This is a genomic window from Halomonas cibimaris, from assembly GCF_039537045.1.
GTDB classification, from domain to species: domain Bacteria; phylum Pseudomonadota; class Gammaproteobacteria; order Pseudomonadales; family Halomonadaceae; genus Vreelandella; species Vreelandella cibimaris.
Window position 1 is genome coordinate 1 of the sequence record NZ_BAAAZT010000019.1, and the last position, 44,199, is coordinate 44,199.

Sequence of the window (44,199 nt, forward strand, 5' to 3'; positions counted from 1 at the left end):
GCTTATCTCCGGATTGTCGAGCCGCTGGGTATCAAAGCGCACCAGCTCCTTATCCAGCGCGGTGATGGGGGCGAGCTTGCTTAGCCGCTTTACCCACGCCATCACCGTATCGACTTGATGCTGCAGGCTGGGCGGCAACCAATCGGCTTTGCGCGTGCGGTTGTTAAATCGTGGCGCCCGGTAGCGCAGATGGGCCGAACGGCGGCGGCGCCGAAACGCGGCGCGCTGCTCCAGCGCCTTTTTGATCTGGAAGCCGCGATGCAAAAGCTCGAACAGACACAGCACATGGCGCTGCTCACCGTCTGATTCACGCATCAGCGCCAGCCCCGTGGTCTTGCTGCCGGGGTCAATGCCCAGGCGAAGCGGTTGCGTGTCGCCGCCCACCCGATCCTTGAGCCGGATCGTGAACGGGTAGCGTTTATGCACCACGGCGCGACCGCGTTTCAGCAGCAGCCGGGCACGCTTTTCGCTGCACGGCATCAACGGCTGCTTGTGTTTATCCCATACGAAAACCGCCATGGCGATTTCCTCCNCCTGGCGGCAGCGGTCAGAACCTTCGGCGTTTTACCTTGCGCCCGCATGATCCCGACCTTTCAGAGCGCCGAACTGAGGAAGCATTCGGCGGTGAGTCTTGACGACCTGTTATCAACGTAGCGGCCATGTTGCCCGCTCTCCCTGGTCAACCGGGCCTGCTTTCACAAGCCTCTCCCTTCAGGGAGAGGTAGTTGACTCCAGTCCTTAATGTGGTACCGGCGGGCATCGCCGTTTTGCTGAGCTGCCGGCTATTCGACGTCGGGAAGCGTGCGGGCGCTGAAAAAAGCGCCCAGAGCCGCCGCCGCCAGCACGACCAGCAGGGCGGCACTGCCAAGCCACTGCGCCAAAGCGCCGAGTAGGCTGCCAAACAACAACATTAAACCACCCGTCAGCGTGTTGGAAAGCGCCACGTAAAGCGCCCGATTGTCGCTGCTGGCCATATCCACCACGTAGGTCTTGCGCCCCAGGCGCACGCCGTGATGCACAATGACCAGTACCCCATAGATTACCGCGTAGGGCAGCACGCTGGCACTCCATTCACCGGGCAGCCAGACAAGGCCCGCCCCGGCCAGGCAGCAGGCGACGGTGCCCAGCGCGGCATCGCACATGACTCGCCGGCTGGAGGCATCGGCACGCTTGCCCCACACCGGGCTTGCCACCATCGCCGCGACGCCGGAAATCACCACCAAAAGCCCCAGCCCGCCTAGCGCTGCGTCGCTTTGTCGCTGGCCCAGCAGGGCGATGTAGGGCAGTGCCAGCGCGCTTGACAGCAAAAGCGTGCGCGACACGTTGAAGTGTAAAAACGCGCGGTCCTCGCGTAGCAGGGAAAACCCCAGCTTGAGGCTGTCCCAGGCGTTTTCGCCGCCGTCCACAGCGCCGGGCTGCTCACTGATACGTGCAGCGAACAGCGCATTCAGCGCCCAGCCCAGCGCCGCCACGCCAAGCAGCACAGCCAGCGCCAGCTCCCCGGGACGCTCGTCGAACAGCATCAGCACGCCGCCGGCGACCAGCGTGACCGCGCCGGCCACGCTGCCGCTGTAGCCCATCAGCGTGCCGCGGCGCTTTTTGGCGATGGTTTTGCCCATCACGTCTTTGGTGGCAATGGAGGAAAGCCCGCGCGCCAGCGACAGCGCCACCAGCACGGCCAGCACCAGCGCGCCGCCGACCCCGCCGCGGCCCCAAACGGCAAGCAGCGCCAGCGCCAGCGCGGCCAGTGCCTGCAGCGCGCCGCCGGCTACCCATACCCACTTGCGCTGGGGCTTGAGGCGGATAAAGCCGGCCACGAACAGCTGGGGCAGCAGCGCGCCGGATTCGCGAATGGGCACCAAAAGGCCCACCATCCACACCGGTGCGCCGATAACGCCCATCAGCCACGGCAGCACCAACCGAGCGCTGGACAGCTCATCGGCCAGCTTGTTGCCCAGCGCCGCCCACAGGTGGCGGGCAAAGTTGGCCGGCTGGTCGCGGCAGGCGGTGTCGGGAATGTCGTCGCACATGCGGCTGTCTTCGTCGCCGGTCAGCCATTCGTAAAGGCGTGACTGAGAGATGTCCTGATCGGCCATGAAAGCTCCTTGGGTGTTATGCTGCACACGATACATGGTACCCCGTTGCCGCGCGCGCTGCCGGCGCTGGCGGATGCCGGCGTACCACCAGTGTTACCAGTCCCCGACGCAATGTCACGTTTTCCACGCAAGGAGCCAGCATGAACCAGGATCGTCAGGCAATGTTGTACGGCCTGGGCGCGGTGGCGCTGTGGTCCACCGTGGCCACGGCGTTCAAGGTAGCACTGGGGTATATGAGCCCGCTGGAGCTGATGGCGCTGGCCGCCCTGGTGTCCTGGGCGCTGATGGGGGCGCTGGTGGTCAAGCGCGGCCAGCTCGGCCGGGCGCTTGCGCGCGGCTGGCGCACCGCGCTGTGGGCCGGGCTGATGAACCCGGTGGCCTACTATCTGGTGCTGTTCGCCGCCTACGACCGCCTGCCGGGCCAGGAAGCCATGGCGCTGAACTACACCTGGGCGCTGGCCATGGCGTTTCTCGCCGTGCCCATACTCGGCCAGCGGATTACCCGCACGGACGTGGCCGCCGGGCTGATCGCCTACGCCGGGGTGTGGGTGATCGCCACCCGCGGTGCGGTGTTGGATGTCGCCTTCGCCGACCCGCTGGGCGTTATCTTTGCCCTGATGTCCACGCTGCTGTGGGCGCTTTACTGGCTGCTCAACACCCGGGACGCGCGCGAGCCGCTGGTGGGCCAGTGGCAGAACTTCACCGTGGGGCTGCCGGTGCTCGGCGCGCTGCTGGCCTTTGGCCCCGGGTTTGAGTGGCACGGCTGGGCGGCGCTTTCCGCCGGGGTTTACGTGGGCCTTTTCGAGATGGGCGTGGCGTTTATCCTCTGGCAGCTGGCCATGCACAAGATTTCGCGCACGGCGAAGGTGTCCAACCTGATCTTTCTCTCGCCGCCGGTGTCGCTTTTGCTGCTGCATCTGGTCGTCGACGAGCCGATTCGCGCCTCGACCCTTGCCGGGCTGGCGCTGATTCTCGCCGGGCTGGCCCTGCAGCAGCGCCAGAAAACCTGACGCAGCCAGCCCCGGCGAGCGCTTAGCGGGCGGCTTTAAAAAGCGGCGCGAGTACCGGCCAGACGTTGGCCAGCACGGCGGGCTGGGCCTCGGCGGTGGGATGAATGCCGTCTTCCTGCATCAGCGAGTCGTCCAGCGCGATGCCGTCAAGCAAAAACGCCACCAGCGCCACGTGATACCGGGCCGCCAGGCGCGGATAGACCCGGGTAAAGGCCCGGCGGTAGGCCTGGCCGTAGTTGGGCGGAATGTCGATCCCTGCCAGCAAAACCCGGGCCCCCGCCGCCTGGCTTTGCTCGATCATCTGCGCCAGGTTGGCGTAAAGCGCGCTTGGCGGCGTGCCGCGCAGGCCGTCGTTGCCGCCCAGCTCAAGTACCACAAGCGCGGGGGCGTGCCGGTCCAGCAGCGCGGGAAAACGCGCCGCGCCGCCGCTGCTGGTTTCGCCGCTGATGCTGGCGTTGATCACGCGGGCCTTGCCTTCCAGCCGCCGGCGCAAAAGATTCACCCAGCCGGCGTCTTGCTCAATGTTGTGCGCCGCGCTTAGGCTATCGCCCATGACCAACAGCGCCGGCCGGCCCGCGGCGACTGCGGGCACCACGGCCAGCAGGGTCAGCGCTGCCAGTACGATGGCACCTGCCTGCGCTAACCCGCGTTTTTTTCCAGGGATACATACGCTCATGTCGGACTCCTTTTCTGCCGCTGCACCGCTGATCCGCGCCGATCGCCTGAATAAGCAGGTGGCAAGCGGCGAGGGCTCGCTTGCCATCTTACACGAGCTGTCGCTTGCCGTAGCACCGGGGGAGAGCGTGGCGATTCTGGGCAAGAGCGGCTCAGGCAAATCCACCCTGCTGGGGCTTTTGGCCGGGCTGGATACCCCAACTGCCGGCGAGCTTGCGCTGTTCGGCGAGCCGCTCGGTGCGCTTGATGAAGACGCCCGCGCGGCGCTGCGCGCCGGGCGCGTGGGCTTTGTGTTTCAAAACTTTCAGCTGCTGCCCACGCTCAGCGCGCTGGAAAACGTGGCCCTGCCGCTGGAGCTTGCCCCCGGCGGCCACCGCCGCGATGCGGCCCGGGAGTGGCTGGCCCGCGTGGGGCTGGGCGAGCGTACCGGGCATCTGCCCAAGCAGCTCTCCGGCGGCGAGCAGCAGCGCGTGGCGCTGGCGCGGGCCTTCGTTACCGAGCCCGAGCTGGTATTTGCCGACGAGCCCACCGGCAACCTCGATCCGGAAACCGGCGCGGCGGTAATCGAGCTTTTGTTTACCCTCAACCGCGAGGCCGGCACGACGCTAGTGTTGGTCACCCACGATTACGCCCTGGCAAGGCGCTGCAGCCGCTGTTTGCGCCTTGCCCACGGGCGGCTGGAAGCGTTCGACCCCAACGGGGAGGCCACACCATGACGGCTGCTCTGCGGCTGGCGCTGACCGGCCTGAAACGTGATCTGCGCGCCGCCGACGTGCGCGCGCTGTTCATGGCGCTGGTGCTGGCGGTGGCCGCCGCCACCATGATTGCCTTTTTTCTTGACCGGCTGGAGCGCGGCCTGGAGCGCCAGGCCGGGCAGCTTTTGGGCGGGGATCTGGTGCTGGAGCAGCCCGAGCCGTTTGCTGATGCGCTGGTCAAACAGCTGCAGGACGCCGGCCTGACGGTCAGCCGCCAGGTGGAAATGGCGTCCATGCTGCGCCGGGGCGAGAATTTTCAGCTGGCAAGCCTCAAGGCGGTGGATGACGCCTGGCCGCACTACGGCCGCTCGGACGTGGCGCGTGACGGCGGCAGTGCAAGCCTTGAGCGCCCGCCCGCGGCGGGCAGCGTGTGGGCCGATCCGCGGCTGAAGTCGCTGCTGGGACTAAGCCTTGGCGATACGCTTCAAGTGGGCGAGGCCGAGCTGCAGGTGAGCGGTTTTATCCAACGCGAGGCCAATCCGTCGGGCGGCTTTGGCAGCTTCAACCCGCGGGTTTTGCTCAACGCCGCTGACCTTGAGGCCACCGGGCTGGTGCAGCCCGGCTCGCGGATTGACTACGCGCTGCTGGGCGCCGGCCCGCCCGCGGCGCTTGAGCGCCTTGAGCCGCTGCTGGCGCGGCTGCGTGAAGAAGGCGTACAGATCAGTGACGTGCGCCGCGACCGCCCGCGGCTGGGCAGCGCCCTGGCCCGGGCGGAAAACTACCTGGGCATTGCCGGGCTGGCGGCGGTGCTGCTGGCCGGGGTGGCCGTGGCCATGGCCAGCCGGCGCTACGTCGAGCGCCATCTGGATACCGCCGCGCTGCTGCGCTGCTTTGGCGCCGGCCAGCGCCAGCTGACGCTGATTTTTGCCGGCCAGCTGCTGGCGCTGGCGCTGGCGGCTTCCATGCTGGGCGCGCTCGCCGGGCTTGCGGGTCAGGCGCTGCTGGTGCGGCTGCTGGCGGGCTTTTTGCCGCTGACGCTGCCGGCGCCGGGCATCGCTCCGCTGTTTCTGGGCACGTTCACCGCCCTTGCCGTGCTGGTGGGCTTTGCCGGGCCGATGCTGCTGCGCATCAAGCGGGTGAGCGCGCTGAAGGTGCTGCGCCGCGAGCTTGACCCGCTGCCGCCTTCGGCCTGGCTGGTGGCCGGCGTGGCGGCGGCGGTGTTTGGCGGCCTTTTGTGGCTGTATTCGCAAAGCCTGACGCTGGCGCTGACGGTGCTGCTGGGCGGCGGTGCTGCGCTGGGCGTGCTGTGGGTCGGCGGCGCGCTGCTGCTGCGCGGCGTGCTGGCACTGGCCGGACGGCTGACGGGCCGCGGCCTCTGGTCGCAAGCGCTGCGGCTGGGCGGCGGCCAGCTGGCCCGGCGCCGCCGGGCCGGGCTTGGCCAGCTGCTGGCCTTTGCCGTGACGTTTTTTGCCATGGCAATGATGACGCTGGTGCGCGGCGATTTGCTGGCCACCTGGCAGGCTCAGCTGCCGGATGACACGCCCAACTACTTTGCCATCAACATTCAGCCCGGCCAGCGCCAAGCGTTTGCCGAGGCCATCGCGCCGGCCGTGGAGGCCAGAAGTGCGCTGTATCCCATGGTCCGCGGGCGCATCAGCGCGGTGAACGGTGCACCGCCGGCCGAGGCGCTGTCGTCCGAGGCACTGGCCGACAACGCGCTGCGCCGGGCGCTGAACCTGACCTGGCGGGCCACGCTGCCCGAGGGCAACCGCGTGGTGGCCGGCGAATGGTTTGCCGACGCCGACATTGAGCGAGACGCTTCCCCGAACGAGGCCGCCTCGCACGATGCTGCCGAGGGCTGGCTGGGCGCGGTGGACGCCGTGCCCGCTGAGGCCCCGGTGCCGATTTCCATGGAAGACGGCCTGGCCGGGCGGTTGGGTCTGGGGCTTGGCGACACGCTGACCTTTGGCATCGGCAGCGAGTCGTTGACCGGGCGCATTACCAGCCTGCGCAGCCTCAACTGGGACAGCTTTACGCCCAACTTCTACGTGATCTTTCCGCCCGGAGTGCTGGAAGATTTCGCCCACAGCTACATTACCGCGTTTTATCTGCCCGACGACGACCAGAGCCTGGCCAACCGCCTGGCAGAGCGCTTTCCGGGGGTGTCGCTGCTCAACGTTGACGCGCTGCTGGGGCAGGTGCGTGAGGTGCTGTTTCAGGTGACCCGCGCCATTGAGCTGATTCTCGTGCTGGTGCTGCTGGCCGGCGTCAGCGTGCTCTATGCCGCGCTCACCGCCAGCCAGCCGGTGCGCGCCCATGAAAGCGGGCTTTTGCGCGTGTTTGGCGCCGGCAACCGGCTGATCTCGCGGATGCAGGGGGCCGAGTTTGCCCTGCTGGGCGGCGCCAGCGGGCTGCTGGGGGCGGCACTGGCCGAGCTTGCCGCGGCGCTTTTGTACCGCTACTGGCTGGACCTGCCGGTGCAGCTGCACGTCTGGGTGTGGCTGGCGCTGCCGCTGGGCGGGGCGCTGGCGATCGGGGTGATCGGTCACGCGCTTTCCAGGGGGCTGCGCCGAGCAGCCCCGGCGGCCAGTCTGAGGCTGCTCGGCGAGGTGTAGCCGTACCTTTGCGCTTACCCGCGCAGGGAGAGAATGCGCCAGCCGCGCTCCTGTGCGGTCTGGCGCAGAGTGGGGTCGGGGTCCACGGCGACGGGGTGCTCTACCTGTTCCAAAAGCGCGATGTCGTTGTGCGAGTCGCTGTAGAACCAGGCATCGTCAAGGGTGTCGCTGCGCGTTTCCAGCCACTGGTAAAGCCGGGTCACCTTGCCGTCGCGAAAGCTTGGCGTGCCGGTGACCCGGCCGGTGTAGCGGCCGTCCACCACCTCCGGCTCCACGGCGATAAGATGATCAATGCCCAGCCGCTCGGCGATGGGGTCGGTAATAAAGCGGTTGGTGGCGGTAATGATCAGCAGCGTGTCGCCCTGGGCGCGGTGGCGGGCGATCAGCGCTTCGGCCCGGGGGAGAATGCTCGGCTCCACCTTGGCCGCCATGAACTGCTGGTGCCAGGCGGCAAGCTGCTCCGGGGTGTTGTCGGCCAGCGGTTTGAGGGCCACGGCAAGAAAGGCATCGATGTCCAGCGTGCCGGCCTCGTAATCGGCCATGAAGCGTTCATTGGCTTCGCGGTAGGCCTTGGCGTCCACCGCCCCCTGTTCGAGCAGAAACTCGCCCCAGGCATGATCGCTGTCGATGGACAGCAGGGTGTTATCCAGGTCGAAAATGGCCAGGCTCACGGCACTCCCCTTAACGTTAATGGCATTGCGGCGCGATTATGGCAAAAGCCGTACGGTTTGCCCAACGTGCAAAACGATTGCGGTGCAAGGCCGGCCGGCGCTGCTGGATCATGTGCCGGCCTCAACGGTATAACGAATGTATTGATCGTGCTGTGACCATTGTGGAAAAATGAGCGCAACTGATACTTTTTTAAGGTGACGTCCGTGATCGACGCAGACGGCTTTCGCCCCAACGTTGGCATCATTATCGCCAACGCCAGCGGGCAGCTGCTTTGGGCGCGTCGGGTCGGGCAAAACGCGTGGCAGTTTCCCCAGGGGGGCATCAAGGCAGACGAAACACCGCAACAGGCGCTTTTTCGTGAGCTTCACGAAGAGATCGGCCTTACCGCCGATGACGTTGCCGTTGTGGCCTGCACCCGGGGGTGGCTGCGCTACCGCCTGCCGCGACGCATGATTCGCACACATTCCCGGCCGGTATGTATCGGCCAGAAGCAAAAGTGGTACCTGCTGCGGATTCGCTGTCAGGACAGCCAGATCTGCATGAGTGCTACGCCCAAGCCGGAATTCGACGGCTGGCGCTGGGTGAGCTACTGGTATCCCCTCGGGCAGGTCGTGGCGTTCAAGCGCGACGTGTACCGGCGCGCGCTGCGCGAGCTCTCGCCGCGACTTCAGCGTATCGCCCGGTAAACGCCGGCCGCAGTGAGCGGCTTCACCCCTCAGCGAGGCACCAATCCGTGAAGCAGAAAACCTCCATGCTTGAGGTGTTGCGCCGCATCATCCAGGAAGTCAACGGTGCGCGCAGCCTTGATGCTGCCCTGGCCACCATGGTGCGCCGTATCCGCAAGGCCATGGGCACCGATGTGTGCTCGTTTTATCTCTACGATGAAGCGCTGGAAACGCTGGTGCTGATGGAAACCATCGGCCTGCGCACCCAGGCCGTGGGGCGGGTGATGCTGCCGCTGGGCGAGGGGCTGGTGGGATTGGTGGCCAAGCGCAGCGAGCCGCTCAACCTGGAAGACGCCCAGTCCCATCCGCATTTTCGCTACTTTGCCTCCACCGGCGAGGAGCGCTACTCCAGCTTTCTGGGCATTCCCATCATCCACCAGCGCCGCATGCTCGGCGTTTTGGTGGTGCAGCAGGCGGAAAACCGCCGCTACAACGATGAAGACGAGGCGTTTTTGGTCACCATGGCCGCCCAGCTTTCCGGGGTACTGGCCCATGCGCTGGCAACGGGAGACTTAACGCGCCCCGCCCCGGCCGGGCGCCAGAAGGTGTTTCGCGGCGTGGCGGTAGCGCCGGGTATTGCCATGGGCGAGGCGGTGGTGATTACCCCGCCGGCGGATTTGAACAGCGTGCCGGATCTGATCCCCCGGGATGAGGCCTTCGAGATCGCCCGGCTTAAAGAGGCCATTGATAAAACCCGAGAAGAAATCGGCAGCGCCGGCCGGCGGCTTTCCAAACGAATTTCCGCCCAGGAGCTGGCGCTGTTTGACGCCTACCAGCAGATGCTCGGCGAGTCGGCGCTTTCACGCGAGGTGGAAAAACGCATTCGCGAAGGCCAGTGGGCGCCCGGGGCGCTCGCCGACGTGGTGCGCCGCCACGTGCAGTATCTGGAGCGGGTGGACGACGACTACCTGCGCGAGCGCGCCGCCGACGTTCGCGATCTGGGCCGGCGCGTGCTGGCGCACCTGCAGCAGGGCGTGTCCGCCACGCCCGACGTTTACCCCGACAACACCGTGCTGGTGGGGGATGAAATCAGCGTAGCACTGCTCGGTGAAGTGCCGCGCAGCAAGCTCAAGGGCGTGGTGTCGGTGCGCGGCTCCAGCACCTCGCATGTGGCGATTGTGGCGCGCGCCATGGGGGTGCCCACCGTGCTTGGCATGATGGATTTGCCGCTGCCGCGCCTTTCCGGGGCCCCGGTGGTGGTAGACGGCCATCGCGGCCGGCTGTTTGTTCATCCCACCCCGGAGCTGGAGCACTACTACGCCACCCTGGTCAACGAGGAGCGCGAGCTCAGCGAACTGCTGGAGCACGAGCAGAACCTGCCCAGCGAAACCACCGACGGCCACGATATGCCGTTGATGGTCAACACCGGCCTGGCCGTGGATGCCGTGGCGCTGCTCAAAAACCGCATCAGCGGGGTGGGGCTTTACCGCACCGAAGTGCCGTTCATGATTACCCAGCGCTTTCCCGGCGAGCAGGAGCAGACCCGGCTGTATCGCGACCAGCTGGAAGGCTTTGCGCCGCTGCCGGTGGTGATGCGCACCCTGGACATCGGCGGCGACAAGGATCTGCCGTATTTTCCCATCGACGAGGCCAACCCGTTTCTCGGCTGGCGCGGTATGCGCGTGACGCTGGACCACCCGGAGGTGCTGATGGTGCAGCTGCGCGCCATGCTCAAGGCCTCCGTGGGGCTTGAAAACCTGCACGTGCTGCTGCCCATGATCACCAACGTAGGGGAGGTGGACGAGGCGCTGGGCCTTTTGCAGCGCGCCATCGTCGAGCTGGGCGAGGAGGGCGTGGCCGTCACGCGGCCCCGGGTCGGGGCCATGATCGAGGTGCCCGCTACGCTCTATCAGATGGACGCGCTGGCCGGCCGTGTGGATTTTTTTTCGGTAGGCAGCAACGACCTGACCCAGTATCTGCTGGCTGTGGATCGCAACAACCCGCGGGTATCGGAGCTTTACGACCCGCTGCATCCGGCGCTTTTGACCGCGCTTGACAAGCTGGCCCGGGACGCCCGGCGCCTTGAGCGGCCGATTTCGCTGTGCGGCGAGCTGGCCGGCGACCCGGCCGGGGCGCTTTTGCTTATGGGCATGGGCTTTACCGGCCTGTCGATGAACGCCCCCAGCCTGCCCAAGGTGCGCGCTGCCATTCGCCGGGTCGCGCTGGACGACGCCCGCGCGCTGCTGGAAGAAGTCATGGAAAAGGACACCCCGGAAGAGGTGCATCGCCACCTGCAGTCGCGCATGGCCGGCTGGCAGCTGGCGCATCTTCTGCCCCCCAAAGACTGAAGGTCCGCCAAGGCCCGGCGCACTAACGCAGGGTGGCGACAGGCGCAGGCGGCAACGTAGAATACCGCCAGCGCCGGTGCAGGTTGCCCGGCTGTACGACGTTTATCGCGGCGGCAGCGCCAGAAGACGGAGGCGCCGCTGTTGCGGATTTCAGCCCGCGAAGATGCTGGGGCAACACGGCATTCGCGCAATGCACTGCCTTTGATACGAGAGCCTTGACCATGAGTATTGCCTTGACCCTGCTTGGGTATCTGGCGCTGGGCGCTACCGCCGGTACGCTGGCCGGCCTGTTCGGCGTGGGCGGCGGCATCATCATTGTGCCTGCGCTGGTGTTTGCCTTCGGCCTGCAGGGGGTGGCCCCGGAGGTGGTGGTGCACCTGGCCGTGGGCACCTCGCTTGCCACCATTGTGGTGACCGGGGCGTCGTCGGCTTACGGCCACTGGCAGAGGGGCAGCATTCGTCTGCCCTGGCTCAAGGCGCTGCTGCCCGGGCTGGTTGCCGGCGCGGTGCTCGGCGTGTTTGTCGCCGACGGTCTCTCGGCGACGCTGCTGGGCACGCTGTTTGGCGTGTTCGTGGTATTGGTGGCCGTCAAGATGCTGCTGGGGCTTGCCCCCAAACCCGGCGCACAGCCGCCGGGCCGGGCCGCCATGGGCGTGGCCGGGGTGGTCATCGGCGGCATTTCAGCGCTGTTCGGCATCGGCGGCGGCACGCTGAGCGTGCCCTGGCTTTCGCGCTGCGGTGCCGGCATGACGCAGGCCGTGGGCACCTCGGCCGCCTGCGGGCTGCCCATCGCCCTGACCGGCGCGCTTACCTTCATCGTGGTTGGCTGGGGCAACCCCGTGCTGCCCGCTGCCGCCACGGGGTTTGTCATGTGGCCGGCGTTTTTGGGCGTGGTGCTGGCAAGCGTACCCTTTGCCCGGGTAGGCGTCCGCCTGGCGCACGTGCTGCCCGGCCATATACTGCGCTACGCCTTTGCCGTTTTGCTCATCGTGGTCGGCGTGCGCTTTATCATGAGTTAACGCCCGTGACTCCCTTCCCTGTTTGCCGTTTGAGGCCCGTATGATTGCCTACCCCGCTATTGATCCTGTCGCCATATCGCTCGGCCCGCTGCAGGTGCACTGGTACGGGCTGATGTATGTGGTGGGCTTTGTCGCTGCCTGGTGGCTGGGCGGGCGTCGGGCCGCGCGCCTTGGCCTGACCCGGGACGACGTCAGCGACCTTTTGTTTTACGCCGCGCTGGGCGTGGTGCTTGGCGGGCGGCTGGGCTATGCGCTGTTTTACGGCCTCGGCCAGTGGGCCGGTGACCCGCTGTGGATTTTCCGCGTCTGGGACGGCGGCATGAGCTTTCACGGCGGGCTGATCGGCGTGCTGCTGGCGTCAGCGTGGTTTGCCCGCAAAAAGGGGCTGGCGTACTTTACGCTGACCGACTTTGTGGCCCCGCTGGTGCCCATCGGCCTCGGCGCCGGGCGCATCGGCAACTTCATCAACCACGAGCTGCCGGGCCGGGTCACGTCGCTGCCCTGGGGCATGCCGTTTCCCGGCACGGCAGGCCAGCCGCGCCACCCCTCGGCGCTTTACGAGGCCGTGCTGGAAGGCGCGGTACTGTTTGCACTGCTGTGGTGGGTGTCCGCGCGCCCCAGGCGCCGGGGGCTGGTGTCGGGGGTGTTTCTCATCGGCTACGGCGTATTTCGCTTTGCCGTCGAATTTGTCCGCCTGCCGGATGCGCAGCTGGGCTTTATCGCCTTCGGCTGGCTGACCATGGGCCAGCTTTTGACGCTGCCGATGGTGGCCTTTGGCCTTTTGCTGGTGGCGTGGTCGCGCCGCCAGCCTGTCGATGTGCGCTTGGCTGATGAGGGCACAAAAAAAGGGACAAACAAGGCATAATGCGGCCTTTGGCCTTTGATATGCCCTTGAAGACTATGCCCTTGAAGACCATGCACTTTGAATAAACGGGAACGCCTTGTGATCGCCAATCAACCGGCCCTTGAACAGCCCTATCTCGATTTGATGCGCTACGTGCTGGCGCACGGCAGCGACCGCGACGACCGCACCGGCACCGGCACGCGCTCGGTGTTCGGCCACCAGATGCGCTTTGATCTTGCCCGGGGCTTTCCCGCGCTGACCACCAAAAAGCTGCACCTGCGCTCGATCATCCACGAGCTTTTGTGGTTTCTAAGCGGCGACACCAACATCGCCTACCTGCAGGACAACGGCGTGCGCATCTGGAACGAGTGGGCCGATGAAAACGGCGACCTCGGCCCGGTCTACGGCTACCAGTGGCGCAGCTGGCCGCGCCCGGACGGCGGCCACGTCGACCAGATCCGCCGGGTCGTCGAGCAGATCCGCACGAACCCGCAGTCGCGCCGGCTCATTGTGTCGGCGTGGAACCCGGGGCAGGTCGACGAAATGCAGCTGCCGCCGTGCCACTGCCTGTTTCAGTTTTACGTGGCCGACGGGCGGCTGTCGTGTCAGCTTTATCAGCGCAGCGCGGATATTTTCCTCGGCGTGCCGTTCAACATCGCAAGCTATGCGCTGCTGCTGTGCATGGTGGCGCAGGTAACGGGGCTGGAGCCGGGAGAGTTCATCCACACCCTGGGCGACGCCCACCTGTACAGCAACCATCTGGAACAGGCCCGGGAGCAGCTGGCACGCACGCCCAAAGCGCCGCCAAGGCTTGTATTGTCGCCGCAAGTGGACGATCTTTTGGCGTTTACCTTTGATGATATTCATCTGGAGGGCTACCAGGCCCATCCGCCGATTAAAGCCAAGGTGGCCGTATGACTGCTCGCAACAGCGCCAGCGCCTTCGCCTGGCCCGACGCCGCGCCGTTGGTGCCCGTGGCCATGATTGCCGCCATGTCGCGCAGCCGCGTCATCGGGGTGGACGGCACGCTGCCCTGGCATCTGCCCGAAGACCTTCAGTTTTTCAAGCGCATGACCCAGGCCAAACCGGTGGTGATGGGGCGCAAGACCTTTGCCTCCATCGGCCGTGCGCTGCCCGGCCGGCGCAATATCGTCATCACCCGGGATACGGCGTTTGCCCACCCGGACGTTGAGGTCTGCCATAGCCTGACGCAGGCGCTTACGCTGGCTGACCGCTACGCCACCGTCGAGGCCGCCGAAGAGATCATGGTAATAGGCGGCGGCGACGTTTACGCCCAGGCAATGCCCTACGCCGAGCGGCTTTATCTTACCGAGGTGGATGCCGAGCTGGCAGGCGATACCTACTTTCCCGCCATCGACGCTGCCCGCTGGCGTGAAACCCGGCGCCGGGCCGGCGCTGCCGCTGAAGGCCAGCCCGGCTACGACTTTGTTACCTATGAGCGCCGTGCGACGTAGCGCCCTGGCCCGGCTTCGGGCGAGTGAGCCACGGCACAAAACCCCACAAGAGGAAGACGGATGCCTGCACGCGTGATGCATCTGCTGGATGACCTGGAAGCCCGCCTGGCAAAGGCCCGAACGCAGCTCGCCGTCTTGCGCGAGGATAACCGCCGGCTGAAACGCCGCCTGGCCGAGCTGCTGGCCGCAGAACGCAGCGCCCCGATTGATTCCGACGCCTTATCTGCCACGGCTTTTGTATCCGCCGCGACCTCGTTGCCCGCCGTTACCCCTTTATTTTCCGGAGACGCCAAGATGCCCGATCACTCGTCCCCCGCCGCGCCCGAGCGCGAAACTTCGGCCAGCGCCGAGCAGGCCAGCGCCACGGCCCCCGAAACGCCGCCCACCCCGCAGGCGCTGCTCAAGCAGTGGCAGACGCGCTACCCCCTAGCGTTTGCCGGGGCCGAAGCTCGCCCGCTGAAGGTGGGCATTCATCATGATCTGGCGGCGCGCGAGCCCTGGTCCACCAAGCTGATACGCCGGGCGCTGGCCGGCTACGTTAACCGGCCCCGCTACGTCAAGGCGCTGAAAGAAGGCGCGACGCGCATCGACCTTGACGGCAACCCGGCGGGTACGGTGGATGCCACCGCCGCCCAGACCGCGCAGGAAAAATACCGCCGCAAGGCGGCGAGCAAAGCCCGCCCAGAGGCGCGAAAAAAGAAACCGGCTGACAAGCCGGGGCGCTCGCCCAAAACCGGGGCCGCGTCTGGCGCCGGAAAAAAAGCCGCCACCGGCGCACCGGCAGACAGCGAGGCGGCCAAGCGTCCGGCACAGCAAAGCATGGAAGACAAGCTGGCGAGTTTGCAGCGCCGCTTTGGCGGGCAAGAATAGCTGCGCGTACTGCCGGCCTCAGACAAAGGCACACTGGCAGAGTTCCACAAAAAGTGGGCGCAACGTAAAAAAACAGTGTTTTTTTCTATTGCGTTCCCGCAAAGCCCGGTATAGAGTTCTCCCTGCGAGCATTGGAAAACGTACCAGGCTTGAGCAAAACATGGCGCTTGCCGGCGTGTAACGCGACGGAAATAAAAGAACCGCATGCTTTCAAGCCAATAGCGGGCCTTGCGCCCAAAGACGATCGAAACAGTAGGTTAGTTAAGGATTAATCTCATGAAAAAGACACTCTTGGCGACTGCTATTGCGGGTGCTGCCTTCGCTTCCGGCGCACAGGCTGCCACGATCTACAACGAAGACGGCACCAAGCTTGACCTCTACGGCAACGTTCAGATTGCCTACAAGAGCGTTGAAACCGCACAAAACGCGGTAAATGCTGCTGGCGGCGTTGAATATACAGGTACCGAAAGTGAAGACGAGCTGTTTGACAACGGTTCCACCATCGGCTTTGCCGGCGAGCACCTGATCACTCGCGACCTGAAAGGCTACTTCAAGGCCGAGTTCGAGCACGACGTTGACGAAGCCAAGACTGCCGGCGGCTTGAACACCGGCGACCAGGCCTACACCGGCCTGAAGGGCAGCTTCGGTGACGTGCGTGTCGGCTCCTGGGATCCGCTGATCGACGACTGGATCCAGGATCCTGTTACCAACAACGAATACTTCGATATCTCTGATACAAACCAGAACATCGTTGGTCTGTCAGAGCGCGAAGGCGACAAGGTGTCCTACACCTCACCGTCCTTTAACGGCTTCCAGTTCGCCGTGGGTACCCAGTTCGAGGGCGACGCTGAAGACTTTGAAAAATCCGATGTCTTTGGTGATGGAGATGTAAACAAGAAGTCTGACAGCAACGCCTCCTTCTTCGGCGGCGTGAAGTACACCGCCGGCGCGTTCTCTATCGCTGCGGTCTACGACAACCTCGACAACTACGACGGTACTTACGGGGTCCGGGACGCTGCTGGCAACGTAACCGAGGGCGTCGACTACGACGCGGGTGACCAGTACGGTATCACCGCGCAGTACACCGTTGACACGCTGCGCGTGGCGCTGAAGCTTGAGCGCTTTGATGCCGGCGATGACCTGATCGAAGACGTCAACTACTACGGCCTGGGCGCGCGCTACGGCTACGGCATGGGCGACGTGTACGGCGCTTACCAGTACGTCGATGTGGGCGGTGATGGCTTCCTCGATACGGCTTCAGACGGCCTGAAGCACGGTGACTTCCCGAACGACGGCGGCGAAAGCTACAACGAAATTGTTCTCGGCGCGACCTACAACGTCTCCGACGCCATGTACACCTTCGTTGAAGGCGCGATGTACGATCGTAAGGACGACGTAGACGACGGCGTCGCCGTAGGTGCGGTATACCTCTTCTAAACCGCGGACGACCCCGGATGGCAGGGCGGCTAGCGCCCTGTCGGGCTTAACGCCGCTAGCGGATGCGTTCAAGCGGCGTGCGACAGTACCAAGCCGGCCCCCTGGGGTCGGCTTTTTTGTTATCTTGGCGCCACTTTCCGTTAGCCGACAACCGAGTATCGCTTATGAAACCCGCAGTTATCGTAACCCTGGCGCTCAGCCTCGGCGTGGCCAGCGCGCCGGCCGCCGCCAGCGAAGTGCAGGATCGCTTTCGTGAACAGGGCAAGCAGATCGATTTGACGCGCTTTTTGCAGTCCGACAACGATGCGCGCAGCGAAAGTTTTCTATACGGCCGCACGCATGCCCACGACTTCACCGTAGAAAAAGCCGGCACCTACGTGTTTGAAAGCCACGTTCTGGCAGGCGAGTCTGACGACTATCGCGTTGCCGCTGCGCTGCGCGACAGCGCCGGCAACGTAGTGGCCCGCGGGCGGGCGCTGGGCAACGCCGGCGGGCTGGCCTTGCGCCAGCGCCTGGCAAAGGGCGACTACACCCTTGAGGTCGAAGGCCACAAGTTTGGCTCCAGCACCGGCTCGGGTAACAGCTACTACGTGACGGTAGAAGGCGTGGACGTGGCCGGCGGCGTTTCTCGCGGCGACGGCATTGCCTTTGTCGGCAATCGCCGGGGAGGCGGCAAGACGGCCTTTGTGCGCCGCTCAAGCGCGGTGGCCGCGGTGGCGCCGCCGTCGCAGCCAGAGCGGGAAACACCGGCAGCGGCCAGCGCTGCGCCCGAGGCCGGCGCGGCTGCCCCGGCTGTCGCCAAGCAGCGCGAAGCGGCCCCGGCCGATAGCGCCGGCCAAGAGGCGAGCGCATCGCCGCAGGAAGGCTTTGAAGAAATCGTCACCGACGTCAAGATTCGCGCCAGCGGCGAGGTGCTAACGTTTGAAGTGCTGGAAAAGGGCACCGTGGCGATTACCACCTCAACCTTCCCCGGCAACGAAGGCACCTATCGCATTGAAGCCGAGGTGCTGGACCGCCAGGGCAACGTCGTCGCTCAGGATGCCGGCGAAGGCTTCGACGGCGACGTTGACCTGCGCACCGTGCTGGCGCCGGGGGAATACCGCGTGCGTGTCAAAGGGCAGAAGTTTGGCGCGGCGCGCAGCGGCGTGAACAACTACGAGCTCAAGGTCCGCCAGCTGGACTGATGCGGCCACGTCCCGGCCGCCGCGCAGCGGTGGCCGGGGCAGGCTTAAAACGCGTAGCGCACCATGCCCTGCAGGCGCAGCGCATCGCCGTCGCGGCCGTCGGCCACTTCACGCGTGTGGTAGCTGGTTTCCATGCCGTAGCTGATGTGGCTGGCCGGCGACCAGATGTAGTTGAGGTGCACGGCCTCAAACTGCTTGTTGGCGCCCTCGGCGCCGGCGAGCCCGGCGCTGCGCACGTCGTCAAGGTCCGCGCGGGAAATACCGTACCCCAGGTTAACCGCGCCCGGGCCCACGGCGAGGCTGGCACCGAGGTTGGCGCCCCAGGCGCTGATGGTCTCGACCGAGCTGCCGTCAACAAACGCCGGCGCCGAAGGGTTGTTCTGCAGGTATTCGCCGATGCCGTCGCCGTAGGTGACCACGCCGCGCAGCGTCAGCGCCTGGCTTGCCTTGAAGCGTGCCGCGGTGCTGACCCCCCAGCCCATGGCGCTGTCGTCTACGCTGTCGCTGTCAACGCTGAGCCGGCGGCCCACGGCCGCAGCGGAGTACGCCAGCCGCTCGCCTGCCGCCTGATAGCGCAGTGACACATCGGGCATGGATTGCCGGGCGTCGGCATCTGCCTTGTAGACGCCGCGGTCGGCGTTGAAGCCGGCGGCAACGCTGTCTTTGAAGTCGTCCGGGTCGGGGTTTTCCAGCGCGATATGCACGTTGCCCATGGAATAGCGCAGCTGAGCCTTGCGCCCGCTCTTGCTCTGGCCGGGGCTGGGGGCAAAGTCGATAATCGGCGTGCGGCTTAGCCGGCTGCCAAAGTTGGTCCAGGTTTTACCGGCGAGCACGCCGTTCCAGCTGCCGTAGGCGTGGCGCAGGCGCAAATCGCCGCCTTCGGGCGGGTTTTTCATCCAGTCCACTTCAAATCGCGTTACCAAAGCGCTGCCGTCAACCGGCGTTTGCGTTTTAAAGCCCAGCCGGCTTTGGTAGGGGTGCATGGTCAGGTGGCCGTCGCTGCCTTGCTGGCCGTCGATCAGGATGCGCGGCCGCGCTGCCAGATCGCCCAGGTCGTTGTCGGTATCATAGATCATGTCGAGCTTGGCAAAGCCGTAAATGCTTGCCTGGGTATCGCCCACGGTAAAATCCACTGCCGCCGCCGGCGTGCCAAGGCACAGGGCCACCAGGCCGGCCGGCAGGGTAATGCGAGTGAAGCGGAAGTCCTTTGTCATCTTGTAATTCCTTGCAGTAGGGCCATGGATCGGTACGAGAGCCGGTGCTAAAGCGCTTTGCGCTACGCTACGGCAAGCATAGAAATGCGCGCGCCACGCGGGGTTGATCAGTATCAATGTTCGGGCGTTTAATGGACTTTTTTTCCAATTAAATCAATAGGTTTTTCCGGTTTTGTTAAGAGAGGATTACGGTGCTGTTCCAGCGCAACTTTGCTGTGGTTTTTCGCTTTTGGCTGTCGCGTATCGACGCGTTAAAAAACACGCGACAGGCCGTCCGGCTCTTTTTGCGCGCGTGCCAAAGCCGGTGGTAAGCGCAAGAGCATCACGCTATCATGCGCCGTTATCGGCAAACGCTACGCAGCTCACCTCACCGTTGACGCAAGCGATTGCAAAAGGCCAATCCGCGCTTTTTCAAACAGGCGCAAACATTAGTTAGTTTCAAGCGTAAACGGCAGGCGCTGTCTTGTAAGTCAGAGCAGCGTCCGGGCGCCGGCAACGATTTCCAGCACTCTCTGTTTTGGCAGATCGTTGACCCACATCGACGATGCGTCGTGCCGTGGTGCGTCATTGCACGTTAAAGACAGAAAGCGGCTCGCCTTTGCCCGAGCCAACGGCGCAAAAGACAGCGCCGCAGGCCCAGGCAAACAGTGCAAATCGGGAAAGACAGGAAGGGACGATGTTTTCATGCGCTACAACCTCATACAAAGGTGACGCGTGACCGGGCGACAGTGGATGACGCCGCCATGGCAGCCGTTGAAACGCTGGATCAAAGCCGGCAGAACAGTGCACTCGCTCAGAGGGCGCCTGGTGGTTGGGCTGGCGTTTACCTGGCTTGCCATTGTAGCGCTGGTGCTGGCCATGACCTGGTATCTGGGCAAAAGCATGGTCAACGACACCAGCCTTTCCTATCTGCGCTATGAAACGGCCATGCTGGCCGATGAGCTGTCCCATGAGATCCGCTCGCGTACGCGCACGCTGTCGCATGTGGCAGACATCACACAGGCAGTGCACGACCCGGAGGCGCTGCAGCGCCGGCTGCGGCACAACGATGCGCTGCTGGAGTGGTTTGAGCGGCTGGTGATTACTGATGCCCAGGGCGATATCGCTGCCAGCTGGCCCAAAATAGACCGCAAAAGCATGGCCAGCGTGGAAAATCGCGAGTTTTTCCGCATGATCCAGGGCACCGGCTACCCCCACGTCAGCGAGCCTTTCGTCGGTCGCGCAAGCCGGGTGCCCATGGTGCTTATCGGCGTGCCGCGCCGGGATGCCAACGGCGACTTTGCCGGCATGATCGGCGGGGCCATGAGCCTGCAAAGCGGCGGTCTGTTTGCCCGTCTTGCCAGCAAGCAGGCCGGCGACGGCAGCTACGTCACCATTTTTACCGCCTCGGGCAAGGTGCTGTATCACCCCGACCGCGATGAGCTGATGACCGATATTCGCTCTTTGACCCACAATGCGAATTTGGAAAGCGCGCTGATCGGCTGGGAGGGCACGGCGGTGGGCGAGCTGCTTGACGGCCAAAAAGGGCTGCAGTCCTACAAGCAGGTGTGGCCGGCGAACTGGATTGTGGGGCAGTTTACCACCCAGGAGCAGGCCCAGGCGCCGCTTGCCGAGTTCATCAAGCGGCTGTGGTGGATCTGGGCGCTGATGGTGCTGTGGATGCTGCCGCTTTTGTGGTGGGTGCTGGGCAGCATGCTGCAGACCCTGCGGCATTTGGAAATCCAGATTGGCGAGGTAGGCCGCGAGCGCCGCGCGCAGATTGATCTGACCAGCGACGTGGACGAGTTCCAAAGCATCGCCAGCACGTTCAACCACGTGGAAGCGCAGCGCAAGACCCTTTTGAACAGCCTGCAAGAGCGCGAGGCGTTTCTCAACGCCATGCTCGACGCCACGCCCCAGGGCATGTTCGTGGCGAACTTCGACGGCGAAATTACCTACATGAACCCCACGCTGCTGGATATTCTGGGGGTCAGCACAACGATTACCACCACCTGCTGGCTTGGCTACGTTCATCCGGACGACCACGACGGCACCGCGGATATGTGGCGCCATAGCCTGGCCTCGCACAGCGAGTTTGTGCGCCAGCTGCGTTTCATCCGCCCGGATGGCAACACCCTCTGGCTGGAAGTGCACGCCCGGGTGGTCATGCTCTCCCGGGGCGGCCAGTCGCTGGGATTGGTGGGCACCATGAAAGACATTACCCAGCGCCGCGAACAGGAAGCGCTGGCGCGCTGGGAAGCCGAGCACGACCCGCTCACCGGGCTTTTGAACCGCCGCGGATTTGAGCGCCGGCTGGACGAGGCCTTTGCCGAGTACAAAAAAACCAGTACGCCCTCGGCGCTGCTGCTGTTTGACCTTGACCATTTCAAGCCCATCAATGACGAAGGCGGCCATGCCCTTGGCGATGAAATGCTGCGCCGTATCGCGCAAATCGTTGCCTGGGAAGTGCGCCGCAGCGATCACGTCGCTCGCCAGGGCGGGGACGAGTTTGCCGTACTTTTGCCCAGCTGTACGCTGCCCCAGGCGCGCAACATTGCCGATTCGCTGCGCATCGCGGTCAGCAACATTGCCGTTACCCACCAGGGCAAGGAGTACTGCGTGACGTTGAGTATCGGCGTGACCAGCTTTATCGACAGCGATCAGGACGTGGCGGCCGCGCTTTCTCGGGCGGACGCTGCCAGCTACGAGGCCAAGCTGAACGGGCGCAACGCGCTGGTGGTCAACGTGCCGGATGATGACGACGTGCCGGCGCTTTTCGACTGATGGCGCTGCTGGAGATTCTGGCCCGCACCCTTGAGGTGACGCTGCCGGTGTTCGTCATGGTGTTTGCCGGCATGGGCCTTAGGCGAATCGGCTGGATCGATGCGGCCTTTGTGGGCACGGCCTCCTCGCTGGTGTTCAAGGGTACGCTGCCGGCGCTGGTGTTTCTCAGCCTGATACGCGCGGATTTGGGCGTGGCGCTGAACGTGTCGCTGCTGAGTTTTTTCGCCCTGATGACGCTGCTTCAGTTTGCGCTGGTCTGGCTGTGGTCGCGCCACCGCGCCGGGGCAAGCGAGCGGGGCACCTATATTCAAGGGGCGTTTCGCGGCAACTGCGGCATCGTCGGGCTGGCGCTGGCCCACGCCATGTACGGCGACTACGGCCTATCGGCGGGCAGCGTATTGCTGGGGCTGGTGATTGTTTTGTATAACAGCCTGTCGGTGGTGGCCCTGGTGGTTCACCGGCCCGGGCCGAGCGGCGGCGCCACCACGCTTGGCCGCAACATTGCCACCAACCCGCTGATCATAGCGGTGGTGGCCGCGCTGCCCTTTGCCGCGCTGGGGATTACGCTGCCCGACTGGCTGATGCACACCGGTGATCTTTTCGCCTCGCTGACGCTGCCGCTGGCCCTTCTGTGCATTGGCGGCACGCTGTCGATTGCTTCGGTGCGTACCAGCGGCCGTACCGCCGTTAGCGCAAGCCTGTGCAAGATGCTCTGGCTGCCGGCTCTGGCCACGCTTGCCGCTTTGGCGCTGGGCTTTCGCGGCCGCGAGCTGGGGCTTTTGTTTTTGTATTTTGCAAGCCCCACGGCTACCGGCAGCTTTGTCATGGCCCGCGCACTGGGCGGCCATGCCGGGCTTGCCGCCAATATCATCGCCATGACCACCCTGGCGGCCAGCGTCACGGTCACCCTGGGCATTTTTACCCTGCAAGCGACAGGGTGGCTATGACGCAGTGCGGCCGCGGCGGCGCGCTTGGCGGCCCCGGCCCAACGCGTTATACTGCCCGCGCTTTTTCAAGCCCCAGCCTTGCCCTGCAAGCTGCCCCTATAGCTCAGCCGGATAGAGCGTCCCCCTCCTAAGGGGAAGGTCTCAGGTTCGAATCCTGATGGGGGCGCCACACAATACCCGTACTCCCTCCTTCCTTCGCAGGCTGAAAACGCGGCGATGAAACCCGGCCGGCGCTGCGTTATGATGACGTCTGAGTTGTCCATGTTCGTCTTTCGTTACGAGGGTACCGCCGATGTTTAGCCGCAGCATGTCCATTGCCGGATTCGACGACGCGCTTCACCGCGCCATTCAGCAAGAAGAGCAGCGCCAGGAAGATCACATTGAGCTGATCGCCTCGGAAAACTACGCAAGTCCTCGGGTGATGGAAGCCCAGGGCACCCAGCTGACCAACAAATACGCCGAAGGCTACCCCGGCAAGCGCTACTACGGCGGCTGCGAGCACGTCGACGTCGTCGAGCAGCTGGCGATCGACTACGCCTGCGAGCTGTTCGGCGCGACCTACGCCAACGTCCAGCCGCACTCGGGCTCTCAGGCCAACGCTGCGGTGTTCCAGGCGCTGGTCAAGCCCGGTGATACCATCCTCGGCATGAGCCTGGACGCCGGCGGCCACCTGACCCACGGCGCGCGCCCCAACTTCTCCGGCAAGCACTACAACGCCGTGCAGTACGGCATCGACGAGCAGGGCCGCATCGACTACGACGAAGTCGCCCGCCTGGCCCGGGAGCACAAGCCGAGCATGATCATCGCCGGCTTCTCCGCCTATTCCCAGGTAGTGGACTGGGCGCGCTTTCGCCAGATTGCCGACGATGCCGGCGCCTGGCTGCTGGTTGACATGGCCCACGTGGCCGGCCTGGTCGCCGCCGGCGTGTACGCCGATCCCGTGCCCCACGCCCATGTGGTCACCACCACCACGCACAAGACGCTGCGCGGCCCCCGCGGCGGGCTGATTCTGTCCGCCGAAGGCAACGCCGACATGGAAAAGAAACTCCAGTCGGCCGTTTTCCCGGGCAGCCAGGGCGGCCCGCTGGAGCACGTCATCGCCGCCAAGGCCGTGTGCTTCAAAGAGGCCATGGCGCCCGATTTCAAGGCCTACCAGCAGCAGGTCATCGAAAACGCCCGTGCCATGGCCGAGGTGTTTATTGCCCGCGGCTTTGACATCGTTTCCGGCGGCACCGACGACCATCTGTTTCTGCTCTCGCTGATCAAGCAGGGCGTGACCGGCAAGGACGCCGACGCCGCCCTCGGCCGCGCCCATATCACGGTCAACAAAAACGCCGTGCCCAACGATCCGCAAAGCCCGTTTGTCACTTCCGGGCTGCGCATCGGCACGCCTGCGGTCACCACGCGCGGCTTCAAGGAAGACGAATGCCGCCGGCTGGCCGGCTGGATCTGCGACATTCTCGACGTGCTCGCCGCCGGTGACGACACCGCCGAGGTAGAAGCCAGCGTACAGGGCCAGGTGGTTGACGTCTGCCGGCAGTTTCCGGTATATGCCGACTGAGCCACGCCATTTTTCCCATCGGTAACAGGAACAAGGCACTGATGACACTGGTCAACCAGAATCTGCTGGACACGGTAGAAACCATTGCCCGCCGCGCGGGCAATGCCGTTATGGACATCTACGCCCGTGATTTCAGCGTCGAGGAAAAAGACGACAAAAGCCCTTTGACCGACGCGGACAAGGCCGCCCACGAGATCATCGTTCAGGGGCTTGCCGAGCTGCCTGACGGCATTCCCGTGCTTTCCGAAGAAGACGTCGACGGCTTTGCCGGGCCCGATGCCAAAGGCCATTACTGGCTGGTGGATCCGCTGGACGGCACCAAGGAATTCATCAAGCGCAACGGCGAGTTTACCGTCAACATCGCGCTGATCTCCCAGGGCCGGGTCGTGCTGGGTGTGGTGCTGGCCCCGGCGCTGCATACCGCGTACGTGGCAGCGCAAGGGCTTGGGGCCCACAAGGTAGAAGCCGACGGCACGCGCCACCGGCTGCACGCCGCAAAAAAGCCCGAGCCCGGCGGCCGCTGGCGCGTGGTGGGCAGCCGCTCTCACCCCAGCCCGGCGCTGGAGGCCTGGCTTGCCAGGCTGGGCGATCACGACATGCATGCCATGGGCAGCTCGTTGAAGCTGTGCCTGGTGGCCGAGGGCCGGGCCGATGTCTACCCGCGCCTGGGGCCAACCAGCCTGTGGGATACCGCAGCAGCCCAGGCCGTGGTGGAGCAAGCCGGGGGCAGCGTGGCACAGCTGGACGGCACCCCGCTCAACTATGCCACGCCGGCGCAAACGCTCAACCCGCACTTTGTGGTGTGGGGGCGCTAGCCGCCTGAAGGGGCATCAAGCCGCCGGCGGGGGCAAGTCGCTACCTTCGGTCAAGGTGCATCTGTTACACTTCGCCGGTTATTTTTCGCGCTTGATATTTTCCCTTCAACGGTGAATTCCCCCCATGGCAAAGCAACAGGAAGCCACGGACCTGCAGCGGGCGCTGAAAGCCTGCAAGGGTTCGTTTATTTCGGTGGGTTTTTTCAGCATGTTTGTCAACCTGCTGATGCTCGTCCCGCCGATGTACATGCTCCAGGTCTACGACCGCGTTCTCTCCACCCAGAGCGAAGACACGCTGTTGATGCTCACGCTGCTGGTGATTTTTTTGTTTGCCATCATGGGCGGGCTGGAGCTGGTGCGCTCGCGCATACTGGTGCGGGTGGGCAACCGGCTGGATACGATGGTCAACGAGCGCCTTTACAGTGCCATGTTTCGCAGAAGCCTGCTCTCCCCGGGCGGACAAAGCGCACAGCCGCTCAACGATTTGACCTCGCTGCGCCAGTTTCTTACCGGCAACAGCCTGTTTGCCTTTTTTGACGCCCCCTGGGTGCCGATCTATATCGGCGTGATGTTTCTTTTCCACCCCTGGCTTGGCATCTTTGCCATCGGGGCGGGTATTATTCTGGTCGCGCTTGCCATCGCCAACGAAAAGTCCACTCAGACGCTTTTATCCGAGGCCAACAGCGAGCATATTCAGGCGCAGAATCTGGCCAACTCCAACCTGCGCAATGCCGAGGTGCTCCACGCCATGGGCATGCTGCCCGGCATTATGGGGCGCTGGTCCAAGCGCCATCACGAGTTTCTGGCCAAGCAGTCCCGGGCCAGCGACCGCGCCGGCGCGCTGACCAATACCTCCAAGGTCATCCGCATGATGGCCCAGTCGCTGATTCTTGGTCTGGCTGCGCTGCTGGTACTCAAAGGCGAGCTCACCGGCGGCATGGTGATCGCCGGCTCCATCCTCATGGGCCGGGCGCTGGCGCCCATTGATCAGATGATCGGCGGCTGGAAGGGTTTTGTCAGCGCCCGCGGGGCCTATAAGCGCCTCAACGAGCTGTTAACCCAGATTCCCGATGAGCAGCGGCGCATGTCGCTGCCGCGCCCGGAAGGCTATCTCAGCGTGGAAAACGTCGCCGCCGCCCCGCCGGGATCGCGCATGGCGACCCTTCGCGGCATCAACTTTGCCGTGGATAAAGGCGAGCACGTGGGCATTATCGGCCCCAGTGCGGCCGGCAAGTCGACGCTTGCACGGGTGCTGCTGGGCATCTGGCCAAGCCAGGTGGGCGATGTGCGCCTGGACGGTGGCGATATTACCCAGTACAACCGCGACGAGCTGGGCCCGCACATTGGCTATCTGCCCCAGGATATCGAGCTGTTTGACGGCACCGTCAGCGAAAACATCGCCCGCTTTGGCAGCGTGGATCCGGAAAAAGTGGTGGCCGCTGCCAAAAAGGCCGGCGTCCACGAGATGATTTTGGCGCTGCCCAACGGCTACGACACTGTGATATCCGCCGGCAGCGGCGCGCTTTCCGGCGGCCAGCGCCAGCGCGTGGGCCTGGCCCGGGCGCTTTACGGTGACCCGGTGCTGATGGTGCTGGACGAGCCCAACGCCAACCTTGACGACGCCGGCGAGCGCGCGCTTGCCCAGGCCATTGCCCAGCTAAAACAAGACGGCACCACGCTGTTTGTCATCAGCCACCGCCAGAGCGTGCTCAAGCACATGGATAAGCTGCTGGTGATGAAAGACGGCCAGCTCAGCATGTTTGGCCCGCGCGACCAGGTGCTGGCCCAGTTCGCCAAAAAGCCGCGGGGCAAGGTGGGCCAGCAAAGCGCCGGCCGGCTGTCCGCGGTCAACGGCGGCCGCAGCGGCGAGGAGTCCTGAAATGAGCGAATCTGACATGAGCGAAAGCCACAGCAAGCGCAACATGCCGGCGCGCCAGGAAATTGACGTAACGCCCAGAGAGCCTGCCACCATTGAAGGCGAAACCCGCGCCCACCTGCCGGTAAGCGACAAGGGCTACCGGGGGTTGGGCTTTGCCGTTTTGCTGGTGGCGCTGGGCGGCTTTGTGCTCTGGGCCACAACCGCCACCCTTGCCGTTGCCGTGGTGGCCCCCGGGGACGTCTCGGTGAGCTCGTTTAAGCGTACGATCAAACACCTGGAAGGCGGCATCGTCGAAAAGCTGCCGGTGGCCGACGGCGACCACGTCGAAGCCGGCGACCCGCTGCTGATCCTCAGCGACACCCAGGTGCGCTCCCAGCGAGATATCGCCCGCTCCAAATACCTGATCAACCGTGCCATGGAAGTGCGCCTTTTGGCCGAGCAGCAGGGCGCTGAGAATCTCAAGATCCCCGACGAGCTGAAAAACGCCGACAGCCCCCGCATCCAGCAGATTCTAGCGGTGCAGCAGGGCCTGTTCCACGCCCGGCGGCAGTCCTATCTGAACACTCTGGCCTCGCTTGACGAACAGAACAAGCAGATGAAAGAGCAGATCGAAGGGCTCAAGCAGCGCATTAGCGTCAACAACCGCCGGATTACCTCGCTGCGCGGCGAGGCCGAAGATTTTCGCTCGCTGTACCGCGAAGGCCTGGGAGACAACCAGCGCCTGCGCGAGCTGGAGCGCCAGATACTGCAGTACGAGGGCAACAACGCCGAGTTTACCTCCAAGATTGCCCAGCTGCGCTCCCAGATCAGCGAAAACCGCGCCGAGCGCGAGATTCGCAAGCAGGAGTTCCAAAAGGAAGTGGGCGAGAAGCTGCGCGAAGCCCAGGCCCAGATTGCCCAGGCCGAAGAGCAGATCACCTCGCTTTCCGATCGGGTGGCGCGCACCGTCATCCGCTCACCGGTTTCCGGCACCGTGGTGGGTCGCAAGGTGCACTCTGAAGGAGCCGTGGTTCGCGCCGGCGAGCCGATCATGGAAGTCGTCCCCTCAAGCGACGGCTTTGTGGTGGAGGCCCGCGTACCCACCCGGGATATCGACAAAATCTATCCCGGCCAGTACGCCGAGATTCGCTTTTCGGCGTTCAACCAGAAAACCACCACGACCATCGCCGGCGAGGTGATCCACGTCAGCGCCGACAGCTTCAAAGACGAAGCCACCGGCCAGCGCTACTACAAAGCCCGGGTCGAGGTCAGTGAGAAGGGCAAAAAAGAGATGACCGACAAGATGCACCTGCTTTCGGGCATGCCGGCCGAGGTGATGATTCGCACCGGCGAGCGCACCTTTGCCAGCTATATCGCCAAGCCGATCAGCGATATGCTCTCGCGCGCCATGCAGGAGGACTGATGAAACCGCCGAGCCATCGCCTGACGTGCAACGCTGGAAAAACGCCGCGGATACTTGCCGCGGCGCTTGCCAGCGCCATCATAAGCGTGCCGCTCTACGCCCAGGGCACCGGCCTGCAAACGGGCGCGGATAGCGCATCCACAGGAAATCGCGCATCGGAGGAAAATCGCGTAGCGCCAAGCGGGCAGGCCGTAGCGGAGTTTACTGCCCTTGAGCAGGCCGCCGGCCAGGCGCCGGGCAAGCCCATACTGCCCTCGCTGCCGGGGCTTTTTGCCAAGGCCCTGAAGCACGACGCCAAGCTGGCCGAGCAGCGCTACAGCCTTGAGGCCACCCGGGAAGAAAAACCCATTGCCCGCTCGCAGCTGCTGCCCCAGCTCAGCGCCAGCGGCGGGTATCTATGGCAGGACACCACCAACGTGCAAACCGAGCGCGACGACGACCCGCGCACCACGTCTCGGCCCGGCGAGTACACCGAAGACTACTGGCGCGTGCAGCTGTCCCAGCCATTGTTCAGCCTGGAGCGCTGGCGCAAGCTGGACGTGGCCGACGCGCAGATCGACGCCGCCGAGCTTAAGCTGGCCGCCGCTGAGCGCGATTTGGCCCTGAGCGTCAGCGAAGCCTACGTGCAGGCGTATTTGGCCTCTCAGCGGCTGGGGCTTTTGGACTCTCAGCAGGAATCGCTCAAGCTGCAGCAGCGCCAGGCCAGCCGCGCCTACGAGCTGGGCGTGGGCAACCGAGTCGATTTGCTTGAGTCCCGCTCCCGGCTGGATCAGGCCATTGCCGATACCGTCGAGGCGCAAAACGAGCTGGACAACGCCTTGAGCGAGCTGGAGCGTTTGACCGGTGTGCGCCCGCAGATGCGCCGGCTGGCCCTGGGCGCGCTTGACGAGGTGGTGCTCAAGCGCCAGTGGGGCAAGCCCGGCGATTGGCTGAGCCGCACGGCCAATAACCTGGACGTGGTGCGTGCCCAGAAAGAGCAGCAGGTCACCGAGGCCGACACCACCACACGCCGCGCCGGCTATTACCCGGAGATGAACCTCAACCTGAGCTACAGCGACCGCGACAGCGAAGACGAGCTGCGCACCAGCGAAGACTACACCGCCCAGGTGGAAGTCAGCGTGCCGCTCTATCAGGGCGGGCGCACCAACGCCCGCGTGCGCCAGGGGGAAAAGCGCATTCGCGCCGGCCAGGCCGCCGTGGACAACCAGCGCAACCTGGCCGCCCAGCAGGTGCGCAAAAGCCTGCGCTCGCTCAACGGCGGCATTCGCCGGCTGGATGCCCTGCAGAAAGCCATCAACTCCAGCCAGCTGTTCCTAGACGCCGCCCAGCGCGGCGAGCAGCTCGGCCTGCGCGACCTGGTGGACGTGCTTGACGCCCGCGCCAGCCTCTACGACCAGCGCATCAAGTATGTCAACACCCTGGGCGACTACGTGCTGCAGCGGCTCAAGCTGCAGTCGGCCGTGGGGGATCTGTCGAGTGAAGACATGACCGATGTGATGGCGCTGCTTTTCTCCATGACTCGAACGGCGGATGCGCCGGAAAACACCGCGCAGCCCCGGCCGGCCAGCGCGGGCTAGCCCATGAGTGCCGCCCGAGCCGTACAAGGAAGCGACTGGCTGCGCCGCGCCATGCGCTGCTTTGACGCCGGCATTGCCCTGCTGGTGGCCATGGCAGCGCTGTGGCTGTTGCCCAGGCCGGGCATGGACGGGCACGACTATCTGTTTCTCAGCCTGATCGGCAGTCTGGTACTGCCCGCCGTGGGCGAGCTGCTGGGGCTTTATCAGCCCTGGCGCGGGCGCAGCCTGTACACCATGCTCGGCGTCTACATTGCCAGCTGGCTTGCGACCGTTACGCTGCTTAGCCTGCTTTTGGTCATGACCCACAGCACCCAGGATTTCTCTCGGCTGTGGATGGGCGTGACGGCGTGCGGCGTGCTGATAACCGGGATAGCCATGCGCGCCTGTTTATACAGCTACCTGCGCCGCCTTCGTGCCCGGGGCGGCAACGTCAAGCGTGTACTGCTGATTGGCCGCGAGCAAAACGTCGCCCGGCTGGAAAAACGCCTGGCCCATGTGGCCCATGCCGGCTATACGGTTCACGATGGCCTGGTAGACGACGGCAGCGACGCCTTTATTCAGCGCGTCCGGGCGCTGGCAGGGCAAAGCGCTTTCCACCGCGGGTTCGACGAAGTCTGGCTGGGCTATTCGCTCAGCGAAGGCGAAAAGATTCGCGTGATTGCCACCGCACTGATTGGTGTACCGGTCAGCGTGCGCTACTTCCCCGATCTAACCGATATTCGCCTGCTCAATCATCGTATGGCCCAAATTGTCGGGCTTTACTCGCTGGAGCTGAACTACAGCCCGCTGGACAGCACACCGCTCAGGCTGATTAAAAATCTGGAAGATCGGCTGCTGGGCGCGCTGCTGTTTATCGGCTTTTTGCCCGTTATGCTGCTGATCGCGACCGCGGTGCGCGTGCGGATGGGCGGGCCGGTGCTGTTCAAGCAGTATCGCCACGGCGTCGACGGCAAGCGATTCAAGATCTACAAGTTTCGTACCATGTCGTCGCACAGCGCGACGCATACCGCACAGGCCTGCCACGGCGATGCGCGCATTACCCCGCTTGGGCACTTTTTGCGCCGTACAAGCCTGGACGAACTGCCCCAGCTTTATAACGTGCTGCAGGGGCGCATGTCGCTTGTCGGCCCGCGCCCCCATGCCATGGATCACAACGAATACTACAAAGACGCAATCGAAGACTACATGCAGCGCCACCGGGTTAAGCCCGGCATGACCGGCTGGGCCCAGGTACACGGCTGGCGCGGCAGCACCCAGGCGCTTGGCGATATGAAAAAACGCGTGGAGTACGACCTGTACTACATCGACAACTGGTCGCTGGGGCTGGACATCAAGATACTGATGATGACCTTGGTCAAGGGGTTTGTGAATGGTCAGCCGTGAGCATGGCGGGATGTTAAAGCCTAGTGCCAATAGCCCCGATGCATGGAAAGCTGACGCTTGAGCCAGACTGGCAGTCGGCGCTCAGCGCGGCCCAGCCGATAGCCTGTGTATTTCAACAGCGTACGCAGCCATGCTTCAGGCAGCCGCCAGGGCGCGTAGCGCCAAAGGTAACGTATCTCACTGCGCACAAAGCGCGCGCCTTCGCCTTCCGGCTTGCCCAGCCTCTCCAGCAGCCAAGCCTCTCGGGCGTGCAGCACGCCGATGTCAAAATAGCGTTTGGCTTCCTGCGCCAGTGAATAGTTATGCGAATGATACACGCAGGCCTCGGCGCAGTAGGCCAGGTGCCAGCCGTGCTGTAAAAGCCGCGCGCCGGCAATCATGTCCTCACTTAAAATCGTTCCGTGAGGAAAGCCCCCCGCTTCAATCAGTGCTTGGCGGCGATAAGCGGCAAAGGAGTTGGATAAAAACGCCGTCTTGATCCCCAGCCGGGGAATATCGGTCGTGCTGACGCTGTACGAGTGGGCGGGGTAGTTGAATCCCCGCGCATGGGCAGCGATGGGGCTGGCGCCCTTATGGGGCAGCTGGCGGCCAAAGGCTGCGCCTACGGCGGAATCGCTAAAGGCGGCTACGAGCCGTTCAATCGCGTCGGTCTCGGCAAGCAGTGCATCCTGGGTGAGAAAGACGACGATATCTTCTTTCATCAGGTGCAGCATCTCATCACGGGTTTTGCCGTGGCTAAAATCGATCCGGTCAATCACTCGCACCCGTGCGCCGGCCCGGCGAGCGAGAGTAGCCGTAGCGTCGGTGGAAGACGAGTCCACCACGTATAGCGTCACATCACTTAGCAGTGGGGCTATACGCTCCAGCCACTCCGTCCAGCCGCTACCGGCGTTAAGCGTCGGTACGCACATCGCAGCCGAGAGGGAAGTAGGTTGCGAGGGTGATGAAGCCGTGATGGGTGAAGATCCAGTACAAAAATAGGCCAAGGCGCTCTCCAGAGGCCGATATGTGGGGATAGCCAGCATATTTTAAGCTGTAATGCAGCCTGAGTGTTGGGAGGAGTGCACGTATTATGGCATGATACGATGTTGATCTGAGAGGTCTGCCCGTTTCTGTACTTACGCATGATGACGATCAACGGAGCAAACCAAAGCGCCTCGTATACAATGTTATTACCTGACAACGCCTCCGGCTTTGGAGTAAAAGGATGCAATACAGCGCATGAACATCATCCGGAGAAAGGTGCGCACTTTTCTGCTGTTGCTGAAAGAGGGAGACTGGCAGGGCATTGCAGAGCGTTTGGTGCGCCGCCTGGGGCCTTTGATACCCGGAAAAGCTCTTGACCATCACCCTGTTATTGATGTTTCGCTCCCCGGAGTTGACATCATCTGTACACCGCACACGCGCTTTGTTGCTCAACGTGTTAGCGTATCATTGGTGGCTCTGGGTATCACACCGGTGCGTATTCTGGACACCCCACCGGCACGCTATGCTCGGCGGCTGCATATCGTCATATGCCCGCAAATGCCGATGAAGCTGCCGCACTGCTATATTGCTTTCCAGATGGAGCAGTCAGTCAGTTCTCGCTGGTTTAACGAAAGCTACCGCAAACGGCTGGAAGGCGCCGTCGCCATTATGGAATATTCGCTTTATAACGTTGCTTACCTTCAGGAGACGTTTAAGCTTTCACATCAGCAGATATTTTATACGCCCATCTCTAATCTGCCGGCAGGCTGCCTGGACAAAGGTCACCAGGGCGACGTCTCGTCGCTGGCTGATAATAACACTGCCAAGATGTACGATGTGGCCTTCTATGGCGATGCTAATACGCCAAGGCGTCAGGCTTTTCTCAATGCCTTGGAGAAACATTATTGTGTTTTGCGGATCAGTGAAATCTTCGGAGATGAGCTTTATATTCAGCTAGCCAAAGCCCGGCTCATCGTTAATGTTCATTACTACGAAGACGCGCTGCTGGAAACTACCCGGCTATACGAGTGCTTGTCGCTAGGGCATGCAGTAGTGTCGGAAAAGAGCGTTGATATGGAAGAGCATGCGACGCTGCTACCTTATGTCACGTTTACGCCCATTGGCGATATAGAAGCCATGGTGGCTGCGATAGGCAAGCGCCTGGAGACGCTGTCACCGAATTCCTTCCCGACGTTACCGAACGATATTGCCCATTTCCACTTTTATTTCACCCGGCTGATGGTGGCGCTGGATCAGGCGGATGCTTGTCAGCTGGATAATATCGCACCGCCGATTGACCCTGAAGCGCTGTCTCGGGGGGTTGGGCTCTCCTTGCCGGAAACTTATCAACGTCGCGCTGTTTTCCAGGCTGAATTTCCCGATTATCCGATATTCCCCGGCTTGCGACATGCTCAGGGTTGGCGTGGTTGTGCGCTAAGCTACCGCTATATGGCCCGGCAGGCACGTGCCTGCGGGCTTAATGCCATGGAAGTGCGCGAAGATGATGTCTGTATGGATGCTGCTGCCCGGCAGCGCTGGGCGAGGGCCTGCCGGCTATTTGATGAACGGCCCGAGCTGGACGTGCTGTCCGGTCTTATGGCTGATATTGCTGACGATGTTGCGATACTGGAAAACTTCGAATACGAGGGCGAGCACTATATTGTCATCAATCGCATGACAAGTACGGTATGCAATCGTTACGGCACCCGGGCTATGGGCGCGCTGGCGGATTGGCCTTTCGAGGACAACAACGCAGAACGCAACACCATTGATCGTTATCTGGAAAGGCTGGGGCTTTCAGTGCTGGTTCCTCTGCCATTTATTGTTCAGCATCGGGCCGATAGCCACTCCACCCTGTGGCATTTTCAGAATACAACCTATGACGCGCTGATTGAGGCCAGCGAAAAGCGCCTGATGAACTTGGCCCGCCAGTCGTCAATCAACCATAAGGGCGTTTGATGTCAGCTAATTTGCCCAGTACCACGCCGTTATTTATTGTTCGTGATGTATACCGGCATCGCTACCTGCTTAAAACGATGCTTTGGCGCGAGATACACGGTCGCTACAGAAGCTCATTACTGGGCGTATTATGGTCCTTTATTACTCCGTTATTAATGCTGACGGTATATACGTTTGTTTTTACAGTAGTATTTCAGGCACGCTGGAATATTGAAGCCGAGCACGGCAGAGCGACTTTTGCCCTGGTGCTGTTTGCCGGGCTCACTATTCACAGCCTGATGGCAGAAGTGCTTGGGCGTAGCCCGGGGCTTATGTACGAGCACGGTAACTACGTCAAACGGGTCGTATTTCCCTTGCAGGTATTGCCGCTGGTTCCGTGTCTGTCGGCGCTGTTTCATTTCTTTATCAGTGTGATTGTGCTGCTGATGGTTATGCTGCTGCTGGGCCATCCGCTGCACTTGACCATCCTATGGCTGCCGGTAGTGGTAGCGCCGCTGTTACCCCTGCTGGCAGGCATTGGCTGGCTGCTTTCGGCGCTGGGCGTCTATGTTCGTGATATCAGTCATGTGTCGGGCCTGTTGATCACGGTGCTGCTGTTTGTCTCCCCGGTGTTTTTCCCAGCTGACGCGCTAGGCGACACATTTCGCCAGCTGATGCTGGCAAATCCGCTGACTATCATCATTGAGCAGACACGTGCCGTGTTGCTTTGGGGGGAGCCCCCCAGCGTCTTGATGCTGGCAGGCTACAGCGTGGTTTCCTGCGCTGTCGCCTGGATTGGGTATGCCGTGTTCCAGAGAGCCAGAGGGGGGTTTGCCGATGTGCTCTGACGCGAGTGGAGTGCCGGAGAAGCGGGAAGATATTGCTATCCGCCTAGTTGGGGTCTCCAAGCATTACCGGCTTTACCCGTCAACGCAGGCCAGGCTGAAAGAGTGGGTCTGGCGTCCGCTCAAGCGCAGGCTGGGACGCGAAGCCTCGCCGTACTATCGTAATTTCACTGCGTTGGACAGCATTAGCGTTGAGCTGCCTAAAGGTCACACGACAGGGATTATCGGACGCAATGGTTCTGGCAAATCGACTTTGTTGCAGCTGATTTGTGGGACGCTGCAGCCAAGTGAAGGCAGGGTGGAAGTCAACGGTCGCATCGCTGCGCTGCTGGAGCTGGGTGCCGGATTCAACCCTGAGTTCACCGGGCGTGAGAATATCTTTATATATGCCGCCATTATGGGGTTATCACGCGCCCAGGCGGAAAAACGCTTTACCGATATTGTGGCCTTTGCCGATATTGGTGCCTTTATTGAACAGCCGGTCAAGGCCTACTCCAGCGGCATGCTGGTGCGCCTTGCCTTTGCCGTCATTGCCCATGTAGATGCTGATATTCTCATTATTGATGAAGCCCTGGCCGTTGGCGATGCTTTTTTTGTACAAAAATGCATGCGTTTTCTGCGGCGCTTTATGGAGCAGGGGACCGTGCTGTTTGTTAGCCACGATAGCGCCGCTGTTACCAGCCTGTGTGACCACGCCATTTGGCTGGATCAGGGAAGTCTGCGTATGCAAGGCAGTGCCAAGGCTTTGACGGAGCACTATCTGGCAGCTCGCTATGCCGAAGAAAATGCGTCAAAGGCTGCGCCTGTGCCGGCCGTCACTGCAGCGGCCGAAACTAATATACCGTCTCCTATGCCGGCACCGCTGGATTACCATGATGCGCGCAAGTCGTTGATCAATGCCAGCCCATGGCGTAACGATCTGGAAGTTTTTGCGTTCAAGGAATCTCAAAATAGCTTCGGGCAAGGCGGCGGAAGTATCAGCCATGTGGCACTGCGAGATGCGCAGGGCCAGCCGTTGCGTTGGGTTGTTGGCGGCGAGCCGGTATCGCTGCACGTTGTCTGTACCGCCCATCTCTCCATGGACGGCCCTATCGTTGGTTTTTTATTCAAGGATAGGCTGGGTCAGACGCTGTTTGGCGATAATACCTTTCTGACACACAGCGAGCTGAGTGTTGAAGCAGGCCAGAATTTTGAGGCCGAATTTACCTTCGTCATGCCCACTTTACCCCAGGGGCAATACAGCATTGCTCTGGCGCTGGCCGAAGGCTCACAGCAAGATCACGTCCAGCATCAATGGATACACGATGCTTTGTTGGTGGAGTCGCACTCCAGCTCCGAATCGACAGGGCTGGTCGGTATCCCTATGCATCATATTTCTCTACAAGCCTCCCATGCGCAGCCTGCGCCCCGGGCTACCGCCACGAGGAGTTCATCATGATAGCCCCACCTGTTGCTCTTGATTCTGCGCTGCTGTTTGCCCCGGAACGTATCGTCTGGCCGGCTAACTGGGCTGGTCATATACCTTTTGCTGCCTTGCTGATTGCCCGTCATAAGCCGCGTGTGCTGGTAGAGTTGGGAACGCATAACGGTTTTTCTTACAGCGCCTTTTGTCAGGCTGTTCAGGAAAACAGCCTGAATACTTACTGTCACGCCGTGGATACCTGGGAAGGAGATGAACACTCCGGTTATTATGGCGAGCACATCTATCAGGATATCAAACGCTGGCATGACGCTCGTTTTGCCGCTTTCTCCACGCTGCACCGCACCACTTTCGACGAGGCAGCGACGGCGTTTGCTCCTGCCAGCATAGATCTTTTGCACATTGACGGACTGCATACCTACGAGGCCGTACGACACGATTTTTATACGTGGCTTCCCAAGCTGTCTTCACGCGCGGTGGTTTTGTTTCATGATACTGAGATAAGACAAGCAGATTTCGGGGTCTGGCAGTTCTGGAAAGAGATATCAGTCGACTACCCCCACTTTTCTTTTACTCACTGCAACGGTCTGGGCGTACTGCTGGTTGGAGACCATCCGCCTGCTGAGGTAAAAGCCCTGTGCAAGGCATTTTCGCTGCATGGCCAGCACCTGCAGCAGCTATTTGCCCGCTTGGGCGGTAACGTTGAATGGCAAGCTCGTAGCCGCGAGCTTAAGCGTCAATTAGACCAGCAGCGCGAACACGATGAACGTGAGAAGAAAGTACTGCGCCAACAGCTGGATCATGCGTGTATGAATATACAAAAATTGCTGAACTCTAGAAGCTGGCGCATAACGCGTCCACTTCGCGCGCTCGGCCGCTGGGTTCCCTGAATGCCTCAACGGCAGCGTCTTCCCGGGTTGGATGCGGTCAGAGCCATTGCCATCATGCTTGTGGTCTTTGCCCACGGCGTATTGCTCGCAGCGCCGGCCATTTCCTTTCAGCTGCGCTCGCAGCTTTTGTATCTGGGGGGCTACTTCGGCGTCGAGCTTTTTTTTGCCCTGAGTGGCCTGCTGATTGTAGGCGGTCTTTTACGCCGGCTGGACAAACGGCCAACGCTCACCCGCGGTGATATGCTGGCCTTTTGGCAGCGTCGCTGGTGGCGCACGCTGCCCAACTATTTTGTCTTTTTATTACTTAATGCCACTTTGTTTGCTGCTTGGTTTAACGCCCCAGCGCCTGATGCAAGCTATGCTGTGTTTGCGCAAAATTTCGCTTGGCCGCACCCGCGCGCTATGCCCGAGGCCTGGAGTTTGGCGGTAGAAGAGTGGTTTTATTTGCTGCTGCCCTTGTTGTTGGCGGCAAGCCTGCTGATACGACCCGTTCCATGCCGGGCCGTACCGCTGCTGCTGGCGTGCTGGATAGTGGCCGCTACTGTGGCCCGCTTTACCGTTGCAGGCTGGGCTGAGCCCAGCTGGGACAGCGGGCTGAGAAAAATCGTGCTGCTGCGCCTTGATGCCATTGCCTGGGGTGGGCTGGTGGCGTGCTGGCTACACTACTGCCGGGCTCGCGCTCGGCGCACCGCCGCCCGGGCGCTGGATTTCGGGCTTTGTGTACTGGCCGGCTGCGCGCTGTGGCTAAGCGTTGGCGTAAGCCAAGGCTTTCAGCCCGTGCTGGCCTGGGCAGGTCTGTTTACGGCTACCGGCGCCGGCATTGCTCTTTGCCTGCCCGCCGCGGCTCTGTGGCAGCCGGGCCGCCTTGGCGCCTGGATTATCCGCCCCGTTACTTGGCTTAGCCGCATATCCTATTCGCTTTATCTAGTGCATTTTTCGTTTGCGCTACCGCTGATGCAGCGGGAGTCCCTTGCCGCTGCCATGCCCCTTGTATGGCGGCTGGCAGGCTACGCAGCGGTTAGCCTGCTGGGCGCCTGGGCGGCCTATCGGCTGGTGGAGCGGCCCACGCTTGCGCTGCGTGATCGTATACTCACCTCCCCAAGGCGAACCGCTGGCGGCGCTTGATTTTCTATGAGTATTGATGCACCTTTGCGCAGTGGAGCACGCCACGTGTTTCATTCCGGTTATGCAGCCTCGGCAAGGGCCTACCGAAAACAGGGGCTTAAACCGGAAATTTTAGACGCGTAAGCGTCAGCATATGCATATGTTGTGCAAAAGGAGAAGCCAGAATGGCAATTGAGTTTAACGCAGACTTTTACCTGCAGAGCAAATTCGACCAGCTGCAAAAAGCCGGCCAGCTGGAAGAGTTTGGCCTGACCGACGTTGCAAGCCTCAAAACCTTTTTTGAAGACAACGGCGTAGACGCCGAGCAGCACTACCTCGACTACGGCATGGCAGAAGGCCTGAACCCCAGCGCCGAATTTGACACCGGCGCCTACCTCACTGCCAAGCTGGCCGAGCTGCAAAACACTGAAAAGTACGGCGATACCTATGCCGACTTCACCGTGCAAGACGTTGTTGACGTTTTCCAAGCGTCTGACCTTACTGCGCTTGAGCACTTCAACACCTACGGTAAAGACGAAGGGCTCGAAGCAACACCGGTTGGCAGCACTGGCACACCTTCAGACCTCACTGAAGCTCTGGAGCAGTACGAAACTGCCATCGACGCACGCGACACAGCGTTCGACGAGTTCGTCGAAGCGGCTGAAGGCGCAAACCTGCCCAAGTACGCCGATGACGTGAAGGCAGACGACTACATCGCCGACTCCATCGAGGGTGCGGAAGATGCTCTGGCGGGTGCTAAAGCTGACCTGTCCGGTGATCGTGATGAGAATGTTGCCACGGCTGCTTCTTCTGCACTCACTCCTACATCTGGTAGTGCTGATACCGGGTTTGACGGCACTCAATTCAGTGCAGCGAATCAGCGTGACGCTGCTGATGGTTCCAACTTCGCCAAATTCTACAACGAAGACCTGATCGAAGACGGCCAGCGCCTGTCCGACGCACGTCTGGAAGACGTTGTTAATGAAGCGCAGACCGCTCTGAACAAGGATGGTGTGCGTTACAATGAAGACGGTGAGGTGCTTTTCGAGGCGACGTCTACAGAATCCTCTACTACGGGTATCGAGGTAGGCGACTTTGTCACCGGTAAATACGACAGCAACGGTGATGTTGTAGCTGGTTCTACCTTGTCATCTACCGATGTAGTAGCCGACAAAGACGTATACACCGCTCGTCAGCTGCAGTCCAAGATGAACGCAGCACAAAGCGATCTGGACGGCGACATCAACCGCAAGGGCAGCAACCTTGACCTGGGCGGCGAGCTCAACGCGGCGATTGCTTCGTTCCTGGAAGACAACAACGACGTTGCCGGCCTGGATACTGTTCGTAGCGACTACAACGATTGGGTTGAAGCGATCGAAAACGATGAGAGCGCTGCTACCATCGATGGCCTTGCCAGCACTTGGGCAGGCAACGTTGACTCTGCCATCGAGGGTGTATTCGAAGACGTCGATTCAGCAGGCACTGATCGTGGCGACGCGGACACGGACAACGTTATTGAAGGCGTATCAGACAGCATCGTGACGCTGCTGGATACCCTGGACGACCGCTTCGAGAAGCAGGAAACAGTAGCGAACGCAACAGACAACCTGGGTAACACGCCGACCGGTTTCGACTTCCTGCTGGCGACCGCCATGCAGGACGATCGTGACGGCCTGATTGCCAAGGAAGAAGCCGCTTCCGAGCTGGTTGACACCCTGGAAGGCCTGAAGGGCGATCACGAAGCCGCTGTCTCCGACGTCTCCGACGCCGCTGACGAGCTGGGCTACGAGGTGAAAGAAGCCGACGACGGCATCCTCTTCGGCGAGGCCGACACCGACGACCTGTTCACCTTCGATACCGAAGCGCTCGAAGACCTCGGCTTTGTCAGTGTGACGCTGAACGAGCTGGAAGCAGGCGACGCCCTCTTCTTCGGCACCGAGGTTGAGCAGGGCAACGACATCGAAGCCGGCGACAACAACGCGCTGGAGCTCTTCGTGACCACCAACAACGCCGACGACACGGTCCTGGAAGTGGAAAACTCCGCTTACGGCAGCGAAGAAAACGACACGCTCGCCGTGACCCTGACCGGTATCAGCGAAGACCAGGTCAGCTTCGACGACGGCGTTCTCGCCATTGCCTAAGACCCCGTGTCTTCTGCATGACTGAGGTCGCTCAGTAACGCCAGGCCCGCCTCTCTTGAGGCGGGCTTTTTTCTTGTTATCCCGTCACCTCTACCGGTTTTTTATGGCGACTTCCCGTTCCCTGCGCTCGCTGAGCGAGCGTCGTACCCGGCGCCTGATGCGCGTGCGTACCGACCTGCCCGGCGAGACCCGCGCCGATACGCTGTATTTCCAGGCTCTCACCGCCCTCAAGGCCGATGATCACGGCACGGCCGTACAACACCTGACCCGGGCCCTGCGTCACGATCCCCTCCACTCCGATGCGATGGAGGTCCAGGCCTACCTGCTGGGCATGCACGGCAAACGCCAAACGGCCATTCGCCTGCTGCAGAACGTCATCTTCCAGCGCCCCGACGAGTCGGGCATGTACCAGCAGCTCGCCGAGTGGCTGGCCGAGGAGGGCGATACCCGCGCGGCCGCCGCCGCCATGCAGCGCTGTGTGCAACTCTCGCCCAACGCCGAAGCCCCGCGCCGGTTTCTGGCGGGGCTGTTCGGCAAGCTGGGCCACGAGGACCATGCGGCCCACTGGGCGCAAAAGGCCGTCAGTGCCCAGGCCTTTACCGTCAGCGAGCCCACCGACGAGCCCCGCCTGACGATGATCCTCCTGCAGACCGCGGTGGCCGGCAACATCACCCTCAACGGCGCTCGGACCCTGTACCAGAACGGCCACGTCAACTGGCCCGCCATGCTCGACCGTCGGCACATCCGCGTCATTCGCCTGCAGGTGGACAGCCTCGATCGCCAGCCCGAACTCGTCCGCAAGCTGCCCAAGGCCGATGTGATCGTCAACGGCATGACCATTGCCGAGCGCTGCGAGACCGGCCTCAAACAGGCCGAACGCCTGGGCGAGCGCCTGTCGCTGCCGGTGATCAACCGCCCCGAGGCGGTGCGCGAGACCGACCGTATCAAGGTCCAGGCGCAGTTTGCTCAGCACGACGGCATGCTGGCTCCCCGCATCACCCTGTTCGAGGCACCCGACAGCCACCGCGTCGCGGCCTTTCGGCAGTGCGCCACCGACAACGGCTTTACCCCGCCGATCATCGTGCGCAATCCCGGCGTGGACGGCGCCCAATACACCCGACTGATCCCCTCGCTGGACGACCTCACCGACGACCAGCTGCCCGACGGCGATCTCTACCTGATACAGCACCACGACGTCTGGTTCACCGACGCGCGCATCCCCGACGCCCGGATTTACCCCAAGTTTCGCGTCGTGCTGGTGGGCGAGACCCTTTATCCGGCCCACCTGCGCTTTGCCCTGGACACCTACAACGTCCACAACGCCAACTCCCCCGTGGCCATGCAGGAGCACCCCTGGCTGCAGGATGAGAGCGAACGGTTTTTGGCCGATCCCGAAGGTTACCTCCCCGAGGGGCAGTGGGAGGCCATGCGTCAGGCGCTGCTCGACCAGCATCTCGACTTCACCGGGGCCGACTTTGCCGTCTCCACCGAGCCCGACACGCAAGGGCAGCTGGTGATCTTTGAAGCCAACCCCGGCATGCGCTCCTGGCTCACCGACCTGCCCGAAGACGATTCGGTCCAGCACGCCTGGCAACGGATTCTTACGGCCTTCCATGAACACTGCTGCCGCCGGGCCGACGTCAACGCCTGGGATTTTCAGCTGCCTTCGGGCAAGCCTGCCAGGGCTCCAGCACTGGCCGAGCTGCAGCACGCCCTGGATCGCCACTCGATACACAACGCCGCCGGTCAGGCCGCTCGGCTCGCCCGCGCCTATCCGCGCGATACCGCAATACGCCGCCAACACGGCGAAAGCCTCTCGCTGCTGGGCCAGGACCGACAGGCCCTGGCGATCCTCACCCCGCAGGCCCGCCAGCACCCCGGGTCCATTGACGCCCACACCGCGCTGGTCGACGCCTACCTGCGGGCGGGGCAGTGGCGCGACGCCCATCGCCACCTCAAGACGCTGAATAAATCCCAGCGCCAGAACCGGGCCATCCAGCGCCGGGAAGTGGCGATCATGCTGCAATCCGGCGTCGAACAGCCCGGGATACTCCAGCAGGCCCTGGCCATCACCGACCGGCTTCGCAAGAACAGCGCCCGGGACATCGAACTGCTGCGCTACCGCTCATCGCTGCAGGCCCGACTGGGAGACAGCGACACCGCGCTGGACGGCTTTGCCCGAGCCAGCGTATGGCTCACCGAGGCCCAGGAAAACGCCCCCGACGTCACCCTGGCCCCGACGAAAACGCAGCTGCTGATCGACTGGGCCGACGTTCTCGTGCGCACCAACATCCCCGGCAACCTCAGCCTGGCCTGCCACACCCTCTGGGAAGCCTGCCAGCAGCGCCCGTACTCCCGGCATACCGTCACCGCCTGGGAGCGCTTGAAAACCGTCCTGCCGCAAAGTCCCGACGCCGAGCACCGGAACCTGGTGGCCCTGCACGCCACCATGAACCGCATCTGGGACGGGTACAAAGGCGAAAAGCTCGACGTCAGCTTCGGCGACTTCGGCCTGCCGTATCAGAGTTTTGAGCCGCTGTGGCTGCCCGGCACCCGGCCCGCACACTATCGCCTCGACCGCTACGGCCTCGCCGAGCACCTGCCCGATAACGCACGCGCGCTCGACATCGGCTGCAACCACGGCTACCTGCTCATGGGACTCGCCGATCATCTGGCAGCGGGCGAAGGGTTCGACATCTCACAGGCCTGTGTGGACGTGGGCAACGCCGTGGCACAGCACCTGGGGCACGACCATATCCAGCTGACCCACCAGACATTCGACGACTTCATGGCGCAGTCACATGAAGGCTTTGATCTGGTGATCGCCTGCGCGGTACACCGCTGGATCGGCAAACCGCTCCCCGAGTTCGGCCAGGCGCTGCATGACCTCTGTGCCGACGGCGGCCTGGTCCTGCTGGAAAGCCAGGGCAGTCGTCAGATCGACGCCACCGAAGCAGGCTTCGCGGACAACGCCGAGGCCATCGCCAGCGCCGGGTTCGAGGTCATCAGGACCGGCGGCCTGTGCGACGACGGGGTCAACTACCGGGAATTTCAGGTATTGCGCAAGATCAAGCAGGGCTGACACGCGACTGCCTCAAGGGCCAGGGAAGGCCATTATGCCGCCCGAAAGCCCGCCGTGAAGGTTATCCTGCTCACCGCCGAGATAAACGGCCCAAATGCCCCGAGAAAGGGGCTTTTCCGTGGATATTGCCGTGATGTGATAGACTACCGGTCATTGCACAGGAGCACGCATGGCCACCAACCACCACGATACCGGGTACAAAGAGCTCTTTAGCCACCCTGAATTTGTCGAGCAGCTGATCGACGGCTTTGCGCCGAGCGAGATTGCCGCGCTGATGGATTTCTCTACGCTGGAGCAGCACAACGGTCACTACATTACGCCGCTCTACGAAGAAAAAATCGAGGACGTGGTCTGGTCCGTGAATGCCACGTGGGAGGGCATTACTCAGCGGGTCTACCTGTATATCCTGCTGGAGTTTCAGTCCAAAGTGGATTTACGCATGCCCCTGCGGATGATGCATTACGTCGCCAGCTTCCATGATCACCTGATCAAAAACGGCGTCACCACGGCCAGGAAGGGGTTCCCGCCGGTATTCCCCATCGTGCTCTATAACGGCAACCAACCCTGGACAGCGGCGGAAGATGTCTACGAGATGGTAAGCCCCAAGCCGCCGAGCTTCCTGCGCGCCTTTCAGCCGCATTTGCGCTATTATCTGGTAGAAGAACGT

General features: G+C 62.8%; 34 protein-coding genes and 1 tRNA gene. 29 read left to right on the plus strand and 6 right to left on the minus strand.

The window, feature by feature from the left end:
• Nucleotides 1–519, minus strand: a 519-nt coding sequence (gene iscB, locus ABD654_RS02325) for an RNA-guided endonuclease IscB (protein ID WP_344701886.1), incomplete at its 3' end; no start/stop codon positions are given.
• A 263-nt stretch (nt 520–782) separates the two neighbouring features.
• Nucleotides 783–2,096: an MFS transporter gene (locus ABD654_RS02330; protein WP_344701888.1), complete on the minus strand. Its 1,314-nt coding sequence runs from the start codon at nt 2,094–2,096 to the stop codon at nt 783–785.
• 140 nt (nt 2,097–2,236) lie between these two features.
• Between ABD654_RS02330 and ABD654_RS02335 the strand changes: the two genes are divergently transcribed.
• Nucleotides 2,237–3,106, plus strand: coding sequence for a DMT family transporter (locus tag ABD654_RS02335; RefSeq protein ID WP_344701890.1), 870 nt, complete (start codon nt 2,237–2,239; stop codon nt 3,104–3,106).
• A 22-nt stretch (nt 3,107–3,128) separates the two neighbouring features.
• On the opposite strand, the gene ABD654_RS02340 is transcribed toward ABD654_RS02335, so the two are convergent.
• Entirely contained in the window at nt 3,129–3,782 is a 654-nt protein-coding gene (locus ABD654_RS02340) for an arylesterase (RefSeq protein ID WP_344701892.1), read from the minus strand.
• Here ABD654_RS02340 and ABD654_RS02345 point away from each other — a divergent pair.
• The gene (locus ABD654_RS02345) at nt 3,781–4,497 is read left to right on the plus strand and encodes an ABC transporter ATP-binding protein (RefSeq protein ID WP_344701894.1); all 717 of its coding nucleotides are present in this window, start codon (nt 3,781–3,783) and stop codon (nt 4,495–4,497) included. The two genes, ABD654_RS02340 and ABD654_RS02345, sit on opposite strands and share 2 nt — an antisense overlap.
• Complete coding sequence (locus tag ABD654_RS02350; protein WP_344701896.1) at nt 4,494–7,091, plus strand: ABC transporter permease; 2,598 nt, start codon at nt 4,494–4,496, stop codon at nt 7,089–7,091. The genes ABD654_RS02345 and ABD654_RS02350 overlap by 4 nt, the downstream gene beginning before the upstream one ends.
• Before the next feature lie 14 nt (nt 7,092–7,105).
• Here ABD654_RS02350 and ABD654_RS02355 read toward each other — a convergent pair whose 3' ends face one another.
• Nucleotides 7,106–7,762, minus strand: coding sequence for a histidinol-phosphatase (locus ABD654_RS02355; RefSeq protein ID WP_344701898.1), 657 nt, complete (start codon nt 7,760–7,762; stop codon nt 7,106–7,108).
• A gap of 204 nt (nt 7,763–7,966) precedes the next feature.
• On the opposite strand from ABD654_RS02355, the gene ABD654_RS02360 reads away from it, so the two are divergent.
• The 9 genes from ABD654_RS02360 (at nt 7,967) to ABD654_RS02400 (ending at nt 17,605) form a co-directional block, all read left to right on the plus strand.
• On the plus strand, nt 7,967–8,449 hold the full coding sequence (locus ABD654_RS02360) for an RNA pyrophosphohydrolase (RefSeq protein WP_344701900.1): 483 nt from the start codon (nt 7,967–7,969) through the stop codon (nt 8,447–8,449).
• 65 nt (nt 8,450–8,514) lie between these two features.
• Complete coding sequence (gene ptsP, locus ABD654_RS02365) at nt 8,515–10,776, plus strand: phosphoenolpyruvate--protein phosphotransferase (RefSeq protein WP_344701949.1); 2,262 nt, start codon at nt 8,515–8,517, stop codon at nt 10,774–10,776.
• 221 nt (nt 10,777–10,997) lie between these two features.
• Nucleotides 10,998–11,795 carry a sulfite exporter TauE/SafE family protein gene (locus tag ABD654_RS02370; RefSeq protein ID WP_344701902.1) on the plus strand — a complete coding sequence of 266 codons (798 nt, stop codon included), beginning with the start codon at nt 10,998–11,000 and terminating at the stop codon, nt 11,793–11,795.
• 40 nt (nt 11,796–11,835) lie between these two features.
• A complete protein-coding gene (gene lgt / locus ABD654_RS02375; protein ID WP_344701904.1) occupies nt 11,836–12,660 on the plus strand; it encodes a prolipoprotein diacylglyceryl transferase in 825 nt (274 codons plus the stop codon).
• A 123-nt stretch (nt 12,661–12,783) separates the two neighbouring features.
• Nucleotides 12,784–13,557, plus strand: coding sequence for a thymidylate synthase (locus tag ABD654_RS02380; RefSeq protein ID WP_344701951.1), 774 nt, complete (start codon nt 12,784–12,786; stop codon nt 13,555–13,557).
• Entirely contained in the window at nt 13,554–14,114 is a 561-nt protein-coding gene (locus ABD654_RS02385; protein WP_344701906.1) for a dihydrofolate reductase, read from the plus strand. Before ABD654_RS02380 ends, ABD654_RS02385 begins: the two co-directional genes overlap by 4 nt.
• A gap of 60 nt (nt 14,115–14,174) precedes the next feature.
• Nucleotides 14,175–14,984 carry a ProQ/FINO family protein gene (locus ABD654_RS02390; RefSeq protein ID WP_344701908.1) on the plus strand — a complete coding sequence of 270 codons (810 nt, stop codon included), beginning with the start codon at nt 14,175–14,177 and terminating at the stop codon, nt 14,982–14,984.
• Nucleotides 14,985–15,260: 276 nt separating this feature from the next.
• Nucleotides 15,261–16,421, plus strand: coding sequence for a porin (locus ABD654_RS02395; protein WP_344701910.1), 1,161 nt, complete (start codon nt 15,261–15,263; stop codon nt 16,419–16,421).
• 164 nt (nt 16,422–16,585) lie between these two features.
• Nucleotides 16,586–17,605, plus strand: coding sequence for a hypothetical protein (locus ABD654_RS02400; protein WP_344701912.1), 1,020 nt, complete (start codon nt 16,586–16,588; stop codon nt 17,603–17,605).
• A gap of 44 nt (nt 17,606–17,649) precedes the next feature.
• On the opposite strand, the gene ABD654_RS02405 is transcribed toward ABD654_RS02400, so the two are convergent.
• Nucleotides 17,650–18,819: a DcaP family trimeric outer membrane transporter gene (locus ABD654_RS02405; protein ID WP_344701914.1), complete on the minus strand. Its 1,170-nt coding sequence runs from the start codon at nt 18,817–18,819 to the stop codon at nt 17,650–17,652.
• A 732-nt stretch (nt 18,820–19,551) separates the two neighbouring features.
• Here ABD654_RS02405 and ABD654_RS02410 point away from each other — a divergent pair.
• The 9 genes from ABD654_RS02410 (at nt 19,552) to ABD654_RS02450 (ending at nt 31,146) form a co-directional block, all read left to right on the plus strand.
• The gene (locus ABD654_RS02410) at nt 19,552–21,582 is read left to right on the plus strand and encodes a diguanylate cyclase (protein WP_344701917.1); all 2,031 of its coding nucleotides are present in this window, start codon (nt 19,552–19,554) and stop codon (nt 21,580–21,582) included.
• The gene (locus ABD654_RS02415) at nt 21,582–22,529 is read left to right on the plus strand and encodes an AEC family transporter (protein ID WP_344701919.1); all 948 of its coding nucleotides are present in this window, start codon (nt 21,582–21,584) and stop codon (nt 22,527–22,529) included. The genes ABD654_RS02410 and ABD654_RS02415 overlap by 1 nt, the downstream gene beginning before the upstream one ends.
• Before the next feature lie 92 nt (nt 22,530–22,621).
• A tRNA-Arg gene (locus ABD654_RS02420) sits at nt 22,622–22,698 on the plus strand.
• A 123-nt stretch (nt 22,699–22,821) separates the two neighbouring features.
• Nucleotides 22,822–24,090, plus strand: coding sequence for a serine hydroxymethyltransferase (gene glyA, locus ABD654_RS02425; RefSeq protein WP_344701921.1), 1,269 nt, complete (start codon nt 22,822–22,824; stop codon nt 24,088–24,090).
• 41 nt (nt 24,091–24,131) lie between these two features.
• The gene (cysQ, locus tag ABD654_RS02430) at nt 24,132–24,905 is read left to right on the plus strand and encodes a 3'(2'),5'-bisphosphate nucleotidase CysQ (RefSeq protein WP_344701923.1); all 774 of its coding nucleotides are present in this window, start codon (nt 24,132–24,134) and stop codon (nt 24,903–24,905) included.
• A 124-nt stretch (nt 24,906–25,029) separates the two neighbouring features.
• Nucleotides 25,030–26,784 carry a type I secretion system permease/ATPase gene (locus ABD654_RS02435; protein WP_344701925.1) on the plus strand — a complete coding sequence of 585 codons (1,755 nt, stop codon included), beginning with the start codon at nt 25,030–25,032 and terminating at the stop codon, nt 26,782–26,784.
• A 1-nt stretch (nt 26,785) separates the two neighbouring features.
• Entirely contained in the window at nt 26,786–28,186 is a 1,401-nt protein-coding gene (locus ABD654_RS02440) for an HlyD family type I secretion periplasmic adaptor subunit (RefSeq protein WP_344701927.1), read from the plus strand.
• Nucleotides 28,186–29,763 carry a TolC family outer membrane protein gene (locus ABD654_RS02445; protein WP_344701929.1) on the plus strand — a complete coding sequence of 526 codons (1,578 nt, stop codon included), beginning with the start codon at nt 28,186–28,188 and terminating at the stop codon, nt 29,761–29,763. Before ABD654_RS02440 ends, ABD654_RS02445 begins: the two co-directional genes overlap by 1 nt.
• A 3-nt stretch (nt 29,764–29,766) precedes the next feature.
• Complete coding sequence (locus ABD654_RS02450; RefSeq protein ID WP_344701931.1) at nt 29,767–31,146, plus strand: undecaprenyl-phosphate glucose phosphotransferase; 1,380 nt, start codon at nt 29,767–29,769, stop codon at nt 31,144–31,146.
• Nucleotides 31,147–31,166: 20 nt separating this feature from the next.
• On the opposite strand, the gene ABD654_RS02455 is transcribed toward ABD654_RS02450, so the two are convergent.
• Nucleotides 31,167–32,057: a glycosyltransferase family 2 protein gene (locus tag ABD654_RS02455; protein ID WP_344701933.1), complete on the minus strand. Its 891-nt coding sequence runs from the start codon at nt 32,055–32,057 to the stop codon at nt 31,167–31,169.
• 310 nt (nt 32,058–32,367) lie between these two features.
• On the opposite strand from ABD654_RS02455, the gene ABD654_RS02460 reads away from it, so the two are divergent.
• From ABD654_RS02460 to ABD654_RS02495, 8 genes are all read left to right on the plus strand, one after another.
• Nucleotides 32,368–34,071: a hypothetical protein gene (locus ABD654_RS02460; protein ID WP_344701935.1), complete on the plus strand. Its 1,704-nt coding sequence runs from the start codon at nt 32,368–32,370 to the stop codon at nt 34,069–34,071.
• Nucleotides 34,071–34,898, plus strand: coding sequence for an ABC transporter permease (locus tag ABD654_RS02465; RefSeq protein ID WP_344701937.1), 828 nt, complete (start codon nt 34,071–34,073; stop codon nt 34,896–34,898). The genes ABD654_RS02460 and ABD654_RS02465 overlap by 1 nt, the downstream gene beginning before the upstream one ends.
• Nucleotides 34,888–36,333: an ABC transporter ATP-binding protein gene (locus ABD654_RS02470; protein ID WP_344701953.1), complete on the plus strand. Its 1,446-nt coding sequence runs from the start codon at nt 34,888–34,890 to the stop codon at nt 36,331–36,333. The genes ABD654_RS02465 and ABD654_RS02470 overlap by 11 nt, the downstream gene beginning before the upstream one ends.
• Complete coding sequence (locus tag ABD654_RS02475; RefSeq protein ID WP_344701939.1) at nt 36,330–37,205, plus strand: class I SAM-dependent methyltransferase; 876 nt, start codon at nt 36,330–36,332, stop codon at nt 37,203–37,205. Before ABD654_RS02470 ends, ABD654_RS02475 begins: the two co-directional genes overlap by 4 nt.
• Nucleotides 37,206–38,330: an acyltransferase family protein gene (locus ABD654_RS02480; protein ID WP_344701941.1), complete on the plus strand. Its 1,125-nt coding sequence runs from the start codon at nt 37,206–37,208 to the stop codon at nt 38,328–38,330.
• A 164-nt stretch (nt 38,331–38,494) separates the two neighbouring features.
• A complete protein-coding gene (locus ABD654_RS02485; protein ID WP_344701943.1) occupies nt 38,495–40,450 on the plus strand; it encodes a hypothetical protein in 1,956 nt (651 codons plus the stop codon).
• Nucleotides 40,451–40,553: 103 nt separating this feature from the next.
• Nucleotides 40,554–43,532 (plus strand): methyltransferase domain-containing protein, encoded by a 2,979-nt coding sequence (locus tag ABD654_RS02490; RefSeq protein ID WP_344701945.1) that lies wholly within the window; start codon nt 40,554–40,556, stop codon nt 43,530–43,532.
• 169 nt (nt 43,533–43,701) lie between these two features.
• Nucleotides 43,702–44,199, plus strand: a 498-nt coding sequence (locus ABD654_RS02495; RefSeq protein ID WP_344701947.1) for an Rpn family recombination-promoting nuclease/putative transposase, incomplete at its 3' end; no start/stop codon positions are given.

Bases quoted from the DNA above. Each gene is read 5' to 3' on its own strand.
- ABD654_RS02330 (WP_344701888.1), bottom strand. From the start codon at position 2,096: ATGGCCGATCAGGACATCTCTCAGTCACGCCTTTACGAATGGCTGACC.
- ABD654_RS02335 (WP_344701890.1), top strand. From the start codon at position 2,237: ATGAACCAGGATCGTCAGGCAATGTTGTACGGCCTGGGCGCGGTGGCG.
- ABD654_RS02345 (WP_344701894.1), top strand. From the start codon at position 3,781: ATGTCGGACTCCTTTTCTGCCGCTGCACCGCTGATCCGCGCCGATCGC.
- ABD654_RS02340 (WP_344701892.1), bottom strand. From the start codon at position 3,782: ATGAGCGTATGTATCCCTGGAAAAAAACGCGGGTTAGCGCAGGCAGGT.
- ABD654_RS02350 (WP_344701896.1), top strand. From the start codon at position 4,494: ATGACGGCTGCTCTGCGGCTGGCGCTGACCGGCCTGAAACGTGATCTG.
- ptsP (WP_344701949.1), top strand. From the start codon at position 8,515: ATGCTTGAGGTGTTGCGCCGCATCATCCAGGAAGTCAACGGTGCGCGC.
- ABD654_RS02370 (WP_344701902.1), top strand. From the start codon at position 10,998: ATGAGTATTGCCTTGACCCTGCTTGGGTATCTGGCGCTGGGCGCTACC.
- lgt (WP_344701904.1), top strand. From the start codon at position 11,836: ATGATTGCCTACCCCGCTATTGATCCTGTCGCCATATCGCTCGGCCCG.
- ABD654_RS02380 (WP_344701951.1), top strand. From the start codon at position 12,784: ATGCGCTACGTGCTGGCGCACGGCAGCGACCGCGACGACCGCACCGGC.
- ABD654_RS02385 (WP_344701906.1), top strand. From the start codon at position 13,554: ATGACTGCTCGCAACAGCGCCAGCGCCTTCGCCTGGCCCGACGCCGCG.
- ABD654_RS02390 (WP_344701908.1), top strand. From the start codon at position 14,175: ATGCCTGCACGCGTGATGCATCTGCTGGATGACCTGGAAGCCCGCCTG.
- ABD654_RS02395 (WP_344701910.1), top strand. From the start codon at position 15,261: ATGAAAAAGACACTCTTGGCGACTGCTATTGCGGGTGCTGCCTTCGCT.
- ABD654_RS02400 (WP_344701912.1), top strand. From the start codon at position 16,586: ATGAAACCCGCAGTTATCGTAACCCTGGCGCTCAGCCTCGGCGTGGCC.
- ABD654_RS02405 (WP_344701914.1), bottom strand. From the start codon at position 18,819: ATGACAAAGGACTTCCGCTTCACTCGCATTACCCTGCCGGCCGGCCTG.
- ABD654_RS02410 (WP_344701917.1), top strand. From the start codon at position 19,552: ATGACGCCGCCATGGCAGCCGTTGAAACGCTGGATCAAAGCCGGCAGA.
- ABD654_RS02415 (WP_344701919.1), top strand. From the start codon at position 21,582: ATGGCGCTGCTGGAGATTCTGGCCCGCACCCTTGAGGTGACGCTGCCG.
- glyA (WP_344701921.1), top strand. From the start codon at position 22,822: ATGTTTAGCCGCAGCATGTCCATTGCCGGATTCGACGACGCGCTTCAC.
- cysQ (WP_344701923.1), top strand. From the start codon at position 24,132: ATGACACTGGTCAACCAGAATCTGCTGGACACGGTAGAAACCATTGCC.
- ABD654_RS02435 (WP_344701925.1), top strand. From the start codon at position 25,030: ATGGCAAAGCAACAGGAAGCCACGGACCTGCAGCGGGCGCTGAAAGCC.
- ABD654_RS02440 (WP_344701927.1), top strand. From the start codon at position 26,786: ATGAGCGAATCTGACATGAGCGAAAGCCACAGCAAGCGCAACATGCCG.
- ABD654_RS02445 (WP_344701929.1), top strand. From the start codon at position 28,186: ATGAAACCGCCGAGCCATCGCCTGACGTGCAACGCTGGAAAAACGCCG.
- ABD654_RS02450 (WP_344701931.1), top strand. From the start codon at position 29,767: ATGAGTGCCGCCCGAGCCGTACAAGGAAGCGACTGGCTGCGCCGCGCC.
- ABD654_RS02455 (WP_344701933.1), bottom strand. From the start codon at position 32,057: ATGTGCGTACCGACGCTTAACGCCGGTAGCGGCTGGACGGAGTGGCTG.
- ABD654_RS02460 (WP_344701935.1), top strand. From the start codon at position 32,368: ATGAACATCATCCGGAGAAAGGTGCGCACTTTTCTGCTGTTGCTGAAA.
- ABD654_RS02465 (WP_344701937.1), top strand. From the start codon at position 34,071: ATGTCAGCTAATTTGCCCAGTACCACGCCGTTATTTATTGTTCGTGAT.
- ABD654_RS02470 (WP_344701953.1), top strand. From the start codon at position 34,888: ATGTGCTCTGACGCGAGTGGAGTGCCGGAGAAGCGGGAAGATATTGCT.
- ABD654_RS02475 (WP_344701939.1), top strand. From the start codon at position 36,330: ATGATAGCCCCACCTGTTGCTCTTGATTCTGCGCTGCTGTTTGCCCCG.
- ABD654_RS02480 (WP_344701941.1), top strand. From the start codon at position 37,206: ATGCCTCAACGGCAGCGTCTTCCCGGGTTGGATGCGGTCAGAGCCATT.
- ABD654_RS02485 (WP_344701943.1), top strand. From the start codon at position 38,495: ATGGCAATTGAGTTTAACGCAGACTTTTACCTGCAGAGCAAATTCGAC.
- ABD654_RS02490 (WP_344701945.1), top strand. From the start codon at position 40,554: ATGGCGACTTCCCGTTCCCTGCGCTCGCTGAGCGAGCGTCGTACCCGG.